Source organism: Mesorhizobium sp. Pch-S (assembly GCF_004136315.1).
GTDB lineage: Bacteria > Pseudomonadota > Alphaproteobacteria > Rhizobiales > Rhizobiaceae > Mesorhizobium.
Genome location: NZ_CP029562.1, coordinates 1,423,799 through 1,476,577 on the forward strand (window position 1 = coordinate 1,423,799; position 52,779 = coordinate 1,476,577).

61 protein-coding genes, 1 tRNA gene and 2 pseudogenes are annotated in these 52,779 nt (G+C 63.5%); 24 read left to right on the forward strand and 40 right to left on the reverse strand.

All coding sequences use genetic code 11. The annotated features are described in order from the left end of the window. Nucleotides 1–540: 540 nt before the first annotated feature. Together C1M53_RS06540 and C1M53_RS06545 are read left to right on the forward strand one after the other, a co-directional pair. Nucleotides 541–1,551 (forward strand): ligase-associated DNA damage response exonuclease, encoded by a 1,011-nt coding sequence (locus C1M53_RS06540; protein WP_129411500.1) that lies wholly within the window; start codon nucleotides 541–543, stop codon nucleotides 1,549–1,551. Continuing rightward, nucleotides 1,548–3,143, forward strand: a complete 1,596-nt coding sequence (locus tag C1M53_RS06545) for a cisplatin damage response ATP-dependent DNA ligase (protein WP_129411501.1) — start codon at nucleotides 1,548–1,550, stop codon at nucleotides 3,141–3,143. Before C1M53_RS06540 ends, C1M53_RS06545 begins: the two co-directional genes overlap by 4 nt. Nucleotides 3,144–3,411: 268 nt before the next feature. On the opposite strand, the gene dapA is transcribed toward C1M53_RS06545, so the two are convergent. Further along, nucleotides 3,412–4,326: a 4-hydroxy-tetrahydrodipicolinate synthase gene (dapA, locus tag C1M53_RS06550; RefSeq protein WP_129411502.1), complete on the reverse strand. Its 915-nt coding sequence runs from the start codon at nucleotides 4,324–4,326 to the stop codon at nucleotides 3,412–3,414. 244 nt (nucleotides 4,327–4,570) lie between these two features. Next, a complete protein-coding gene (locus C1M53_RS06555; protein ID WP_129411503.1) occupies nucleotides 4,571–5,665 on the reverse strand; it encodes a hypothetical protein in 1,095 nt (364 codons plus the stop codon). A gap of 514 nt (nucleotides 5,666–6,179) precedes the next feature. Between C1M53_RS06555 and C1M53_RS06560 the strand changes: the two genes are divergently transcribed. The 4 genes from C1M53_RS06560 (at nucleotide 6,180) to C1M53_RS06575 (ending at nucleotide 8,348) form a co-directional block, all read left to right on the forward strand. Next, nucleotides 6,180–7,127, forward strand: coding sequence for a nitronate monooxygenase family protein (locus C1M53_RS06560; RefSeq protein ID WP_129411504.1), 948 nt, complete (start codon nucleotides 6,180–6,182; stop codon nucleotides 7,125–7,127). Nucleotides 7,128–7,264: 137 nt separating this feature from the next. Continuing rightward, nucleotides 7,265–7,340: transfer RNA gene (locus C1M53_RS06565), tRNA-Thr, on the forward strand. A gap of 104 nt (nucleotides 7,341–7,444) precedes the next feature. Then, complete coding sequence (locus C1M53_RS06570; protein ID WP_129411505.1) at nucleotides 7,445–7,663, forward strand: hypothetical protein; 219 nt, start codon at nucleotides 7,445–7,447, stop codon at nucleotides 7,661–7,663. A 211-nt stretch (nucleotides 7,664–7,874) separates the two neighbouring features. Further along, a complete protein-coding gene (locus tag C1M53_RS06575; RefSeq protein ID WP_129411506.1) occupies nucleotides 7,875–8,348 on the forward strand; it encodes a hypothetical protein in 474 nt (157 codons plus the stop codon). Between the two features lie 149 nt (nucleotides 8,349–8,497). Here the strand turns inward: C1M53_RS06575 and C1M53_RS06580 are convergent, their stop codons facing one another. Both C1M53_RS06580 and C1M53_RS06585 read right to left on the reverse strand, forming a co-directional pair. Continuing rightward, complete coding sequence (locus tag C1M53_RS06580; protein WP_129411507.1) at nucleotides 8,498–8,923, reverse strand: hypothetical protein; 426 nt, start codon at nucleotides 8,921–8,923, stop codon at nucleotides 8,498–8,500. Nucleotides 8,924–8,933: 10 nt separating this feature from the next. Next, nucleotides 8,934–9,308 (reverse strand): hypothetical protein, encoded by a 375-nt coding sequence (locus tag C1M53_RS06585; RefSeq protein ID WP_129411508.1) that lies wholly within the window; start codon nucleotides 9,306–9,308, stop codon nucleotides 8,934–8,936. 292 nt (nucleotides 9,309–9,600) lie between these two features. Between C1M53_RS06585 and C1M53_RS06590 the strand changes: the two genes are divergently transcribed. Beyond that, on the forward strand, nucleotides 9,601–10,029 hold the full coding sequence (locus C1M53_RS06590; RefSeq protein ID WP_129411509.1) for a group III truncated hemoglobin: 429 nt from the start codon (nucleotides 9,601–9,603) through the stop codon (nucleotides 10,027–10,029). Between the two features lie 821 nt (nucleotides 10,030–10,850). On the opposite strand, the gene C1M53_RS31620 is transcribed toward C1M53_RS06590, so the two are convergent. Beyond that, entirely contained in the window at nucleotides 10,851–11,294 is a 444-nt protein-coding gene (locus tag C1M53_RS31620) for a hypothetical protein (RefSeq protein ID WP_165358067.1), read from the reverse strand. A 154-nt stretch (nucleotides 11,295–11,448) separates the two neighbouring features. Between C1M53_RS31620 and C1M53_RS06600 the strand changes: the two genes are divergently transcribed. Together C1M53_RS06600 and C1M53_RS06605 are read left to right on the forward strand one after the other, a co-directional pair. Beyond that, on the forward strand, nucleotides 11,449–12,120 hold the full coding sequence (locus tag C1M53_RS06600) for a response regulator transcription factor (RefSeq protein ID WP_129411511.1): 672 nt from the start codon (nucleotides 11,449–11,451) through the stop codon (nucleotides 12,118–12,120). A gap of 99 nt (nucleotides 12,121–12,219) precedes the next feature. Further along, nucleotides 12,220–13,314 (forward strand): HAMP domain-containing sensor histidine kinase, encoded by a 1,095-nt coding sequence (locus tag C1M53_RS06605; protein WP_129411512.1) that lies wholly within the window; start codon nucleotides 12,220–12,222, stop codon nucleotides 13,312–13,314. Here the strand turns inward: C1M53_RS06605 and C1M53_RS06610 are convergent. From C1M53_RS06610 to C1M53_RS06655, 10 genes and pseudogenes are all read right to left on the reverse strand, one after another. Further along, nucleotides 13,311–13,739 carry a hypothetical protein gene (locus tag C1M53_RS06610; RefSeq protein WP_129411513.1) on the reverse strand — a complete coding sequence of 143 codons (429 nt, stop codon included), beginning with the start codon at nucleotides 13,737–13,739 and terminating at the stop codon, nucleotides 13,311–13,313. The two genes, C1M53_RS06605 and C1M53_RS06610, sit on opposite strands and share 4 nt — an antisense overlap. Before the next feature lie 106 nt (nucleotides 13,740–13,845). After that, nucleotides 13,846–14,769, reverse strand: a complete 924-nt coding sequence (locus C1M53_RS06615; RefSeq protein ID WP_129411514.1) for a hypothetical protein — start codon at nucleotides 14,767–14,769, stop codon at nucleotides 13,846–13,848. A 150-nt stretch (nucleotides 14,770–14,919) separates the two neighbouring features. Beyond that, on the reverse strand, nucleotides 14,920–15,336 hold the full coding sequence (locus C1M53_RS06620; protein WP_245488468.1) for a nuclear transport factor 2 family protein: 417 nt from the start codon (nucleotides 15,334–15,336) through the stop codon (nucleotides 14,920–14,922). Between the two features lie 565 nt (nucleotides 15,337–15,901). Continuing rightward, nucleotides 15,902–17,041 carry an NAD(P)/FAD-dependent oxidoreductase gene (locus tag C1M53_RS06625; RefSeq protein WP_129411515.1) on the reverse strand — a complete coding sequence of 380 codons (1,140 nt, stop codon included), beginning with the start codon at nucleotides 17,039–17,041 and terminating at the stop codon, nucleotides 15,902–15,904. Between the two features lie 38 nt (nucleotides 17,042–17,079). Next, nucleotides 17,080–17,792: pseudogene (locus tag C1M53_RS06630) on the reverse strand (ABC transporter ATP-binding protein). Further along, complete coding sequence (locus C1M53_RS06635; RefSeq protein ID WP_129411516.1) at nucleotides 17,789–18,508, reverse strand: ABC transporter ATP-binding protein; 720 nt, start codon at nucleotides 18,506–18,508, stop codon at nucleotides 17,789–17,791. Before C1M53_RS06635 ends, C1M53_RS06630 begins: the two are co-directional and overlap by 4 nt. Next, nucleotides 18,505–19,404, reverse strand: coding sequence for a branched-chain amino acid ABC transporter permease (locus C1M53_RS06640; protein ID WP_129411517.1), 900 nt, complete (start codon nucleotides 19,402–19,404; stop codon nucleotides 18,505–18,507). The genes C1M53_RS06635 and C1M53_RS06640 overlap by 4 nt, the downstream gene beginning before the upstream one ends. Continuing rightward, nucleotides 19,401–20,279 (reverse strand): branched-chain amino acid ABC transporter permease, encoded by an 879-nt coding sequence (locus C1M53_RS06645; RefSeq protein ID WP_129411518.1) that lies wholly within the window; start codon nucleotides 20,277–20,279, stop codon nucleotides 19,401–19,403. The genes C1M53_RS06640 and C1M53_RS06645 overlap by 4 nt, the downstream gene beginning before the upstream one ends. Nucleotides 20,280–20,285: 6 nt before the next feature. Then, nucleotides 20,286–21,476 (reverse strand): amino acid ABC transporter substrate-binding protein, encoded by a 1,191-nt coding sequence (locus C1M53_RS06650; protein WP_129411519.1) that lies wholly within the window; start codon nucleotides 21,474–21,476, stop codon nucleotides 20,286–20,288. Between the two features lie 686 nt (nucleotides 21,477–22,162). Next, nucleotides 22,163–22,756 (reverse strand): TetR/AcrR family transcriptional regulator, encoded by a 594-nt coding sequence (locus C1M53_RS06655; RefSeq protein ID WP_165358069.1) that lies wholly within the window; start codon nucleotides 22,754–22,756, stop codon nucleotides 22,163–22,165. 356 nt (nucleotides 22,757–23,112) lie between these two features. Here C1M53_RS06655 and C1M53_RS06660 point away from each other — a divergent pair, with 356 nt between their 5' ends. Further along, on the forward strand, nucleotides 23,113–23,898 hold the full coding sequence (locus C1M53_RS06660; RefSeq protein WP_129411521.1) for an alpha/beta hydrolase: 786 nt from the start codon (nucleotides 23,113–23,115) through the stop codon (nucleotides 23,896–23,898). Nucleotides 23,899–23,924: 26 nt separating this feature from the next. On the opposite strand, the gene C1M53_RS06665 is transcribed toward C1M53_RS06660, so the two are convergent. After that, entirely contained in the window at nucleotides 23,925–24,119 is a 195-nt protein-coding gene (locus C1M53_RS06665; RefSeq protein ID WP_129411522.1) for a transcriptional regulator, read from the reverse strand. A gap of 4 nt (nucleotides 24,120–24,123) precedes the next feature. After that, the gene (locus C1M53_RS06670; RefSeq protein WP_129411523.1) at nucleotides 24,124–24,525 is read right to left on the reverse strand and encodes a type II toxin-antitoxin system HicB family antitoxin; all 402 of its coding nucleotides are present in this window, start codon (nucleotides 24,523–24,525) and stop codon (nucleotides 24,124–24,126) included. Nucleotides 24,526–24,623: 98 nt separating this feature from the next. On the opposite strand from C1M53_RS06670, the gene C1M53_RS06675 reads away from it, so the two are divergent. Further along, nucleotides 24,624–25,493: a DUF3800 domain-containing protein gene (locus C1M53_RS06675; protein ID WP_129411524.1), complete on the forward strand. Its 870-nt coding sequence runs from the start codon at nucleotides 24,624–24,626 to the stop codon at nucleotides 25,491–25,493. Between the two features lie 265 nt (nucleotides 25,494–25,758). Here the strand turns inward: C1M53_RS06675 and pta are convergent, their stop codons facing one another. From pta to tauA, 8 genes are all read right to left on the reverse strand, one after another. Then, nucleotides 25,759–26,757, reverse strand: a complete 999-nt coding sequence (pta, locus tag C1M53_RS06680; protein WP_129411525.1) for a phosphate acetyltransferase — start codon at nucleotides 26,755–26,757, stop codon at nucleotides 25,759–25,761. Next, a complete protein-coding gene (locus tag C1M53_RS06685) occupies nucleotides 26,757–27,782 on the reverse strand; it encodes a YeiH family protein (protein WP_129411526.1) in 1,026 nt (341 codons plus the stop codon). The genes pta and C1M53_RS06685 overlap by 1 nt, the downstream gene beginning before the upstream one ends. A 630-nt stretch (nucleotides 27,783–28,412) precedes the next feature. Beyond that, complete coding sequence (xsc, locus tag C1M53_RS06690; RefSeq protein ID WP_129411527.1) at nucleotides 28,413–30,188, reverse strand: sulfoacetaldehyde acetyltransferase; 1,776 nt, start codon at nucleotides 30,186–30,188, stop codon at nucleotides 28,413–28,415. Between the two features lie 73 nt (nucleotides 30,189–30,261). Beyond that, nucleotides 30,262–31,662, reverse strand: a complete 1,401-nt coding sequence (locus tag C1M53_RS06695; protein ID WP_129411528.1) for an FAD-binding oxidoreductase — start codon at nucleotides 31,660–31,662, stop codon at nucleotides 30,262–30,264. Between the two features lie 34 nt (nucleotides 31,663–31,696). Next, on the reverse strand, nucleotides 31,697–32,077 hold the full coding sequence (locus tag C1M53_RS06700) for a nuclear transport factor 2 family protein (RefSeq protein WP_129416054.1): 381 nt from the start codon (nucleotides 32,075–32,077) through the stop codon (nucleotides 31,697–31,699). 200 nt (nucleotides 32,078–32,277) lie between these two features. After that, nucleotides 32,278–33,105: an ABC transporter permease subunit gene (locus tag C1M53_RS06705; protein WP_129411529.1), complete on the reverse strand. Its 828-nt coding sequence runs from the start codon at nucleotides 33,103–33,105 to the stop codon at nucleotides 32,278–32,280. Next, nucleotides 33,098–33,937 (reverse strand): taurine ABC transporter ATP-binding protein, encoded by an 840-nt coding sequence (locus C1M53_RS06710; RefSeq protein WP_129411530.1) that lies wholly within the window; start codon nucleotides 33,935–33,937, stop codon nucleotides 33,098–33,100. Before C1M53_RS06710 ends, C1M53_RS06705 begins: the two co-directional genes overlap by 8 nt. 81 nt (nucleotides 33,938–34,018) lie before the next feature. Continuing rightward, nucleotides 34,019–35,035, reverse strand: coding sequence for a taurine ABC transporter substrate-binding protein (gene tauA / locus C1M53_RS06715; protein WP_129411531.1), 1,017 nt, complete (start codon nucleotides 35,033–35,035; stop codon nucleotides 34,019–34,021). A 540-nt stretch (nucleotides 35,036–35,575) separates the two neighbouring features. Here tauA and C1M53_RS06720 point away from each other — a divergent pair. The 4 genes from C1M53_RS06720 (at nucleotide 35,576) to C1M53_RS06735 (ending at nucleotide 38,955) form a co-directional block, all read left to right on the forward strand. Beyond that, the gene (locus C1M53_RS06720; protein WP_129411532.1) at nucleotides 35,576–37,057 is read left to right on the forward strand and encodes a PLP-dependent aminotransferase family protein; all 1,482 of its coding nucleotides are present in this window, start codon (nucleotides 35,576–35,578) and stop codon (nucleotides 37,055–37,057) included. Nucleotides 37,058–37,357: 300 nt separating this feature from the next. Further along, nucleotides 37,358–37,633, forward strand: a complete 276-nt coding sequence (locus C1M53_RS06725; protein WP_121449845.1) for a DUF1488 domain-containing protein — start codon at nucleotides 37,358–37,360, stop codon at nucleotides 37,631–37,633. Between the two features lie 173 nt (nucleotides 37,634–37,806). After that, nucleotides 37,807–38,172: a hypothetical protein gene (locus C1M53_RS06730; RefSeq protein ID WP_129411533.1), complete on the forward strand. Its 366-nt coding sequence runs from the start codon at nucleotides 37,807–37,809 to the stop codon at nucleotides 38,170–38,172. A gap of 318 nt (nucleotides 38,173–38,490) precedes the next feature. Continuing rightward, on the forward strand, nucleotides 38,491–38,955 hold the full coding sequence (locus C1M53_RS06735; protein WP_129411534.1) for a hypothetical protein: 465 nt from the start codon (nucleotides 38,491–38,493) through the stop codon (nucleotides 38,953–38,955). A 123-nt stretch (nucleotides 38,956–39,078) separates the two neighbouring features. On the opposite strand, the gene C1M53_RS06740 is transcribed toward C1M53_RS06735, so the two are convergent. Continuing rightward, nucleotides 39,079–39,300 (reverse strand): hypothetical protein, encoded by a 222-nt coding sequence (locus C1M53_RS06740; protein ID WP_129411535.1) that lies wholly within the window; start codon nucleotides 39,298–39,300, stop codon nucleotides 39,079–39,081. 249 nt (nucleotides 39,301–39,549) lie between these two features. On the opposite strand from C1M53_RS06740, the gene C1M53_RS06745 reads away from it, so the two are divergent. Next, nucleotides 39,550–39,795 carry a hypothetical protein gene (locus C1M53_RS06745; protein ID WP_129411536.1) on the forward strand — a complete coding sequence of 82 codons (246 nt, stop codon included), beginning with the start codon at nucleotides 39,550–39,552 and terminating at the stop codon, nucleotides 39,793–39,795. Between the two features lie 53 nt (nucleotides 39,796–39,848). On the opposite strand, the gene C1M53_RS06750 is transcribed toward C1M53_RS06745, so the two are convergent. Then, nucleotides 39,849–40,097 carry a DUF982 domain-containing protein gene (locus C1M53_RS06750; protein ID WP_129411537.1) on the reverse strand — a complete coding sequence of 83 codons (249 nt, stop codon included), beginning with the start codon at nucleotides 40,095–40,097 and terminating at the stop codon, nucleotides 39,849–39,851. Nucleotides 40,098–40,150: 53 nt separating this feature from the next. Between C1M53_RS06750 and C1M53_RS06755 the strand changes: the two genes are divergently transcribed. Together C1M53_RS06755 and C1M53_RS06760 are read left to right on the forward strand one after the other, a co-directional pair. After that, nucleotides 40,151–40,477, forward strand: a complete 327-nt coding sequence (locus tag C1M53_RS06755; RefSeq protein WP_245488469.1) for a DUF982 domain-containing protein — start codon at nucleotides 40,151–40,153, stop codon at nucleotides 40,475–40,477. A 309-nt stretch (nucleotides 40,478–40,786) separates the two neighbouring features. Further along, entirely contained in the window at nucleotides 40,787–41,116 is a 330-nt protein-coding gene (locus tag C1M53_RS06760) for a hypothetical protein (protein ID WP_129411538.1), read from the forward strand. 21 nt (nucleotides 41,117–41,137) lie between these two features. Here C1M53_RS06760 and C1M53_RS06765 read toward each other — a convergent pair whose 3' ends face one another. Beyond that, entirely contained in the window at nucleotides 41,138–41,479 is a 342-nt protein-coding gene (locus C1M53_RS06765; RefSeq protein ID WP_129411539.1) for a hypothetical protein, read from the reverse strand. Between the two features lie 172 nt (nucleotides 41,480–41,651). On the opposite strand from C1M53_RS06765, the gene C1M53_RS06770 reads away from it, so the two are divergent. Then, nucleotides 41,652–41,846 carry a hypothetical protein gene (locus C1M53_RS06770; RefSeq protein WP_129411540.1) on the forward strand — a complete coding sequence of 65 codons (195 nt, stop codon included), beginning with the start codon at nucleotides 41,652–41,654 and terminating at the stop codon, nucleotides 41,844–41,846. Between the two features lie 99 nt (nucleotides 41,847–41,945). On the opposite strand, the gene C1M53_RS06775 is transcribed toward C1M53_RS06770, so the two are convergent. The 3 genes from C1M53_RS06775 to C1M53_RS06785 all read right to left on the reverse strand — a co-directional run bounded on the left by C1M53_RS06775 (nucleotide 41,946) and on the right by C1M53_RS06785 (nucleotide 43,398). Beyond that, on the reverse strand, nucleotides 41,946–42,440 hold the full coding sequence (locus tag C1M53_RS06775) for a GNAT family N-acetyltransferase (protein ID WP_129411541.1): 495 nt from the start codon (nucleotides 42,438–42,440) through the stop codon (nucleotides 41,946–41,948). A gap of 157 nt (nucleotides 42,441–42,597) precedes the next feature. Next, on the reverse strand, nucleotides 42,598–43,068 hold the full coding sequence (locus C1M53_RS06780) for a GFA family protein (RefSeq protein WP_129411542.1): 471 nt from the start codon (nucleotides 43,066–43,068) through the stop codon (nucleotides 42,598–42,600). Nucleotides 43,069–43,170: 102 nt separating this feature from the next. Then, nucleotides 43,171–43,398 (reverse strand): hypothetical protein, encoded by a 228-nt coding sequence (locus tag C1M53_RS06785; RefSeq protein ID WP_129411543.1) that lies wholly within the window; start codon nucleotides 43,396–43,398, stop codon nucleotides 43,171–43,173. A gap of 226 nt (nucleotides 43,399–43,624) precedes the next feature. On the opposite strand from C1M53_RS06785, the gene C1M53_RS06790 reads away from it, so the two are divergent. Then, nucleotides 43,625–44,629, forward strand: a complete 1,005-nt coding sequence (locus C1M53_RS06790; protein ID WP_129411544.1) for a DUF4105 domain-containing protein — start codon at nucleotides 43,625–43,627, stop codon at nucleotides 44,627–44,629. A gap of 12 nt (nucleotides 44,630–44,641) precedes the next feature. Here C1M53_RS06790 and C1M53_RS06795 read toward each other — a convergent pair whose 3' ends face one another. From C1M53_RS06795 to C1M53_RS32320, 3 genes are all read right to left on the reverse strand, one after another. Continuing rightward, nucleotides 44,642–44,917: a hypothetical protein gene (locus C1M53_RS06795; RefSeq protein WP_129411545.1), complete on the reverse strand. Its 276-nt coding sequence runs from the start codon at nucleotides 44,915–44,917 to the stop codon at nucleotides 44,642–44,644. Between the two features lie 48 nt (nucleotides 44,918–44,965). Further along, nucleotides 44,966–45,886 (reverse strand): M48 family metalloprotease, encoded by a 921-nt coding sequence (locus C1M53_RS06800; RefSeq protein ID WP_129411546.1) that lies wholly within the window; start codon nucleotides 45,884–45,886, stop codon nucleotides 44,966–44,968. A gap of 494 nt (nucleotides 45,887–46,380) precedes the next feature. Beyond that, entirely contained in the window at nucleotides 46,381–46,512 is a 132-nt protein-coding gene (locus C1M53_RS32320; protein WP_281040922.1) for a hypothetical protein, read from the reverse strand. 158 nt (nucleotides 46,513–46,670) lie between these two features. Here C1M53_RS32320 and C1M53_RS06805 point away from each other — a divergent pair, with 158 nt between their 5' ends. Further along, nucleotides 46,671–47,102 carry a nuclear transport factor 2 family protein gene (locus C1M53_RS06805; protein WP_245488470.1) on the forward strand — a complete coding sequence of 144 codons (432 nt, stop codon included), beginning with the start codon at nucleotides 46,671–46,673 and terminating at the stop codon, nucleotides 47,100–47,102. Between the two features lie 117 nt (nucleotides 47,103–47,219). Here C1M53_RS06805 and C1M53_RS06810 read toward each other — a convergent pair whose 3' ends face one another. Continuing rightward, entirely contained in the window at nucleotides 47,220–47,432 is a 213-nt protein-coding gene (locus tag C1M53_RS06810) for a hypothetical protein (protein WP_129411547.1), read from the reverse strand. Between the two features lie 231 nt (nucleotides 47,433–47,663). On the opposite strand from C1M53_RS06810, the gene C1M53_RS06815 reads away from it, so the two are divergent. Further along, entirely contained in the window at nucleotides 47,664–47,975 is a 312-nt protein-coding gene (locus C1M53_RS06815; RefSeq protein WP_129411548.1) for a hypothetical protein, read from the forward strand. A gap of 399 nt (nucleotides 47,976–48,374) precedes the next feature. On the opposite strand, the gene C1M53_RS06820 is transcribed toward C1M53_RS06815, so the two are convergent. Then, nucleotides 48,375–49,298, reverse strand: a complete 924-nt coding sequence (locus tag C1M53_RS06820) for a LysR family transcriptional regulator (protein WP_129416057.1) — start codon at nucleotides 49,296–49,298, stop codon at nucleotides 48,375–48,377. A 128-nt stretch (nucleotides 49,299–49,426) separates the two neighbouring features. On the opposite strand from C1M53_RS06820, the gene C1M53_RS06825 reads away from it, so the two are divergent. Continuing rightward, nucleotides 49,427–50,203 (forward strand): SDR family oxidoreductase, encoded by a 777-nt coding sequence (locus C1M53_RS06825; RefSeq protein ID WP_129411549.1) that lies wholly within the window; start codon nucleotides 49,427–49,429, stop codon nucleotides 50,201–50,203. Then, nucleotides 50,196–50,596, forward strand: a pseudogene (locus C1M53_RS06830) (heme-binding protein). The gene C1M53_RS06825 and the pseudogene C1M53_RS06830 overlap by 8 nt, the downstream one beginning before the upstream one ends. A gap of 86 nt (nucleotides 50,597–50,682) precedes the next feature. On the opposite strand, the gene C1M53_RS06835 reads toward C1M53_RS06830, so the two are convergent. The 4 genes from C1M53_RS06835 to C1M53_RS06850 form a co-directional block, all read right to left on the reverse strand. Beyond that, nucleotides 50,683–51,051 carry a protamine-2 (modular protein) gene (locus tag C1M53_RS06835; protein ID WP_129411550.1) on the reverse strand — a complete coding sequence of 123 codons (369 nt, stop codon included), beginning with the start codon at nucleotides 51,049–51,051 and terminating at the stop codon, nucleotides 50,683–50,685. Nucleotides 51,052–51,341: 290 nt separating this feature from the next. Next, on the reverse strand, nucleotides 51,342–51,542 hold the full coding sequence (locus C1M53_RS06840; protein WP_129411551.1) for a CsbD family protein: 201 nt from the start codon (nucleotides 51,540–51,542) through the stop codon (nucleotides 51,342–51,344). Between the two features lie 272 nt (nucleotides 51,543–51,814). Next, nucleotides 51,815–52,147, reverse strand: a complete 333-nt coding sequence (locus C1M53_RS06845; RefSeq protein WP_129411552.1) for a DUF2934 domain-containing protein — start codon at nucleotides 52,145–52,147, stop codon at nucleotides 51,815–51,817. Between the two features lie 91 nt (nucleotides 52,148–52,238). Further along, nucleotides 52,239–52,553: a hypothetical protein gene (locus C1M53_RS06850; RefSeq protein WP_129411553.1), complete on the reverse strand. Its 315-nt coding sequence runs from the start codon at nucleotides 52,551–52,553 to the stop codon at nucleotides 52,239–52,241. Nucleotides 52,554–52,779: the final 226 nt, after the last annotated feature.

Genomic DNA, 52,779 nt, shown 5'->3' on the forward strand with positions numbered 1-52,779 from the left:
AGTCTAAGTGCTAGAAATCGCAAGAGAGGGGGTGAGAGCCTGGTTCGCCACAGGCGAATTGAAAGGTCCGGTGGACCTTTCAAAAAGGCTCGAACGCCCGAGGCCATAGCCGAGGGCCGGGCGACATATTCCCTGGCGCGGCCTGCCATTCGGGGAAAGCCGACCCTCTCAGCTGCAAATCCCCTCTCTTGGATTTTCTACGACTTAGATTGCGCCGCCCTGCGGGCGTGCTCGCTAAGATCGTGAAAATCCTTTCTCCCCCGCAAGGGGGGAGATAGGCGCCGCGTCGAAGCTGCCTTTCTCGCCCCGTTCACGGGGAGAGATGCCCGGCAGGGCGGAGAGGGGCGGAGCCAGCTGCTGCCGGTTCGTGCTGCCCCTCATCCGGCCCTTCGGGCCACCCACCGGGGCGAGCCACGCGTCTCGCCCGTCCTTCGGACCCCCGTAAACGGGGCGAAGGAAGAAGCTCGCCTCCTGACAAATCTGGCAGGAGCGATGTCAGGAGCATCTTTCATCCAGCGGGGGATGACCTATCCTTGAACCATGCGCCCAAGCGACCTGCTCTGTTCCCGGCCCCAGGGCCTCTACTGCCCGCCTGGCGACTTCTTCATCGATCCGGTCAGCCCGGTCGACCGGGCGCTGATCACGCATGGCCATTCCGACCATGCCCGCTCCGGTCACCGCTCGGTGCTGGCGACGCGCGAGACGCTCGACATCATGGCGCTGCGCTACGGCGCGGATTTCGCCGTTTCCCGCCAAGCCGCCCGGCTCGGCGAGACGATCAGCCTGAACGGCGTGACCGTCTCCTTCCACCCGGCCGGGCATGTGCTGGGCTCGGCGCAGATCGCGGTCAAGCACAACGGCCTCACCATCGTCGCCTCCGGCGACTACAAGCGCCAGCCCGACCCGACCTGCGCCGCCTTCGAGGTGGTGCCGTGCGATGTCTTCATCACCGAGGCGACCTTCGCGCTGCCGGTGTTCCGGCACCCGCCCGCCGAGGACGAGATCGGCAAGCTGCTGCGCTCGGTCGAGCAGTTTCCCGAGCGCTCGCATCTGGTCGGCGCCTATGCGCTGGGCAAGGCGCAGCGCGTGATGCGGCTGCTGCGCGACGCCGGCTACGACAGGCCGATCTACATCCATGGCGCCATGGCGAAGATCTCCGACTACTACCAGAGCCAGGGCATCGATCTCGGCCAGCTGGAGCCAGCCACGGTGGAGAGCGGCAGCAGGACCGATTTTGCCGGCGCCGTCGTCATCGGGCCGCCGTCGACCTTTGCCGACCGCTGGGCGCGGCGCTTCCCCGACCCGGTCTCTTGCTTCGCCTCGGGCTGGATGCGCATCCGCCAACGCGCCAAGCAGGGCGGCGTCGAGCTGCCGCTGATCATTTCTGACCATGGCGACTGGTACGAGCTGGGCGTGACGATCCGGGAAACCGGCGCGAGCGAGGTCTGGGTCACGCATGGCCGCGAGGAAGCGCTGGTACGCTGGTGCGAACTGGAAGGGCTGACGGCCAGGCCGCTGCATCTGATCGGCTACGAGGACGAAGGGCAATGAACCGCTTCGCCGAACTGCTCGACCGGCTGGTGCTGACGCCTTCGCGCAACGGCAAGCTGAAACTGCTGACCGACTATTTCCGCAGCGTCGAGGACCCCGACCGCGGCTATGCGCTGGCGGCGATCACGGGGGATCTTTCCATCGCGGCGGTGAAACCGGCCATGCTGCGCGCGCTGGTGACCGAGCGCATGGACCCGGTGCTGTTCGGCTATTCCTACGACTATGTCGGCGACCTCGCCGAGACCGTCTCGCTGGTGTGGCCGGCCGACCCGGGCGCGCGCGCCAACCATGTGCCGACGCTCGGCGAGGTGGTGGCGAGGCTGCAGGCGGCCAGCCGCTCCGACGCCCGACAGGTGCTGGCGCGGCTGCTCGACAGCGCCGGCATCTCGGCGCGCTTCGCCATCATCAAGCTGGTCACCGGCGGCCTGCGCATCGGCGTCTCGGCCAGGCTCGCCAAGCAGGCGGTGGCCGATCTCGGGCCGGTCGACGTCAGCGAGATCGAGGAGCTGTGGCACGGGCTGACGCCGCCCTACACAGAACTGTTCGCCTGGCTGGAAGGCAAGGCAGCCAAGCCGGAACGCGCCGCCAGGGCGCTGTTTCGGCCCGTCATGCTGGCGCATCCGGTCGAGGACAGGGATTTCGAGAAGCTGGAGCCTGCCGACTACGCCGCCGAATGGAAGTGGGACGGCATCCGCGTGCAGGCGGCATCCGAAGGCGGCGTGCGCCGGCTCTATTCGCGCACCGGCGAGGATGTCGCCGGCGCCTTCCCGGACCTCACCGACGCGATCGACTTCGACGCGGTGCTGGACGGCGAGCTGCTGGTCGGCTCGCCTAGCGCCACCGGCAGCTTCTCCGACCTGCAGCAGCGGCTGAACCGCAAGAGCGTGTCACCGAAGATCCAGACGCAGTATCCCGCCTTCATGCGCTGCTACGACCTGTTGCAGCTCGGCGACGAGGATTTGCGCGGCCTGCCCTTCGGCGAACGGCGCGCCCGGCTGGAAGCCTTCATCAAGATGCTCGACCCTGCCCGCTTCGACCTGTCGCCCTTCGTGGAATTCGAAAGCTGGGCGGATCTCGAAGCGAGCCGCAGCAACCCGCCGCATCCGATCATCGAAGGCGTCATGCTGAAACGCTGGGATTCGCCTTACGTCGCCGGCCGTCCGAAGGGCCCGTGGTTCAAGTGGAAACGCGACCCGCACACGGTGGACGCGGTGCTGATGTATGCTCAGCGCGGCCACGGCAAGCGCTCCTCCTTCTATTCCGACTACACCTTCGGCGTGTGGTCGGGCCCGGAAGGGGCGGAAGAGCTGGTGCCGGTCGGCAAGGCCTATTTCGGCTTCACCGACGAGGAGCTCAAGCAGATCGACAAATATGTGCGCGACAACACCATCGAGCGTTTCGGCCCGGTGCGCTCGGTGCGCGCCGACCGCACCGCCGGCCTGGTGCTGGAAGTCGCCTTCGAAGGCCTCAACCGCTCGACCCGCCACAAATCCGGCGTCGCCATGCGCTTCCCCCGCATCTCCCGTCTGCGCTGGGACAAGCCGACGGCCGAAGCCGACCGCATCGAGACGCTGCATGCACTGCTGGATTGAGGGGGGCTCCATCCCTTCTCCCCTTGCGGGAGAAGGTGGCCGAGCTCCGGCGGCAAAGCCGCCGCGGGCGAGGTCGGATGAGGGGTGCTGGACGGAGTGCTGCCTTGCCAATTAGTTGCCGGACTGCTGCATATTCCGTTCTGCCGTGCTTCTTCCAACACCCCTCATCCGACCTCGCCTGCACGGCGGCAAAGCCGCCGGAGGCGAGGCCACCTTCTCCCACAAGGGGAGAAGGGGACGCGAGTGCGCCTGGCCGCCCCCTACTCCGTCACCCTGCAGACGCCATTCCGGCCGCGTCTTTCATTGCCCGGTCGAGCCGCGACGCCAGCTCTGGCGACACAGGCATCATCGGCAGGCGCATTTCAGGGCTGTCGATGAGGCCGGAGCGCCAGAGCCAATACTTCAGCGGAGCGGGACTGGGTTCGGCAAACAAAAGGCGCGGCAGGTCGGCAAGGCGCCGCCATTGCGCCAGCGCGGCAGTCTGGTCGCCGGCGAGCAATCTGTTGCGCACAGCCGCGAAATCCGCGGTGCGGACGTGCGCCGAAGCGGTAATGCCGCCTTCCGCGCCATGGACCAAAGCATTGTAGAACAAGCCGTCCTCACCGGTCAGCACCGAGAAATGTGCGGGCTTGTGGCGCAGAAGATCGAAGGATTGCTGAGCATCGGCCGAACAGTCCTTGACGCCCACGATGTTGCTGCGCTCGGCCAGCCGCAGCATCGTCTCGTTGCCGAGATTGACGCCGGTGCGATACGGAATGTTGTAGATGATAATGGGCCTTACGGTGGCATCGGCCAGGGCCGAAAAATGGCTGAACAATCCGGCCTGCGACGGCCGCGTGTAATAGGGACAGGCGATCAGGTAGCCAGTGACATCCCATGATGCCGTACGCTCAAGAACCTTGACGAGCTTGGCTGTGTCCGAGCCCGACAGCCCGAGATAGACGGGGATCGCGCTTTGCACGGAGAGAAGAACCTCGCGCGTGACCGCGACCAGACGGCGGCTCTCCTCCTCATCCAGCGCCAATCCTTCGCCGGTGGTGGCGGCAAGGATGAGGCCGTCGACCGGCAACGCGGCGAAATGCGCGACAAGCCTGCGCAATGATGCCTCATCGAGCGCATTGTCGCGGAATGGCGTGACAAGAGGCAGCCAGAGGCCGCCGAGGGTGGTGCGTGTGGTTTGCATGTCCATCTCCTTGGGCCGGAAACGGAGTGCGCGCGAAACCCCGTCGAAACCGGCGGGGTCAATCTGATCCGAGTGCTTGCTAGGTTGAGTGCAACGGCCAGTGCCCCTAAAGGGGCGCTTTTTTCGACTTGCTCGACTGGGCGTTGCGGCTGCGCATGCCCCCATCAGTCCGACGCGCCCGCCGGTTTGTCAAGACCGGCATCCGGGCGATGGCCATGCCAGCGGCGGTCGGAAAAGAGGCCCTCTACTCCGTCACCGACACCCGGATCTCGTAGATATCCACCGACTTGCCCTGCTTGTCGAAGTCGGAGTTGATGGCGATGGTGCCGGCGGAGCCGGGGCGCTTAGCGGGCATCTGCACGTCGAACAGATATTCGTTGCGCTGGTTGCCGACGGCGTAGCGCTTGCGGCCGCAGTCGCCGAGCTCGCCGAAATTGCAGTCGACCGACATCTGCGTTTCCTTGCCGTCCTGGGCGCGGGCGATGATGTCGAACACCGCATGCTTGCCGGCGATCTGTTCCAGCACGCCCTGGCCGACGTCGAAGGAAACGGCCGAACCCGAGGCACCGGAGGTGACGCGGATGAAGGCGCCGGAATCGTCCTTCATCACTTCGGCCTTCGCATCCGAAGGCGTGGCGACCTGCGCCGGGTTGGCCGGCGAGAAGACGCTGATCCAGTTGCGGTTCTGTGTCTCGCTGGAGAGCTTCGGCTTGCCGGTCGCATCCGGCTCGTAGTCCTCGTCCGAAACCGTCGGCGTCGGCGACGGCGGCTGGCCGAGCTGTTCGCTGGTCTTGAAGGCGTTGGACTGCATCGCCCACCACAGGCCGATGCCGACGAGGGCGAGGATCGTCACCCCGAAGAACATCGCCGTCAGCGGCAGGCGGCGGCCTATGCGGCGCGGCTTGCGGTCCGGCGAGACCTGCGGCGTGCCAGCAAGGGCGACCTCCGCCGCCGAGGGCGGCAAGGCGCCTTCGGGAATGATGTCGGGCACCACCGGCAGCACGCGCGAGCGCGGCGCATCCCCGAGCGAAGGCTCGACGCGGCCGTTCTGGTTCGGCGCCGCCGGGCTCGGTGCAGCGGGCGCAGGCGCGCGGTCGCCGAGTTCGACCTCGGGGGCAACGCCCGGCACCGCCGGCAGGAATTCCGATTCGATCTCGGCGATCTTGGCCTGCATCGCCTTGCGGCGCTTCATCGCCACCTCGACGGTGACGTTCGGATTGGCCAGCAGGGCGCGGTCGAGGGCGGCAAAAGCCGAACGGTAGACCCGCTCGCGGAATGCGCGATCGTCGGGGTTGCCTTTTTCGAAGGCGTTGCGGATCGCCTTTTCGATCGGGTCCAAATCGATTTCCTTCCGGGCGGCGGTCACATTTTGCTGATGGTTAGCCGCCGGAACACGATCAATCAACGGTCGGCTGCCGCCATTTGCCCCTAAGCAGTGCCTATTATTCGCATTTTTGCCGCCGACCGTGGCTTTCGGGAAGCAACTTTTGCGCTCTGCTCATCGTGCCTTGCGAAAATCGACGTCGATTTCGGGGGCGATGCCCGGAGCGCAGCATGTCCTTTCCGGGCGTACAAGGGTGCCCCGGTTCTTGTGGTGGCGCATCAGGCTTTGCGGGAATCGATCCGATTTTCGCGCCGATGCGCAGCGCCGCGTGTCCATAGCACCCGCAAAGGATGCGTCCGGTCCTCGCCGCTGCCCTGCTTTTGCTTTGGGTCCCGCCACGTGTTCGTGACGCGTTCTGTCGGCCGCAGAAACCTGCCGATTTTCGGCGGACGCGACGATTGCGGCGGCGCCCGCCTTGCGTTATGAAATTGACGTTTACGGAAACGTCAATTTCAAGGGAGGCTGACGCGTGGCCCTGCCAGACATTCTCACCCGGACCGTTCGCATACCGGTGGTCGGCTCGCCGCTGTTCATCATCTCGCATCCGCCGCTGGTGCTGGCACAGTGCAAGGCCGGCATCGTCGGCTCGTTTCCGGCGCTGAACGCGCGCCCCGAAGCCCAGCTCGACGACTGGCTGGCCGAGATCACCGAGGAGCTCGCCCGCCACGACGCGGCCCATCCGGAACGGCCTTCGGCCCCCTTCGCCGTCAACCAGATCGTGCACAAGAGCAATGGCCGGCTCGAGCACGATCTGCGCATGTGCGTGAAATACAAGGTGCCTGTGGTCATCACCTCGCTGGGTGCCGTCGAGGAGGTGAACCAGGCGGTGCATTCCTATGGCGGCATCGTGCTGCACGACATCATCCATGACCGCCATGCGCGCAAGGCCATCGAAAAAGGTGCAGACGGGCTGATCGCGGTGGCGGCCGGCGCCGGCGGCCATGCCGGCACGCTGTCGCCCTTCGCGCTGGTGCAGGAGATCCGGCAATGGTTCGACGGGCCGCTGCTTCTGTCCGGCGCCATCGCCCATGGCGGCGCGGTGCTGGCGGCGCAGGCGATGGGCGCCGACATGGCCTATATCGGCTCGCCCTTCATCGCCACCGCCGAAGCGCGGGCTGCCGACGGCTACAAGCAGATGATCGTCGATTCCAAGGCGGCCGACATCGTCTATTCCAACCTCTTCACCGGCGTGCATGGCAACTACCTGAAGGGCTCGATCCGCGCCCAGGGCATGGACCCCGACAATCTGCCGGTCTCCGACCCGAGCAAGATGGATTTCGGCAGCGCCAAGGCCTGGAAGGAGATCTGGGGCTGCGGCCAGGGCATCGGCGCCGTCGACAAGATCGTGCCGGCAGCCGAACTGGTCGAGCGGCTGGTGCGTGAATACGAGGCGGCAAAGACCAGGCTGGCAGCGTAGGGTTCCACCCCTTCTCCCCTTGTGGGAGAAGGAAACGCCCAGCGAAGCCTTTCCCATAAATTCAGCGACAACCCATCTTGAATTTGCCGAGGCTTGCGTCTATCACGCAGCCATCTTGCGGGTTTCAAATCCGCCGGGCCGCTTTAGCTCAGTCGGTAGAGCACATCATTCGTAATGATGGGGTCGCGTGTTCGAGTCACGCAAGCGGCACCACTTCCCCAATAAACAGCCTGGCAAGTTTCCGCCTCTATATTGATGCCACATCCCTTCTGGCTTCCGACCAGCCGCAAGTATGCATCAGCCGACAGGCTACTTTGATGGATCACAGAAATCCTGCGTCACCGCCTGACAGGCGCGAGATACGCGAATTCGACGCCGAAGCCTGGATCGGGGAACCCGATAGAAGGACGTACCAGGAATGCCAGGAAGCACGCTTCAAGCTTCTGCTGGCGATAGTCCTGGTCGTGGCAGGTGGCGTGGCGCTTGTGGTGACACTCGCGATTTTCGCCAGACTGGTCCTCTACCTGTTCTCGTAAAAGAGGTGCGATGCGGCCGCACCTTGATTGTCCCGAGGGTAGATCTTCTTCGGTAGGTAAGAGCCTAACATAATCGCTACCCCCGAGCCGATCCAGCTGCAGCGGGAAGATACGCAAGCCCACAATTCTGGACAATATCCAAACGACTTCCGACTTGCGCGTGTCGCATGTTCGCGCAATGTTTCGACATTGCTCTGGGGAGGGCTGGGGGATGAAACAGGTACTCGCTGCACTTGCTGTATTGTCTGTCGTAGGCTGCCAAACGCCCTATCAAGATATGGGCTTGATGGGCGGGGTTACCGCCGCTCCGCTAGGTGGAGATGTTTATCGGATCTCAGCGAGAGGGAATGGTTACACGGACCCAACACTCATTCAGGATTATGTACTATTGAAGGCTGCCGAGACGGCCCTCCAAGCTGGCAAGACTCATTTCGTCATTGTCGGAAGTAATGATGCTAGCCGCCAAGAATTTGGCCAGACACAAGGCGTCATGCAGACCAATGTCTATGGCAACACCGCTTTCACCACATACACACCGGGCAGTACGTACCAGATCGTGAAGCCGGGACAGGATCTGATAATTAGGATCGGAAACCTAACAGGACCGAACAATATCGGCGCATTCGATGCCAATCAGGTTTTCAATGCGATCAATCCCCGAGTTAATCGGCCCAAAAAGGCTTAGGAGGCTCCGATCGAAAGCTACCTTCGCAAGTAGCTCTTTCGACCACCAACCGCACTCGATGATGGCGTTTCCATCTGCCGGCAATTCCGTTTGCTGGCGCTGATAGGCAAAGGTTTACCGTCGCCTTCTTCACCTGCGAAGGTTCCACTCTACGCCTTTCCCGGAGTTTCCGCCTCAAGCCACACCGCGCTGGCGCGCCTGGCGATCACCTCGACCGTACAATCCAGGCTGAGCAGCACGAAGTGCGAACAGTTGCCGAACAGCGAGTTGTACGACTGGAGCCATTCGGAGTTTTCTATCCTCAGGGTCGGCCAGCGATACGCCTTGTCATCCAGCATCGGGACAGCCGACGGGTCTTTCACGCTCATGCCCATGCCGAGCATATCGTTGGTGGCCGAAATCCTTTCCAGGCCAAAGAATTGGATTTGCAGCGTGCGGTCGTCGTCGACGAACCTTCCTTCAACGACAGCCTCGAAATCACTGTCCGTCCTCACCCTCCACACGTGACAGGGGTTGTGAGGCAGGTCGTCCACCGGCAGCCATTTGACGGCCTGTTCGCGATCCGGGTTCTCCATGGTTATCCCTCTACAGCGCGGGCTTGCGGCTTGACGGCAGATACGCGCCGGCCTGGGGCTCGCCAGACCATGGTCCGATGTCGCTGCCGGCCGCGATGACCGCCAGCTGATGCTCAAGCAGCGTTTCCAGATTCCAGTCCAGCGACTGGTACCGGTCGATGGTGCCGAACTGCGTCCAAGGCGACCGGTTGAAGCCGCTCTCCAGGTGGTTGTAGTAGAGGACGGTCGTGCCGATCAGCCCGACGACCCAGCACGGCTCATAGCCCTGCAGCTGCCACAGGACGGGAGGGATTTTCACCGTGTCCCACAGCTTCCGTTGCGGCGGGCTCATGCGATCCCGGCTCTGGTTGAGTTCGCCCCACAATCCTGCTTCCGAAAAGACCATCTGAAACCTTTCTGGCTGGCTTTTGTCGTGGCCTGGAAGGCGCTCGCCCGCGTCCAACCGGTCATGGCTCTTCCCCTTCGCTTGCTCCGAAGAGGCCAACCGACTCCCTTTTTCTACGATCTAGTACCTGATCTTCCTTGCGTTCTGATATCTCCTTCGGTCGTCCTATTCGCGTAGTTCCGTTCACAGATTTATAATTGGCGATTCAGTGCCGCCATGTGGCTCAAGGGGCTGCCGGCTGTGACAATATGCAAAATGCAGGCAAGTGCCTTTGGACGCTAGACTGCCCGATATGAGCAGCGAAAATCCCCTGACCGACCCCAATATCGCTCATCCGGACATAGACGAGGCGCTGATCGCGCGCCTTGTGCGCACCTTCTACGAGCGCGCCCGCGCGGATGAATTGATCGGCCCGATCTTCGCCGAAGCGGTGCATGACTGGGACGAACACATCGCCAACATCACCGCCTTCTGGTCGTCGGTGACCTTGCGCAGCGGCCGCTACAACGGCCGCCCGATGCGGCCACACCTGACGCTGCCGCTTGAAAACGAACATTTCGACCGCTGGCTGGCGCTGTTTGAGGCGACCGCAAAGGAGCTTTGCTCACCCGGTGCCGCGAACGCCTTCATCATCCGGGCCCGCCGGATCGCCGACAGTTTCGAAATGGCCATCGGCACCCAGCGCGGCGAAATCCGCCGCCCGCGTCACTCGCGGATGTAGGCGGAGCGGCATTCACCCGGCCGTCAATGCAGGGATCCAGAGCGTTTCCGTCATGACGGAAATGCCCTGACTCTTTGTTTTCACACAATTCCGGCCGGAAAATCACTGCGCATTTTCCTGGAATTGCTCTAGGGGGCAAACGTCCCAGTCATGATGGTATAGCCCAGTGAAGCAGCGCTTGGGGTTGTGAACCTCTAGCCGGGTGCACTGCGTGGCGAAATCAGCAGGAACAGGAAGCGAAGTCCGTCCAGTTGGAAGTAGTAGAAGGCGGCCGCGGCAAGGATCAAGAAAATGAGCACTTTGATCCACCGCCATGCGCGGCGTCGGCCAGATGGGCCAGAGTGCCCTGACTGAGTCATTCTTGAAGCGCTGTCTTGGGCTCTAAGGTGTAATCTTGCCAGTCATGATGGCGTAGCCCATCACGACAAAATAGAGGGCGCCCCATAGAACCACCAAACCGATACCTGTCAAAAACACGAAACTCAGTGCCTGAGTGAGAACAAGGTAGACGTTCCCGTCCTTCGGTTCCGTTTCGTCTTCGTCGTTTGTCATTTGATGCAAGCCCACATGACTGCCTTGCAGAACTTTATATCTGAGAGCTTGCTAAAGAGTTAGATCGGTTGCCATCCATCGAAACATCGATCTGGCTCGCTCTGAAGGCGAGGGCAGAGGCGCTTGTGCTGTTGCCTGCGCTGCCGATCGCCAGGCTACCGTCGTCCCCTCCGCTCCAGGGCACGGCAGCCACTGCTGAACCGCCGCTGGCGTGCGCTGCCTTGGACCGGGCACACCAGCGACGTCCGCGACAAAACAGAGGAGCTGCGTCAGCCGCCATAACCGACGGTCACGCCCTTGGCCCGCCTGCAAGCCTCCATGGCGGACTTCAGTTTCGAGCTGTCGGTGACGGTTGCGAAGTCGAACTGCCCGGCACTGCCCGGATCGGGAAAGTCGGCGACACCCTCGTCGCGCACGCACTGTGCGAAGCCAAGCAACTTTGCCCGCCGCGCGGGATCAGGGCGCTGTGATGCCCAGCCCTCCGGCGCCAGATCGTTGCAGGCGGCGTGGGCCGCGCGGAAAGCCGGCGCCGAGCGATCGTCGAGCCGCTGGCGAAGCAGGATACGACCTTCCGCGTCCGGATCGGGAAAGTCGGGAAAACCGCTCTTGCGCATGCATTGCGCATAGGCGACGGCCTTTTCCGTGTCCCCGGCGTCGGCCGGGCTTCCCCAGATGGACAGCGCAGCGATCATCGCCGCGTTCAACAGCACCATTTTCGTCCCACGGCGGTTTGTGCAGGTGTTCGGCATCGTGTTTTCTCCAAGACAGGGTTGATGGAGATTTCAACCTAGAGTGCCGAATGTTCTGGTGACGTATGCGGTTTTCGATATGCGCACGATACAGTCCAGGCGCTATAGCCGAGGTGTGATGCGTGTTTTGATCGTCGAAGACGAACCCTATCTGGCGGGAGCCATCCGCGACGGCCTGCGGCTGGAAGCGATCGCTGCCGACATCGCCGGCGATGGCGACACGGCGCTGGAACTGCTCGGCATCAACGTCTACGACATCGCCATCATCGATCGGGACATCCCCGGCCCTTCCGGCGACGAGGTCGCCAAAAGCATCGTCGCCTCGGCCAGCGGCGTTGCGATCCTCATGCTCACCGCCGCGGCCCGCCTCGACGACAAGGCGTCCGGATTCGAGATCGGCGCCGACGACTACCTGACGAAGCCGTTCGAATTCCGGGAGCTCGTGCTGAGGCTGCGGGCTCTCGACCGAAGGCGAGCCCGCAACAGGCCTCCGGTGCAGGAGATCGCGGGGCTGCGCGTGGATCCGTTCCGACGGGAGGTCTATCGCGATGGTCGCTACGTCGCGCTGACACGCAAGCAGTTCGCCGTGCTCGAGGTGCTTGTCGCCGCCGAGGGCGGCGTCGTCAGCGCCGAAGAGCTGCTGGAGCGGGCATGGGACGAAAACGCCGATCCGTTCACCAACGCCGTGCGCATCACCGTCTCGGCGTTGCGCAAACGCCTCGGCCAGCCCTGGCTGATCGATACGGTGCTCGGTGTCGGCTACCGCATCGACACGCCACACGACAGCTAGAACAATTCCAGGAAAAAATGTGCAGCGGCTTCCGTCTTGAACTGCGTAAAAACAAGGAGGTGGAGCGTTTCCGTGAACGCTCTATCGGGAGGCGAAGCCATGGATAGAGCGCCGGGCCTGAGCGTGCGCCTGAAACTCGCCTTGAGCTACGCCGCATTCCTGATGGTGGGCGGCGGCCTGCTGCTCGCGGTGGTCTGGGTCTTCCTGCTGCGCGGCACGTCCGTCAGCATATTCGTTCCCGCGCCTTCAAACCTTCTGCGCGCGTTCGACCCGACCAATTTTGGCCCGATCATATTCGGCCCGGCGGCCGTCGCCGTCATGGCGTTCCTGCTGCTGTTCGGCCTGCTCGGAGGATGGTTTCTGGCGGGACGCATGATCGCCCCCCTGACGCACATCACCGACGTCACGCGCATGGTGGCGGAAGGGTCGTTGTCGCGCCGGATCGGATTGCAGGGCCGCCAGGACGAGTTCCGCGAGCTCGCCGACGCCTTCGACGCCATGCTTGCGCGCATTGAGGCCCATGTCGCGGAACAACAGAGGTTCGCGGCCAATGCGTCCCACGAACTGCGCACCCCGCTGGCCATCACGCAAACCCTTCTGGATGTTGCCCGCAGGGACCCGAACCGTGACGCCGATGCGCTTGTGGAACGCCTGCATGACGTGAATGCCCGGGCGATCGACCTCACCGAGGCGCTGCTCGTCCTCAGCCGCGCCGACCAGCGCGCCTTCACCAAGGCCCGGGTCGACCTCTCCCTCATAGCGGAAGACGCCACGGAAGCACTTCTCCTGCTGGCCGAGAAACATGGCGTGGCCATCGAAACCGCCTGCGAACCGGCTGCAACCATCGGTTCGGGCACGCTGCTGCTGCAGCTGGCGACGAACCTCGTGCACAATGCGATCGTGCACAACCTTCCCGAGCGAGGCACCGTCTGGGTCACGACCAAGGTTCGGCCTGGCCATGCCATGCTTGTCGTTGAAAATACCGGCGAGGAGCTTTCCTCGTGCTCGCTCTCGACACTCGTCGAACCGTTTCAGCGCGGAACCGGGCGCATCCACACGGGACATTCCGGCGTCGGCCTGGGTCTGGCGATCGTCAAAAGCATCACCGAAGCTCACGGCGGCACGCTGGTTCTTGAACCGCGGCCTTCCGGCGGGCTGCGCGTCGTCGTCGAACTGCCCGGCGCCGCGGCCTAGCCTGTCCACATCGTCGAGCGAAGAAGGGTTTGCGTGTGCTGCGGCAGGTCGAGCTCGCCGCGCGCCTCGATCTTCAGAAGGTAGGCTGCCTTGGCGAAGCGGTCTCCTTCAGTGATCGCGGCATGGGCGCAAATGGCCATCAGCGCCTTTTCCTCCGTCCGGCAGGCATTGGCGAAGACCGCGCCGCGACTGCCGATTTCGTCGACGGTTCTGCGCAGTGCCGCGTATGCCGATCCATGGGCCTCTAGCAGCGCCGTCAGTTCGGCGCTTGCTCCCTCGCCCCGGCGCGGAACGCCGAGGGCCATTGCTTCAGTCGTCGTTGCGACAACGATGCCACCGGACTGAAGCAGCAATGTGCGGCGATTGATCCTGGACGTGGTGAAACCCTCCTCTGACGGCAGGTGCTCGATGAACTGCTGCACCATAACACGAGGGCCTGCGCATTCCTGTCAGGAGCCTGGCCTGCCAGGAGTTTAGCCTGCAGGAGCATTGGCCTGTCCGGCGCGACCGGCACGCTCGATCAGGGCAGCATCAAGGCTTCAGCGTCACATGGAAATGTCCGTCGCGGATCGCTGTCTTACCGTCCAGCGATTCCATGTCGGCCGAGAACGTGCCCTCGATGGCATTGCCATCGACCTTGGTGATCCTGAGCAACGCCGGCTGTTTCGAAGCACGGTCGATCAGGAATTCATGGCTGTCGCGGCTGAGCTCGATGCAGGGTCCGTTGGCGCTGCAGTCGCGCGCCAGCGTCTGTTCCTGCAGCGAGGTCGCGTCGAACTGCAGCTTCAGCGTGGTGAGGTCAATGTCGCCGCCCTGCACGGAAGGCGTGGTCTGGACCAGCAGGACATTGCCGAGCGCAACCGCGATCATACCGGTTCCCGGCGAGGACCAGTCCTTGTCGCCGATCCTGGCGCTGACGCTGTCACCGGGCTGCGCGGTGGACTCGATCTTCTGTTCAGCGGCTTTTGGGACCTGCGGCTTTGCCGGCGGCTGCGGCGCCTGTTTCCACGGTTCGGGCGCTGTCGACTGTTCGGCCTGCTGGCCGGGGTTTGCACCCGGAGGCGTCAGCTCGAAATTGAAAACCTGCCATTGGCCCGCCTCGTTCCTGACCAGGTTGACGGTGGCCGGCAGCGTGATGTCGCCTTCCAGCGTCACGGTTCCGACGACCTTGCCCTGGCCGCTCTGCATCTCGCGGGTCGGCCAGGACGCGCTCTTGAACCTGGCCAGGCCCAAGCGCTGAACAGCCGCCTCGAAATCCTGTTCCGAAACGGCCTGCCTGAATCCACCCGCCGCCTTCTCGTAGCCAGCCGCGGCGCCGGAACTGGCGGTGGTGGCGAAGAAGTCGGTCGCGGCGTCGCTGATGCCGCTGGTGAAATAAAACACCGTGCCGACAATGACGGCGGCCACCACGGCGACAGCGGCAAGTCCGATCAGGAGCTTCTTGTAAAAGGGCATTCGGATCACTCTCCGAGAATCAAACCGCCCGCGCGGACCATATCGGCAGGGGTATGGCGGAGCAACCGAGGACGGCAGACAGTCGAGCCCGTCCATGACCACCCCGGATCGCGTCCACGACCCGACGGACCACGTCGCGGCTGTCGCAAATCAGATGACGGCGACGATGCCGGCGGTGTCGAAATAGAACGGCGTGCCGTCGAGCAGCAGCCCGTTCCTGAAGTGCAGGACCTCGGCGAAAGGCTGCTCGATGACGGCGCCGGTGGCGCGCGACGTGAGCCTCAGCGTGCATGACATGAAGACGGTGTCGTCGACGCGGGCCGCCGTCATGTTGGCAACCGCCATGTCGCTCCAGACTTCGCCCATCCGGCCGAGCAGGCCCGCGATGCCTTCCAGCCCCCTCCACTCGCCGGCATAAGGCAAGGAGGCCGGTTCGTGGACGACCACGTCGGGATGGAAAGCCCTGGCGAGGCTTGAAACATCCCTTGCGTCCGAGTTCAGAAATCCCAGCTCGACTTCGAACATGCGTTCGAGAAGCGGCATGGCATCGGTGCAATCACAGCTCATTTTCAAGCGGGCTCCATCATCGATTTGCGAGCGATCAGTGCCGGCTGGGCCTGATCGCCGCCACCCGTTTCCCGCCGGGGACTACCGCATCAAGTACGGCGTCCATCTCGGACTATGCGACCATTTCGCCTGGAGCTGCCACAAGGCCCTGTGATCGATGAAATAGCTGGAGCGTGAAGCCAGTGATCCATTGCAGCGGCGCGTGATGGGCAACTATGCTCGCCACATGGAACAACCCCCCAACAGATCCCACATCAACGCGAATGACCCGGACTACACTCGCTACAAATGGTGCCTGGGTTGTTTCGACAGAACGACAGAGAGATTGGTCTGGTCTCGCGATCTGCCGATCACGTCCGCAGAGGCGAGGCATGTGCTCGACTTGGGACCGAGCGATTCTCTCGAGGGTGGGTTTTTCATAACCGGTGCCGCAACAAACCGTCTCAACGAGATTTTGGACGACAAGATCTCGTTTGAGTTCGAGAAATTCGAATACGACATAGAACTTACCGACACTCTCTAAGAGTATCCGTGGGTTCGCTGCGAAGATCGCAATCGCCCTCGCCTAAGCCACCGTCCCCGTCGGCTCACTCCTCGCCGCGCGCAGCAGCTCCGAGCGGACCCAGGGGTCGGCCATGGCGCTTGGAACGGCGCGGGCGCGCACCTCGTCGGGCAGCGTCGAGACTTCGCCATAGAGGCACGACCAGCGCTGGCAGTGTTCGGCGAGCGGGCGCTCGCCGCGCTCCCATGCCGCCAGCCGGGCGGGGATGTCGCGCGGGTCGGCGAGGTCTTCCATATGGGCGGAGAGCGCCAGCGCGCTCTGCATGGCCATGCCGCCGCCCTGACCGAGGTTCGGCGGCTGGGCATGCGCGGCATCGCCCAGGATCGCGGCGCGGCCGGCCGACCAGGATTTCACGGTGACGATGCTGTAGGGGCTCCAGGCCAGCACGTCGCCGATGCGGTCGATGAGATGCGCCCAGGCAGGGAACGAGGCGCGCCAGGTTTCCTTGTCGAGCGGATAGGCCCTGCCCTTCTCGTCCGTGTCCTGGCAGGTCAGCGCCAGATAGATCCGGCCCCCGGCCAGCGGCGTGATCAAGAAGCGCCGCATACCGGACCAGCATTCGATGTATTTGTCGGCGCCGCCCGCGCCGAGGTCTGCGATATCGCCCTCGATGATGGTTCGGATGGCGCCCTCCGTCGTCTGCTGGTGGCTGAGTTCCAGGCCCAGCGCCTTGCGGACCGGCGACCAGACACCGTCGGCGCCGACGACGAGATCGCCCTGCACCGCACGCCTGTTGGCGAAGAGCAGTTCGCCGTGCGCGCCGGCGCCGATCACTTCCTGGCCGGTGCGGATCTCGACGCCGGCCTTTTCGGCGGCACCCTTCAGACCTTCGAGCAGGTCGCGCCGGTGCAGGGTGACCAGCCGCACCTGCGGCGGCAGGCCGCCATCGTCGAGGATCGAATTGTCATGGCCGCGCTGCTCCATGGCATGGCCGCGATAGGCGTTCTGCGACAGGCCGCCCAGGCCCAGCGCCTCGAGGATGCGCAGGCCGTTCTCCCAGATGTAGATGCCGGCGCCCGAAGCCCTGAGCTCGGCCTGCCGCTCGAACACGGTGACGGTCCAGCCGCGCTGCGCCAGCGCCGTTGCCGCCGTCAATCCCGCGAAGCCCGCGCCGGCGATGAGTGCCGTTGGTTTGCCTGTCATTGTTTCCTCCTTCCGCCGCAGACTGCGGCCATGCCGCGTCACATGCCGAAGTAGCGGCGCTTCACTTCCGGGTCGTCGACCAGCTCACGCGCCGGTCCCGACAGCGTCACCATGCCGTTTTCGATGATGTAGCCATGGTCGGCGGTTTCGAGCGCCAGCTTCGAATTCTGCTCCGACAACAGAACGGTGTAGCCGTCGGCGCGCAGCTGGCCGATGATCTCGAACACCTTGCTGACCATGATAGGCGCCAGCCCCAGCGTCGGCTCGTCGAGCAGGATCAGCCGCGGCTTCGCCATCAGGCTGCGGCCGATGGCGAGCATCTGCTGTTCGCCGCCGGACATCGAGCCGGCCAGTTGCCGGCGCCGCTCTTTCAGCCGCGGGAACTGCCGATAGATCTCCCCCAGCCGTTCCAGTGCGCCGCCATGGGCGCGCGGCACGACGGCACCGAGCCTGAGGTTCTGCTCCACCGTCAGCGCGGCGAAGACCATGCGGCCTTCCGGTACCAGGGCGATGCCGCCATCGACACGGCTGTGCGACGGGCTTTGGGAAATATCGGCCCGTCATAGACGATCGCGCCGCTGTTGGCACGGATCAGGCCAAGGATCGTCTTCATCAGCGTGGTCTTGCCGGCGCCGTTAGGCCCGACCAGCGCCGTGATCGAGCCCAGCGCGACGCCGAGACTGATGTCGCGCAGGATCACCACCGGCCCGTAGCCGGCGGACAGGCCCCTGATGTCGAGCAGCGCCGTCATCCGAAATACACCTTCACGACATTCTCGTCGGCGACGACCTGCTCGGGCGGGCCCATGGCGATGGGCACGCCGTGGTCCAGCACCAGGATGCGGTCGGACAGCTTCATCAGCGCGCCCATGACGTGCTCGATGATGAGGATGGTGAGGCCGCGCTCCTGCCGCAGCCGGAACAGCGTCTCAGTCATCTCGGCGACCTCCGTCGCGGTCAGCCCGGCCATGACCTCGTCGAGCAGCACCAGCCTGGCGCCGGTCGCCAGGGCACGGGCGATCTCCAGCCGTTTCTGGTTGGACAGGGTCAGGCTTGCCGCCAGCTGACCGGCGAGCGGCGCGAGGCCGACATCCTCCAGCGCCCGGCGACCGGCCAGCGTGGCATCCGCCAGCCGGTGCGTGCGCGCCGAGCCGTACATGGCCGAGACGACGACGTTGTCGAGTACGCTGAGATTGCCGAAGGGGCGCACGATCTGGAAGGTGCGGCCGAGCCCGAGCCGGCAGATCTGGTCGGGCCGCCGTCCGGCAAGTGATTTGCCGGCGAAGGTGATCGATCCGCCGTTCGACCTGATCTGGCCGGCGATGACGCCGAACAGCGTCGTCTTGCCGGCGCCATTGGCACCCATCAGGCCGAAGATGGTGCCTTCGTCGACCGAAAAGGACACATCCTGCAGCGCCTTCAGCCCGCCGAACTGCTTGCAGACGTTGTTGACGTCGAGGATCGTCATGCGCGTCTCAGCCCCCTGGCGACGAGGCCGGCGAGGCCCTGCGGAACGAACAGGATGAAGACGATGAGCAGGGCGCCCAGGATCATCATGTAGGCCTGCGGGAAACGTGCCCACAGGAGCTCCGACAGCAGAACCAGGAACAGCGTGCCGAGCAGCGGCCCCGAGACCCGGCCGAGCCCGCCGACGATGGCCATGGTGACGATGGTGAAGGACACCGCCGGATCGAAGGCCTGGTCGGCGGCGAAATAGCTGGTGCGCAGCACCAGCAGCCCGCCGACGATGCCGGGGATGATCGCCGACGCGACGAAGGCGAACAGCTTCAGCCGCGTCACCGGCACGCCGATGGCCTCGGCGGCGACTTCGTTCTCGCGGATGGCGGCGAGCCCGCGGCCGAAACGCGACTGCGCGGTCCAGCCGGCGAGCGCGGTGGCGATGACGGCGAGTGCCAGCATGGCATAGTAGAGTGCCTCCAGCGAGGGCGCGTCGAAGATCATGCGGCTGAACTGGCCGAGGCGGGTCTCCAAGAGCATGACCAGGTTCTTGACCAGCTCGGCGAAACCGAAGGTCAGGATGACGAAATACGGCCCCTTGACGCGCAGCACCGGCAGCCCGGCCACCAACGCCAGCAGGCCGGCAGCGGCACCCGACAGCGCCAGCGCATAAGGCACCGGCATCCAGTCGAGGCTAACGACCAGCACATAGGCGCCGATGCCGTAGAAGACGGCATGGCCGAGCGAGATATAGCCCGTCGTCGCCGACAGCAGCGACCAGCTCTGGATCAGCGCGATCCACATGGCAACGATGAAGGCGACGCCCAGCCAGTATTCGGAGCCGAACTGCGGCACCAGCGCCAGCAGGATCACAACGAAGGCGGCGATCAGGAGCTTGCCGGTCATCGTGCCTGCACCGCCTTGCCGAACAGGCCCTGCGGGCGCAGCAAAAGCACGCCGACGAAGATTCCGTAGATGAGGATCGACCTGTAGGTGGCGGACGTCAGCGCGACGCCGAAGGTCTCGATGAAGCCCAACACGAAGCCGGCGGCAATGCCGGCGGCGATGTTGCCGAGTCCGCCCATGATGACGACGACGAAGGCGGCGATGGTGAAGGGGAAACCCATGAAGGGCGTGATCTGCTGCGTCATCGAAACCAGCACGCCGGCGATGCCGGCAATGGCGAAGCCGGCGCAGATCGAGATCATCTGTACGCGCTCGACATTGACGCCGACGACGGCGGCGGCATCCCTGCGCTCGATGACCGCGAGCAGGCTCCAGCCGGCGACATGGAAACGCAGAAAGGCGAGCGCGCCGAGCGTGATCAAGGCAGCGACGCCGAGCAGCAACAGCATGCTGCCGGTGGCGGAGACGCCGGCGAAGCTATGGACGCCGTCGAGGAACTGGTAGCCGCGCGAGGTGGCGCTGAAGGCCAGCGAGGCGCCGTTCTGCAGGATCACCGACAGGCCGTAGAAGATGATCAGCGAATTGGCTTCAAGGCGCTGCGCCAGCGCCGGTGAGCCGAGCTGCCGCTTGAGCAGCACGACGTAGACCAGGAAGCCGAATGCCGCGCACAGCACCGTGGTGGTGGCCAGCGAGACGACCGGCGAGAGGCCGAGCAGCGTGAACGACCAGAACGCCACATAGGCACCGATCATGACCAGGTCGCCATGCGCGATGTTGAGCAGCCGCAGCGAGCCATAGACGAGGTTCAGCCCCAGCGCGACAAGCGCATAGAGCGCGCCGGAGACGACCGCCGCGAACAGGAGTTGCTGGAACATCGGACCTTACCAGCCCGTCTTCGGCCTGAAGTCCTTGGTCTTGATCTGCTCGGGCCAGACCAGTTCGAGGCTGCCGTCCTGGATCTGCAGGAAGGAGGTCGGCGTCATGGAGTTCTGGACGCCGTCGAACTTGACCGGCCCATTGATGGTGTCGAAGGTCGCCGATGCGATCGTCTCGCGCAGCTTCTCCCTGTCGAGGCCGGCCGTCGCCACCGCCTGCTCAAGGATCTCCATCGACATGAAGGACAAAACACTGTCCAGCGCGTCGGGCGCTTCCTTGTACCTGGCGAGATAGGCGTCATAGAACGGTTTGGCCTTCGGCCATTTGCTCTGGTTCGGCGACCAGTGGCCGACCGTCACGATGTTGTTGGCGCCGGTGCCGAAGGCCTGCTGATAGGCCTGGATCGTCGGACCGATCAGCGACAGCACGAACGGCGCCTTCACATTGAGCTGCCTGGCCTGGGTGGCGAACAGGAAGGTGTCCGACGGGTAGCTCAGCACGATGAAGGCGTCGGGACTGGACTGGTTGGCGCCGCTGATCAGCGTCGTCATGTCCTTGATATCCGGCGGGAAGTCCTCGTTGGCGACCAGCTTGATGCCGTGCTTCTCAAGCGCCGGCAAAAGATAGGTCTTGATCTCCTGCGCCAGCGGCAGGACGTTGGCGAAGACCGCCGCTGTCTTGACGTTCTCCTTGGCCATGAAGGCGGCGAGCTCCTCGCCGACCTTGTCGGGGATGACGGCGGTGGGGAACCAGATGTAGCCGGGCTTCACTTCGCGCAGCTTCACGGAAGCCGCGGTGTTGCCGACCATCGGGAACTTGTGCCGGGCCAGCACCGGCGCGAGCGCCAGGTGGATCGGCGTGCTCCAGGGCGCAGCCAGCAGGTCGACCTTGTCCTGCGTGATCAGCTTCTCGTAGATGCGCACGGCATTGGCCGGGTTAGACTGGTCGTCATAGCTGACGAACTCGACCTGCCGACGCTGGCCGCCGCCGATGTCGAGGCCGCCGGTGGCGTTGACCTGGTCCTTCCAGAGTTCATAGGCATTGACCTGCGAAGGCGCGGCCTGCGCGAACAGCCCGGTCAGGCACATCGAATAACCGATGCGCAGCGGGGCATCCGCAGCCATCGCCAGGCGCGTCGTCACCGGCGCCAGCGCGGCAGCGGCCAGGAACGTCCTGCGGCTTATCGTGAAAGTCATATGTCCTCCTCCGGCGCGTCTTGCTGCGCTGCCTTCCCATGCCCTCGACGGGGCTGTTCCCACATCATTGCCTGGTGCGTGTTCGCACTCTTGAACGAATGACGTTCTTTTATGAAGGATGATATGCCGGCGAGTGTCAATAGCGAATTACGTTCTTTTATGGAGAGGTGTTTCGTGACCTTGAGGTGGCCGGATGGGCGTGCTGGCGCGAGGCGATGAAGCGGACGCGGACGCACAAGCCGGCGGTGGGAATCAGCGCTGCCATATGCTTGCCCGGTTGCTCTGCACCGCTGCGCCTTCGTCAGCGTTCCGGCATGGATCCCCGACACTCTCCAGTCGCTTCGCTCCCTGCGAGGTCGAGGATGACGGAGTTCCCCGTTCGCCTCCGCCAATCACCAGCGTATGAGCCAACGCTGGCGATTTGCGTCGGCCGCCCATGCGGCCGTCATCCTCGGCCTCGAAGCGGCCATAGGCCGCGGAGAGTGTCGGGGATCCATGCCGGAACGTCGACGCAGGCACAGCGGAACATCCCGACTCCAAATGCTGGAGTTGCAGAGGCACGCATTGAACCCCGTCATCCTCGGCCTCGAAAGGAGCGAAGCGACTGGCGAGTGTCGAGGATCCATTCCGGAACGCCGACGATAGGCACAGCGGTGCAGAACAGCCCGGCTCCGACAGTCCGAAATCTAGCGGGAGCCGCCGATCAGCATCCCCACCAGCGCGTCCTCGACATCGGCCGTGTTGGCGGTGCTTTCATTGGCGGCGCGCTGCGATTTCACGCGCATGGCGACGCCGTCGAAGGTCAGCATCAGCAGATGGGCGAAGGCGCGCAGGCGCGGGTCCTGCGGGGTGTAACCGTCGAGCGCATCGCAGACGATCTGCACGATCTTGTTCTCGGCCCAGTGCAGCAGGTCGGGCTTGTACTTGTCCTTGGGCATGACGATGGCCAGGCCCTCCATCAGGGCGGAGGTGTAGCCGGTCTTGTCGTCGGCGATGTCGTTCAGCAGGCCACCGACGAGGCGCTGGATCTTGCGCTCCGGCGTCTTCAGCCGCGCCACCGCGCGCTCCAGCGCCAGCACCTGCGCTTCGAACCAGGGCGTGTAGATGGTGAAATAGATCTGCAGCTTGGATTCGAAATAGACATAGACGTTGGACGGTGCGATGCCGGCGCCCTTGGCGATCTTGGCGATCGTGGTGTCCATGTAGCTGGTCATGGCGATCTGCGACGCTGCCGATGTCAGGATCGCCTGCCGAACCGATTCATTCTTGACGCGGGCCAAGGGCATCCCTCTCGCACGAATTCCAGACACTAGAGCGTTTCCGTTTTTCACGGAGACGCGGAAACGCTCCAGCTCTTTGTTTTACGCAATTCCGGGCGGAAAACCGTTACACACTTTTCCTGGAATTGCTCTCTACGCTTAAGCGCGGAATCTGCGGGGGTCAAACGGCCAGCCGACAAATCAGCATGCCAGGGCAAGGCGACGGATCTCAGCCCCAAAAAAGAATGCCATTCTCTATTGACATGAACGGACTTCGGCTCTTTTCATAAAAGAACGTCATTCGTTATAAAACAAGAAACGCGAATGGCCGGAAACCCGGCGTGCAGGACGCACGGGCCGCAAACGGGAGATGCCTGATGCCGACCTTGCAGATCAACGACCATCCGATCGCCTATCTGGAATTCGGTGACCCGCAGGCCGACACCATCATCCTCCTGTCGGGCTGGGCGCAGGACAACCGCCTGTTCAAGAACCTCTCGCCCCTGCTTGCCGAGCACTTCCACGTGCTGGTGCCCGACTATCGCGGCCATGACGCCAACGAGACCGTGCATGGCGACTTCGGCACCGAGGAGCTGATCGATGACATCGCCGCCTTCATCGCAATCAAGGCGCCGAAGAACCCGATGCTGGTTTCGACCTCGCATGGCTGCTGGGTCAATATCGGCCTGTGCGAAAGGCTTGGCCTCAAGCGTACCATCCTGATCGACTGGCTGATGCAGCCGCATCCGGGCTTCATCCAGCAGCTCGAGGACGGACAGGACCCTGAGCGCTACAGGCAAGGCCGCGACAGCTTCTTCAACGAATGGGAGGCGACGACCGACAATGTCGACGTCATCAACCACATGAAGAAGGAGATGGCTTGGTTCTCCGGCCCGATGTGGATGCGCGCCTGCCGCGAAATCCTCAGGGCCTACACCAAATACGGCTCACCGCTGCAGCGCATGGAAAGGCTGAGACAGCAGCCCGAACTCATCCACATCTACTCGCAGCCGCTGTCAGCCGAGTACCGCAAGTTCCAGGAAGACTATTCCGCCGACCATCCCTGGTTCCGCCCCGTCCACATCCCCGGCCAGACGCATTTCCCGACGCTGGAGAACCCGGCAGCGGTGGCGAAGGCGATCGTGGCGTTCGGGCGGGGGTAGAGCGGTTGAGGATCAGCTGGAGGACGCTAGCGCATTGCGGCGGAATCTGAAGCCGCAATTGGATAGCGCGTGTCTTCATAGGCTTTAATAAGAGCAGCAAGGACATCAAAGCGACCGCCCTCAGAAGAGCCGGCTTCCGGCTCATTCTCAAAATATCTGGTAATCTCGGCAATGGCCCAATCGTAGTCTGCCTCGGTCTTAAGGGGGCGGATGCTTTCCATCAGCCTATGCCGCCTCCGCCTCTATTATCTTTTTTGCCGCTCTCGCGATGAAGCCTGACCGGCTGTAGCCATGGGCCGCCGCAAAAGCGTCGATTTGAGCCAGAATGTCTTCCGGAAGGGTGACATTTACACGGACTGCCCTGGCAGTCGCTGTTTTCGCGGCCACCAGAATTGCGACGCCGTCACGGTTGGCGGCGTCTGCCATCACGTCTTCGAGGCTGGAAGGGTCAGGTATGACCTCGCCATCCTCGACCAGGCCTTCGATGTGGAAGGCCAATGCTTCCTCCGCCATGGCACGAGCGTCGTCCAAGTCCTTACCAGCCGTCACAACGCCCGGAAAATCAGGAAACGAAACACCGAAGTCGCTTTCGGCATCCTTGTGGATCAGACCGATATACTGCTTCATTTCGGCACTTTAGTTCCACTGTATCGCGACGGCGCCTGAACGCGTCCGCATCCACTATCGATTGACTCAGCCAGGCTCGCAATTCAACATCGTCGCGAATGGGTGATGGGCAAGAATATACACCGGAGCCTGCTTTTGTTGCATTTTTCGATGAGGCGGGCGATCCGGGCACACGAGCAGTATTCCCAATAGACCCCAACGGTGCCAGCGAATGGTTTACTGTTGGATGTGTTGTCGTTCGCGCCAGCAAAGAGAACTCGCTTGTCGAGTTGGTTCGCGACATCAAGAAATCTATTTACTCGCAGCAGAGCCCGGATCTTCATTTCAGAAATCTAGTCGAACATAAAAAGCGCCCGGTTTGTGATGCGCTCGCAAGCGCAGACATGCGTTTTTTCGTTGTCGCATCCAACAAAAAGAAGATGAGGTTGTACCGGAACCCGCAAGCGGAGGCTGTTTCACTTCACAAGCACAATTGGTTCTACAACTATTGTATTCGCATAGTGCTTGAGCGGATCAGCCAATGGTGTGCTGAACGATCGATTTCAGAAGGGGGAGAACCTCGGCACGTTAAACTCGTTTTTTCCCGCCGCGGTGGCCACTCCTATAGGCATGTTCGGACCTATACCCAATTACTGAATATCCAGGCGGCACAGGGAAACATCTATCAAACAGCTCGTGTCCCAGATTTTCGGGTGTTGGATCATCGTTTGATAGAAGTTATCGACCACAACAAGAGTGCTGGATGCCAAATAGCAGACGTCGTCGCAAGCGCATTCTTTCAAGCGGCCAATGCTGGGCAGAAACGTTGGAACACCGAATACGCTGAAGCACTAGCCCCTAGGATTGCACGGGGTCGCAACCGGCGTTGCGCAAACTACGGAGTAACTTTGCTACCGTGGCGCAACTGGACTCTCAATCTGACGGACGCCCAAAAGCAGATATTTCGATTCTATGACTACGAGATTTAAGTGGCGGGTCCTGGCCTCGTTACCATTGCCGGCGTCTAGGCTACCATCCAATGGGCAACCGTCCGAACAACTGCGCCATCTACGATGGCACCCGAGGGGAATCCAGCGTTCCCCGCCATTCATACGATGCGCGCATTCGACAAAAAAGTCAAATGAATCATTGCGTTAGCAACAGAACCCGCAAGTGGTTGAAATAGATTCGTTTTTTTGCGACGACACCAGGCTCTTAAGACAAATCGCGATCTAAATACCTTGCTATCTTCCGCTAGCTCACACCCGCCTGCACCGTCGTCACCGCGATCATCGAGAACACGTCCTCGGCGCTGCAGCCGCGCGACAGATCGTTAGCCGGCTTTGCCAAGCCCTGCAGGATGGGGCCGATGGCGGTGGCGCCGCCGATGCGCTGGGCGATCTTGTAGCCGATGTTGGCGGCGTCGAGATTGGGGAAGACGAAGACATTGGCTTCGCCATGCAGCGCGGAATGAGGCGCCTTGGCGGCGCTCACCGCCTCGACGAAGGCGGTGTCGAACTGCAGTTCGCCGTCGATGACGAGGTCGGGGGCGGCGGCATGGGCCAGGCGGGTGGCTTCGACCACCTTCGAGACGCGCTCATGCGCTGCGCTGCCATTGGTCGAGAAGGACAGCATCGCCACCTTGGGGGCGGCGCCGGCCAGCGCCTGGTAGGAACGCGCCGACATGCGGGCGATGTCGGCCAGGCCGGCGGCATCGGGATCGACCACCAGGCCGCAATCGGCGAAGACGAAGGCGCCTTTCTTCACGTGATGAGGCTGGCACAGCATCATCAGGAAGAAGGACGACACCAGCCCGACGCCGGGCGCGCGGCCGATGCATTGCAGTGCCGCCCGCACCGTGTCGGCCGTGGTGGCGACGGCACCGCCGACCGTGCCATCGGCCTCGCCTTCACGCACCATCATGGCGGCAAAGATGAGCGGCGCGCGCACGGCGGCATTGGCCTGTGCGCCGTCGACGCCCTTGTCCCTGCGCAGCGCGTGATAGGCGGCGGCCAGGCGCGCGGTCAGCGCCGAAGTCTCCGGGTCCTCGATGCGGATGGCTTCGCCCGAGATGCCGGCCTCGGCAAGCCTCTGCTCGACGATGCTGCTGCGGCCGACCAGCGTGATCTGCGCGATGCCCTCGCGCACCGAACGTAGGGCCGCCTCGACGATGCGCGGATCCTCGCCCTCCGGCAGAACGATGCGGCGCGGCGAGGCCTTGGCGGCGGCGAGGATGCGTTCCAGCGGCTTCATCAGGCGTGCCCCAGATAATAGATGCCGGCGAGGATGAAGAGGCCGATGAAGATGGTCTCGGCGACGATCAGCGCCACGGCGTCGCCGCCGACGTCGAGCACGCGGCGCAGCGAGGTCTTCATGCCGACGGCGACGATGCCGGCCAGCAGCGCCCAGCGCGACACCTCCATGCCGGCCTTCGAGACCGCTTCCGGCACGAAGCCGAGCGAATTGGCGGCGGCGAGGATCAGGAAGGCGATGACGAAGCCGGGCAGCAGCGGCGGCCGCTTGCCGGCGTCGCCGACCGGGCCGGCGCCACGCGTGGCGAGCGAGAACACCAGCACGACCGGCGCCAGCATGGTGACGCGGATGAGCTTGACCAGCGTGGCGGTCTCACCGGCCTCCGGTGAGACAGAGAAGCCGGCGCCGACCACCTGGGCGACATCGTGGATGGTGCCGCCGAAGAAGATGCCGGTGGCACGCGCATCGAGGCCGATGCCTTCGGCGATCATCGGATAGAAGATCATGGCCAGCGTCGACAGCACCGTCACCGACAGCACGGTGAAGATCAGGTTGCGCTCGGAGAACTCGTTGCGCGGCAGCACGGCGGCGATCGCCATGGCGGCCGATGCGCCGCAGATGGCGACCGAACCGCTGGTGATCAGCGCCAGCCGCCAGCCGCGGCCGAGCAGCTTGGCGGCGGCAAGGCCGAACAGGATGGTGGCGGCGATGGCGCAGACCAGCAACAGGATGGTGCCGGCGCCGAGCCCGACCAGCAGGTCGACGCTGATGCGCATGCCGAGCAGAGCGACGCCGATGCGCAGCACCTTCCTGGCGCTGAGATCGATGCCGGCGACGCAGCGCCCCTCCTCCGACAGGAAGTTGAAGGCGATGCCGAGCAGCAGCGCCATCAGCATGGCCGGCGCACCGTAATGGTCCGACAGGAACTGCGCCGCGATGGCGACGGCTCCGGTCACGGCAAGGCCCGGCCACCAGGCCTGCGCCAGCGAAGGCAGGTCGTTGAGGCGTGCGGCGGCGGTGTTCATTTCGTCATTCCCTTATCGAGAGTGGGTATGGCGCGGACGGCGCCCTCGCCGCCTTGCCCTGTCCAGGGCGGGCAATCGCGTGTGCTGGTGCGACTTGAAACCAGCTCCGGATCGCCGCGCCTTCGTCTGCGTTCCGGAATGGATCCCCGACACTCTCCACTCCCTTCGGTCGTTCCGAGGTCGAGGATGACGGGCTTCATGTGCCGCCGGCTCCGATTGTCACCGTTGCGCTCACGCCTGTGATTGCCGCAGGCGAAAAGGGAACTCCGTCATCCTCGACCTCGCAGGGAGCAAAGCGACCGCAGAGTGTCGGGGATCCATTCCGGAACGAAGAGGGAGGTCCCTTTTGGCCTGCACCAATCGCAAGCGCAGATCTGACGGTGACAACTGGCGGCGACAGCACATGAAGCCCGTCATCCTCGACCTCGCAGGGAGCGAAGCGACCGCAGAGTGTCGGGGATCCATTCCGGAACGTGGAAAAGGATGGCTGCGGCCCGGCAACATGCAGTTGCTCCGATCTTACGGGCAGGAGGTGGCGACGCGACGCTGAGACGGAGAGGACAGTCATAGCCAATTGCCCAGGATCGAGAGGGAGGCCCTGCCCGGCGAACCGGGCAGGACCCGGCGACATCAGGCGCGCTGCTGCGGGCGCATGTCGGCGCCGTCGATGCCGGCCACCGGCACCGGCTTCTTCATGGCGTCGCGACGGAAGGGCTCGCCGAGCTCCTGGTTGAGGATGACCTCGATGAAGGTGGTGACGCCCTTGGCCTGATCGTCGATCGCCTTGCCCAGCGCTTCGGTGAGGCCGGCCGTGGTGTCGACAGTCACGCCCTTCAAGCCGCAGCCGTCTGCCACCCTGGCGTAGCTGAGGTTGGGGTTGAGCTCGGTGCCGACGAAATTGTTGGCGTACCACAGCGTGGTGTTGCGCTTCTCCGCGCCCCACTGGTAGTTGCGGAAGATCACCATGGTGATCGCCGGCCAGCCGTCGCGGCCGATCGAGCCCATCTCGTTCATCGAGATGCCGAAGGCGCCGTCGCCGGCAAAGCCGACCACCGGAACGTCGGGGCAGCCGATCTTGGCGCCGACGATCGCCGGGAAGCCGTAGCCGCAGGGGCCGAACATGCCGGGCGCCAGATATTTGCGGCCCTGCTCGAAGCTCGGATAGGCATTGCCGATGGCGCAGTTGTTGCCGATGTCGCTGGAGATGATCGCTTCCTTGGGCAGGGCGGCCTGGATCGCCCGCCAGGCCTGGCGCGGCGACATGCGGTCGGCCTCGCGCCTGCGCGCCGAAGCGTTCCATTCGGTGCCCGGATCGTCGTCCTCGTGGTCCATTGACGACAGCTGCTGCAGCCAGGCCGAACGGGTCTGGTGGATCGCCGCCTTGCGCGCCTCGCGGCCCTCATTGCCGGCCGCCGGCGTCAGCTTTTCGAGGATCTGGCGCGCCACCTGCCTGGCGTCGCCGCAGATGCCGACCGAGACCTTCTTGGTCAGGCCGATGCGATCGGCATTGATGTCGACCTGGATGACGGCGGCGTTCTTCGGCCAGTAGTCGATGCCGTAGCCCGGCAGCGTCGAGAACGGGTTGAGGCGCGTGCCCAGCGCCAGCACCACATCGGCTTTGGCGATCAGCTCCATCGCCGCCTTCGAGCCGTTGTAGCCGAGCGGACCGACGGCAAGGCGATGGCTGCCGGGGAAGGCATCGTTGTGCTGGTAGCCGCAGCAGACCGGCGCGTCGAGCTTCTCGGCCAGTGCCATGGATTCGGCAATGGCGTTGCCGATGACGACGCCGGCGCCGTTGAGGATGACCGGGAACTTCGCTTCCGAAAGCAGCTTCGCTGCCTCGGCGATGGCCTGCGGGCCGCCGGCCGGCCGCTCGAAGCGCACGATCGCCGGCAGGTCGACATCGATGACCTGGGTCCAGAAATCGCGCGGGATATTGATCTGCGCCGGGGCGCAGCCGCGCCAGGCCTTCTCGATGACGCGGTTCAGCACCTCGGGAATGCGCGAGGGGTCACGCACCTCTTCCTGGTAGCAGACCATCTCCTCGAACATCGCCATCTGGTCGACTTCCTGGAAACCGCCCTGGCCGATGGTCTTGTTGGCCGCCTGCGGCGTGACCATCAGCAGCGGCGTGTGGTTCCAGTAGGCGGTCTTCATGGCGGTGATGAAGCCGGTGACGCCGGGGCCGTTCTGGCCGATGGCCATCGACATGGTGCCGGTGGCACGGCTGAAGCCGTCGGCCATCATGCCGGCATTGGTTTCATGGGCGCAGTCCCAGAATTTGATGCCGGCCCTGGGGAACAGGTCGGACACCGGCATCATGGCCGAGCCGATGATGCCGAAGGCATGCTCGATGCCATGCATCTGCAGGACTTTGACGAAGGCTTCTTCGGTGGTCATCTTCATGTCTTGGTTTCCTTTCGATGGGGTCGGACCGGCGTTGCCGGCGGATTTCTGTTGGAGCGTGATCGGCTTCCGCTCAGAGGATTTCGTCCTTGAGGTAATACCAGCGGTACATGCCGGCCTGGCCGAGACGCCGGAACGGCGTCAAAAGGCCATGGCTGGGCAGCGGCGAGGTGAAGATCGGCAGGTCGAGCCCGGCGCCCTTGCCAGCCACCATCTCAGCCATGCGGCGACCGGCCTGGGCCGAATACATGACGCCGTTGCCGCCATAGCCCATGGCGTAGAACAGGCGCTGGCCGGGGTCGGGCTGGAAGATGCGCGGCATCATGTCGTGGCTGACATCGACCCAGCCCCACCAGGAGTAATCGATCTCGATGCCGCGCAGGATCGGGAACTTGCGCGAGAGCCCTTCCAGCAGCAGCGCCAGATGTTTCGGGTTGACCGCATCGCGGCCGGTGATGGCGCTGCGGCTGCCGATCTGCACGCGCCCGTCCGGCAGCATGCGGTAGTAGTGACGCAGCGTGCGCGTGTCGGTGAGCGGTATCCGCGCCTTGAAATTGAGCGCAGCCTGTTCATCTCCGGTCAGCGGCCGGGTGACCACCGAATTGGACAGGATCGGCATCAGCCGGTGCCGGGTCAGCGCATGCAGGCCGGGCGAGGTGTAGCCGGCGGTGGCTATGCAGACGGCGCGCGCCCGCACCGTGCCGCCCGGGGTGCTCAGGTGATGGACGCCGCCCTTCAGCTCGCTGGCCAGCACCGGGCTTGCCGTGTGTACCTTCGCTCCCAGCCTGCGGGCGAGCTTGAGATAACCAAAAGCCAGCTTGGCGGCATGGATGCCGATGCCGTCGGGCTCGTACATCGCGCCCCTGGCCTCGGCGTCGCGCACGAAATCGCCATGCACCTCGTCGCGGCCGACCATGCGGGCCTTGTAGCCGAACACCTCGTTGAGCAGGCGGGTCTCCTTTTCCAGCGCCGGCAGCATCTTGTCGCGGTGGGCGATGTAGAGGTGGCCGCCATCCTGCGGGTCGCAGTCGATCCCGGGCTCGCGGATCAGGGCACGGAACAGGTCGAAACCCTCGGCGATCTCGGCATGCAGCTTGCGGGCGACATCGACGCCCCAGCGCTCGATCCATTGCGAGCGCTTGAGCCGGCCGGCCGAGATCTGCGCCTGGCCGCCATTGCGGGTCGAGCAGCCCCAGGCGACGCCATTGGCTTCGAGCACGGTGGCCTTGATGCCGTGTTCGCGGGCGAGATGGATGGCACAGGACAACCCGGTATAGCCGGAGCCGACGATGGCGACGTCGACATCGATGTCCTGCGTGACCGGGCCATCGTCTTCCGGCTCGGCACCGGCGGTGGCGATCCAGTAGGTGGGGGCATAGTCCTTGCCGTCGCCGGGGTTCGGCGCATGCACCGGATCATAGGCGGGATCGAACGGCTTGCGCCGCGCCGCCGGCCTGACGAGCTGTTGTTCCATGGTTCGGTCCTCCCCGCTCATGCGATAAAGGCTGTCAGGCATCCGCCGCGAGCAGCGGCCGGTTCTTGCGGAAGGCCTGCTTGCGCACGATCCTGTCGCCGTTGAGCGTGAACAGGTCGCAGCCCTCGGCCTCGATGCGGCTGCCGTCGGCATTGGTGCCGGTGAAGGTCCATTCCGAGACGGCGCGGTCGCCGTGGACGAAGTGACCGTGATGCGCCCAGTGCGCGTCGGGCATCGTCTTCCAGACACCGCTGAAGGCACTGGCGATGGCATCGGGGCCTTCGAAGCGGGTGCCGCAGGCTTCCGCCCCGCCGACCGCGTTGAACACGCAATCGTCGGAGAAGAAGCGCATCACGCCGTCGATGTCGTGCCGGTTGAAGGCATCGAACAGTTGGCCAAGGTGGTCGGCGGTCAGCGCCATGGTGTGGTCCTCGTCTCTTGTCACGGTGGTCTTCGAAGCCCCGCCGGACACGCCGTGGCCGGTGGATTTTGGTCAGAGGCGCGCCGGGCATGGCTCCGCCGTGGCCGGAAGCACCGGCCGATCGAGTTGTCGTCTGTGCGGCTGGGAGTCGCCCTAGAAGGGCGGCGCGGTAGCGGGGTGGCCGAGCATCTCCATCAGATCTTGCCCTTCCAGGGGATCAGGATCTTCTCGAGATGGCGCAGCAGCAGATCGAAGGCGAAGGCGAAGATGCCGATCACGATGATGCCCATGATGACGGTGTCGCTGGCCAGATATTCGGCCGCGTTCAGCACCATGAAGCCAAGGCCGCGATGCGCCGCCACCATCTCGGCGGCCACCAGCGTGGTCCAGCCGACACCGATGCCGATGCGCATGCCGGTGAAGATCTCCGGCAGCGCCGCCTTGAGGATGACCTGGCTGATGACCTGGGCGCGGGTGGCGCCCATCGCATAGGCGGCATGGATCTGCTCGGTGGAGACCGAGCGCACGCCGGCACGCGCCGCGATCGCCATCGGCGCGAAGATCGCCAGGTAGATCAGGAACACCTTCGGGAACTCGCCGATGCCCAGCCAGATGATGATCAGCGGCAGATAGGCCAGCGGCGGCAGCGGGCGGTAGAACTCGATGATCGGATCGAACAGGCCGCGAATGGTGCGGTTGACGCCCATCAGGATGCCGATGGGCACGGCGGTGACGAGCGCCAGCACGAAGGCGCCGAGCACCCGGCCAAGGCTTGCCAGCGTGTGCTGGGCCAGCGTCGAATTGGACACGCCCTCGGTCATGGCCAGCACGAACTTGTCCCACACCGCCAGCGGCGACGGCAGGAACAGCGGCTTGACCCAGCCCATCTCGGTGACGAGCAGCCACAGGCCGAACAGCACCAGCGCGGTGATGAGGCTGATATGGCCGCTGGCGCCGTCGCCGGGCGCGCCGTAGATCTTTCCGGGCGTGACCGGCCGGGCTCGTGAGACGCGCTCAAGCATGGAGGTGTTCCGGGCTGCCGGCCTGGCGCTCGGCGCCATGGATGCCGGATTGGCGCTCGTCGCCGTAGATGATTGAGAGGATCTGTTCGCGCATGTCGATGAAATCGCGGCTGGACTTGATTGCACGGGCGTTGCCCTCCTCGAGGAAGCGTCGATTGAAGTCGAGCTCGTAGGTGTGGGTGATGCGGCCGGGCCGCGGCGACATGACGATCAGCCGGGAGCCGAGGAACAGCGCCTCCTCGACGCTGTGGGTGATGAAGAAGAACATCTTGTTGGTGAGCTGCCAGACCTCGAGCAGCAGCTCCTGGATGGTCTCGCGGGTCAGCGCGTCGAGCGCCGCCATCGGCTCGTCCATCAACAGCATGGCGGGATCGCAGGTCAGCGCCCGGGCGATGCCGACACGCTGCTGCATGCCGCCCGACAGGTGGTAGATCATGTGTTTGTGGAAATCCTGCAGGCCGACCAGCGCCAAGTTCTTCGTGGCGATCTCGCGCCGCGTCTGCCGGTCGACGCCGCGCAGCTTGAGGCCGAATTCGGTGTTGTCGATGACGTTGAGCCAGGGCAGCAGCGCGTGCTTCTGGAAGACGACGCCACGTTCGGCGCCGGGGCCGGTGACCTGGTGGCCGCCCAGCGTGATGTCGCCGCCGCTCGGGGCCATGAAGCCGGCCATGAGATTGAGCAGCGTGGTCTTGCCGCAGCCGGACGCGCCGAGCGCGACGACGAAATCGCCGCTCTTGATCTCGAGGCTGACGCCCTTGAGGGCGATCACGGCCTGGTCCGAATAGAGGCCTGGGTAGGTCAGGCTGACATTGCTGACGTTGAGGGTTTCCATCGCGCCGATGCCTTTCGCGGTTTGAGAGAAGGCGACCGCCGGCGAATACCGGCGGTGCCCCGGTCAGGGTCGTTCAGGAACCTACTTGGCAGCCTCCCTGGCGTAGCTGGCGTTGACGAAAGGCGTGTAGTCGTCGAGCGCCTTGTCGATCTGCTTCTGGGCGACGAGGAACCTGGCGCTTTCGCTGAGCGCCTTCAGCGCGCCGCCACCGAGCCAGGTTGCGGAGGCCTGTTCGGCGGCATCGGGGAAGGACAGCAGATTCAGCGCCTCGACCGTGCCGGCACCGTCGCCGCCGATCATCTTGACAATGCCCTTGACCTGCTCGGAGTCGGCCGTCCAGCTCGCCTTGTTCTTGTTGTAGTCGGCATAAGCCTCGGCCAGCACCTTGGTGAAGGCAGCCATGAATTTCGGATTGGCGGCGGCCCATTTCCGGTCGGCGACGAGGCCATCGAACGTCGGCACCGAGGCCGCGCCGATGGTTTCGGAATCGGCGATGGTCTTGCCGGTCTTGAGCAGTTCGGTCAGCGCCGGCGGCCAGACATAGGCGGCGTCGATGTCGCCGCGCTGCCAGGCGGCGATGATCTGCGGCGGCTTCATGTTGAGGATGTTGACCTCGCGCGGATCGACCTTCCAGACCTGCTGGAGGCCGACCAGAAGATGGAAATGCGAGGTCGACACGAACGGTACGCCGACATTCTTGCCCTTGAGGTCCTCAGGCTTCTCGATGCCGGAGCCGTTGCGCACGGCGAGCGCCTCCGACTTGCCGATGTTGTCGAGTATCCAGAACAGCTCGAGGTCGACGCCGCGCGTCGCGGCAGCTGCCGTACCGGTCGAGCCGATGACGCCGATCGGCACATTGCCGGAGGCCAGCGCGGTCGAGATGTCGCCGCCCGACGAGAACTGGCGCCAGTCTATGCTGTAGCCTGCCTCCTTCGCCGCCTTGTCGAAACGGCCGTCGGCGATGGCCGTGACGAACGGCCCGACGATCTGCTGGTAGCCGACGACGACGGTCTCCTCGGCGCGGGCGAGACCCGCCTGGAAAAGGCCGACCGCCAGCGAGGCGACGGCGGCCAACTGCTTGAAATGCACAAATCCCATTATCGTTACCCTCTTTGTTTTGGTGGTTGCCGGTTGGTCCGGGAACGCGCCGGCTTGTGTGCCGGTCTTGGTTCTGGCTGACAGGGTTAAAGGAGGGCCCCGGATTGCCTTATATCCAGTTTGGAAGTTGAATGATTCCAGTTTAACTCTCGATGGACATGTCAGGCTGAAACGGACAGAGCTCACCATCCTGCTTGCAGGGCATCCGCCGGCTCCATTTCCTCCTGCGTTCCGGAATGGATCCCCGACACTCTACGGTCGCTTCGCTCCCTGCGAGGTCGAGGATGACGGAGGTCATGAGTGTCTCGGCTAATCTCCAACGTTGGTGATGACGCCAGCGTTGTTCGGAGCGTTGCCGGCAGCGCCTGCGTTCGCGATTTTGGCGCAGCTATGAAAATTCGTCATCCTCGACCGCGAAGCGACCGCAAGGAGCGGAGCGTGTCGGGGATCCATGCCGGAACGCTGAAGAAAATGCTGCGCCCAGGACGCGGCTTCACCGATACCCTCCGCGAGTTTTCGATATCAGGCTGAAGGCTCCCCATGGCGCATCCGACGGTTTCCGAAACGGTGTTCTTTCTCGATCGCGCCAGCCGCGTCGGCCTGCAGGCGCAGATCCGCGAGACCGTGGTGTCGGCGGTTCTCGCCGGCCGCATCCAGCCCGGCGCGCAGCTGCCCTCGACACGCAAGCTGTCCGACTATCTCAACATCTCGCGCATCACGGTGACGCTGGCCTATCAGGAACTGGCCTCGCAGGGTTATGTCGAGGCGGCGAGCCGCAGCGCCTACCGCATCTCGGACAACCCGCCGCTCAGGCTGCTGGCCACGGAGACGCCGCAGGCGGCGGGCGAGGTGGTGGACTGGTCGGCGAAGCTGCGCTCCAGCTTCATCGTCGCCAAGCAGATGCGCAAGCCGCTGGACTGGCGCCGCTTCCCCTACCCGTTCCTGTACGGCCAGATGGACCCTTCGCTGTTCGACCTCAACGCCTGGCGCGACTGTGCGCGGCGCGCGCTGTCACGCGAGGATTTCGAGCTGATGGCCGGCGACTTCGCCGCCGCCGACGACGTGCAGCTGGTGAACTACATCTGCTCGCGCACCTTGCCCAGCCGGGGTATCCGAGCGCATCCCGACGAGATCCTGGTGACGGTGGGCGCGCAGAACGCGCTGTGGATCGTCACGCAGCTGCTGCTCGCCCGCGGCGCGCATGCCGTCTGTGAGAACCCCTGCCATCCCGACATGAGCGCGTCGCTGAAACTGAGCGGGGCACAGGTGACGGCGATCGACGTCGATGGCCAGGGCCTGCCACCGGAGGCGATCCCGGCCGGCGTCGACGCAGTGTTCGTGACGCCGAGCCACCATTCCCCGACCGGCGCGACGATGCCGATCGAGCGCCGGCAGCACCTGCTGGAAGCGGCGGCCGAGCAGGATTTCGTCATCATCGAGGACGATTACGAGTTCGAGATGAGTTTCCTGGCGCCGCCGTCGCCGGCACTGAAGGCCTTCGACCGGGCCGGCCGGGTGTTCTACATCGGCTCGTTTTCCAAGTCGCTGTTTCCGGGGCTGAGGCTGGGCTATCTGGTGGCGCCGGCGCCGGTGATCCGCGAGGCCCGCGCGCTGCGGGCGCTGATGCTGCGCCATCCGCCCGGCCATGTGCAGCGCACCGCCGCCTATTTCCTGGCGCTCGGCCACGATGACGCGGTGCTGCATCGCATGCGCAGCGAATATCACAAGCGCCACATCGTCATGGCCGAAGCGCTGAAACGGCAGGGCTTCACGATTGCCGGCTCCTCGGCCTTCGGCGGCACCTCGTTCTGGGTGGAAGGCCCGCAGGGTCTCGACGCCGACCTTTTGATGGCGGAGCTCAGGCAGGACGGGGTGCTGATCGAATCCGGCTCGCCCTTCTTCCCCGATGCGGACGGCCCGTGCCGCTTCTTCCGCATGGGCTATTCCTCCATCGACAAAGACCGGATCGTTGAAGGCGTGGCGCGCACGCGCGCCAGGATCGACGCGCTGTCGGGCGCGTGACGTTTCGCACCGAGGCCGAAGCGACGATTAATCACCCGCGTCGGTCAAGGGTGTGCTAGCGTGACCCACTCAGGCGCAATCATGCGCATCCGTCTGACAAAGATCGGACATCTACTGGCTCCATCCAGCATCAGCAGGGGCGGCGGAACGAAGCGGACCGCACATCGACGATCTACCCCATCCCGGCCGCCGGGGGCGCTACCGAGATGACGACACTTCTCGACGCTGCGACGAGAGACGTGCCGAAAGGCCGGGCCTGACCGACGAAATCCGCCCCTCCACGACCGAAGGACTTCCACAATGGCGCTCGACTTTCCAAACCAAAGCCGCAGCTTCGATGAAGCGCGTTTTGCGGTACGATTTTCCGGCTATGACGGCATGCAGCAGGTGCGGTTTCTGATAGAGGCCGAAGCTCTGGCCAAAACGAACGGCGCGGCCAACGCAACAACAGACTCAGAAGCGGGTTGCCTCGCAGCATTCGATGCGGCACGCACTTCGATTCAGGATGTCGCGCGCTTTGTATATTCTCGTAGCCGCCAGCCCATCTATGTTCTTACGGATAAAGATTTTTCCTGAAACGAAATTTCACAAAATATATAAATTTATACTCCCAAATCCTTCAGGGTAAATGTCTTCCGCCTGAACAAAAAATATCCCTTTCAACTCGGGAGTCTGAAAATCTACAAAAATAAAATCACGATCAGAAAATAAATATTTTTATTACATGGACTCATTTCTTGAACGGGCGCATGATCCATTTTCTCGCGACGGGAAGGCCGCGAGGCGCGTCTGGTCTTCCCGTGAAGGGAAGAACACCGATGTTTTTCACCTACCTGACCAGGAACAGCGCGGCTTTCCAGTTGCGTGCACTGGTGTGGACTTCACCGTCCGGCCCGAAGACTGCAAGTCCAGCCACCGCTGACAAGGCAAAGGCCATGATCGACCTTGATGACAACGAGATTGGTGTTCTGTGCCCTGACTGTGTCCACGAAACAAAGAAGAGAATTGGCTGGGTGAAAACGCACACCCAGATGGAATGCAGGAACTGCGGCAATATCGTCGATATCGAAAGCAGGAACTTTCGCGTTCCGCACGACACCCGAAACGATGACTGAGTGGCGGCAAGACCACATCGCACCCGGCATCCGTCCGATCTTCGAGACAGGCAGGCTTGCGAAGGCCTTACGATCCACCCGCCGCGACAATCTGCAATGCCCCATGCCAACAATCCGAAATGGATACGCCAGTGACGACAAAAACCGCACGAACAGGCGACCAGATACTCGCCGGCATCGCAGTGATCCTGGTGGCCGGCGTGGGTGGGTATCTGGGCTACATCTTCTTCGGCAGCATCACTTGGTAGGCTTGCATATCGCCGAACGCATGCAGCCGGATGCTGCGCGCAGGACGGCGACTGCCGGAAGCAGAATGCCATGAAGACGCAGCGCGCCAAACCAGCGCGGCTCCGCTTGAGCGGTTTGCCGGACCTGATCTCGAATTGCCAGAAACTGAAGGCCCCCAGTCCGGAGTTGGACCACGCGATCGAAAAGTATTTTTCCGACTGGGAAGAACTCTGGGCCAGCTATTCCAGGCACAGAAAAACCGGCGAGATCGTTCGCTCGCAATACCGTACCGCGCCAGCCTACACCGCCTCGCTCGACGCAGCCGTCGCACTGGCGGAACAGGTGCTGCCGGGATGGCATTGGGGCAATCACCCCTTCGCAGGCCGCCGGCGGGCTTATGTCGTCGAGGATAGCCCGCTTCGCCTTGTACCTGTCGTGGCGGACCATTCCTTCGCGGCGATTGCCCTGGTCCTGGCCACACTGCGGGCGCTCCAGATCGAAGAGGAGGGTATTCCAGCGCGCGGCCGAGCCGCGGTGTCCGGCCGCGTGCAGTAACACGGCACGTCGACCAGACAAGTAGAGCGTTTCCGTTTTTCACGGAAATGCGGAAACGCTCTAAGTTTTAGTTTTCATTGCATTTTTGTAACGTCAAGTGATTCCACCTGGCTACAAAATGCTCTAGTGCAGCGCCCTTTTTCGATCGAAATAGATGCGCATTGTTTCGCGCATGCCGGCGTCGTCCAGCACGCCTTGCGAAAACAGATACATCAAAGCTCTCGCCACCTCTGTCGATGCGTGGCTGCCTTCATAAATGCAGCGTTCGCGACAGATGTCCTCGTAGATATTCCTGAGAAGATCCAGATCTTCGGGGTAGGCAATCGCGGGAGTGTGCACAGGCATGGCTCCCTCCTTTCTGGGCGGAAGCATGACGAATGCTCACAGCCGACGCTGCCCTGGTCAGTGCCGCCAGTTGCGCACCATGCGCTCATGAAGACAGCTCGTCCGCATAATTCAGCCTGCCGGATGATCACTTATGAAGACGATCCGTGCCGAGGAAGTGACCTGTATTCAGCTCCGTCGGCAAACCACGCCTTGTGAGCGGACGCGATTGATGATCTGGTCGCTGCTTGTTTCACGCGGGAGTTGAACGTGAGCGTCGGGCCTCTGGACATGAACGAGCCTGCCGAACTTTCCTTCAGCGAGAAAAAGGGGAAGATCGTTCTCAGCCTCACGGACATGATCCGGTTCGAACACCTTTCGGCCGCGCTGATTTTCGCCGTCAGGACAATGCATGACAGCCATCGTCCCAACTGCATGATCACAACGCAGTCGGGAAGCATCTACCGCTGGAGCGATATCCCGGCCTTGTATGAAACGGCAAAGCTGGCTCGATAGCGCAATTGCAGAACCCGACGTCGCCAAAGGCGGCTATCCTCGGACCGGTCACGTCACTGGTTGATCAGGATCCCGGCCTCGCGCGCGGCCTGGACGAAAGCGCGCCGGGCGCTGTCGGCGGATTTCCTGCCAGAGCTCGCATCCGAACAGGCCTGGAGGGCTGCCCGATGCTTGTCGCCGCGCTTGCCAGGCCATTCTCGCAACAGGAAGCTGGTGCAGGCAGCAATATCGGCAAGGGTGATGCTGCCACCCGCAGGGTCAGTGCGGACGGTGATCACGTTGTCAAATCTCGGATTTTCCATCCCCGCTCTTATGATGTCGCAAGGAAAGTAGCGAGGATTATTTTCGAACCCCTGTGATCCTGAAAATAATTCCGATCCCGCCTTTTTGTTCTCAAGAGTGGGGCGTACAGTATTTTATGGAAAATCTCTCCTTTCAGACGCCGGTTGTCATTTATGCCGGGTTGCCTACGAAATTCCATCTCGTCTCGAATGTTTCGGACGCGTCGGATTTTCTTTTCGACAATTGGGCGGACAACGACAGCCTGCAATGGACAGACGCCATGAACCGATGCGCCTGGGCCAGCGTCGGCAAGGCAAGCGTAGAAGCCGCGCGCTCGGCCTTCCTGGTCGCCGTCAAGACGGCAGGCATCCGGATCGATCCCTCGATTTCGCTGTACTGAGCGCGAAAAACAAAAAAGCCGCTGGGGATATCTCCCAACGGCTCTGCTGTCTCTTTCGAGAACCCCTTCCACGATCAACTCGCCAGTACATCCGTGGTCGGACGAAGGCAGAAGGGAAAGCGCATCAACCTCTGACGGGGACGCACCATCGCTATATGGAGAGCGATTGCGGTTTATTCAAGGCCCAGTGGCGAGGCGACCTGCGCAAGCAGCGTACCCGGCCGGCAACACCCTGAACCGATGGATCGACCCGGCTTGATTTCCATGGCCGGGATGGCCGACAAACTGCAGGCAAGCAGAAAAAGCCAGATGGAAGCTTTCACGACATTCTTCTTCGCGGTCGGCGGTGCGCTGAACTTCGTCCGTTACGGCCTGTGGGTGCTGTTTCCGCTGGCAACGCTGGTGCTGCTGCTGGCAAGGTTCAGCAAGTCGCGGGTGGATTCCGGGCTTTTGCGCTTCGCCTGGTGGTCCAGCGTGGTGTTCCTGATCCTGGTCGGCGGTCTGCTCGTCAGCGGCCTGCTGGCGGCGAGCCAGGATCGCTATTTCTACTATCCGGTCTTTCAGCTGCTGTTCGTCGTTGGCCCGGCCCCGCTGGCCTGCCTGGTGTCGCTGTTCCTGCGCCCTGTCGCTTCACGGTGACGGTATGCGCGATCTAGGGGCCTAGCCGCCCGCCCGGTAGGCTATCGCCGTCGCCCGGGTTCCGGGCATGATACCGCAGCGGTCGAGCAGGCCGGTCTGCGCATATTTCACGTTGTAGATACCGGCCGCACCGATTGCCGCCGCTTCATTCTGCAGCGCCGCCAGCGCGTCGGCAGGAGCCGGCTGCGGGTCGATGAAGGCCTTGGCGCAGATGATGGCGGTGACGCGCTGCATGATGGTTCCATCGAGCGGCAGGTCCGGCGCGACGGTTATGCGCGAGGCGTTGCCGACCATGGCATGCCTGGGGGAAGCACAGCCCGCCAGAGCGGCGGCGATCACGGCAAAGGCGACAACGACACGCATGCGGGGCTCCCAGCGGCAACCCATTCAGCCGCAACGCCGGTCCGGAGTCAATTTTCCATGCAACCTGCAAGGGAAACGACGCGCGCGGAAGCCGAAGGCCATCAGCGTTCTGCACGGCTGGCAATGTGCGCTCTCGCTTGAGTTTTCCGGGGTGATATAGTCGATACGGCCTATGAAACTGCGCGGCGAGACCGACCCGGAAGACTGGCACCCGTCGACACTGATCGCGACGATGGCGGATCGTTCCTGCTGGCATGGCGGCGTCAGCTGGCGCAAATGGCGTTTGCACTATGCCTATGGCTGGTACGATGGCCCGGTGTGGCAGCTGCAGGTCGGACCGTTCCGGCTGTCGCTGAGCTGGTTCTAGGCGTTGCCCCTTTGCACGGCCAATCCCCCTCAATGGCCGCAAAGCCCGGCTAAACCAGTCGAGAACGAACTCATGGGATGATGGTGAGTGGCCTCGCCATCATTCCAGGTTCTTGAAATATCTGGAGATCGGCCACGGCGTGTATCGTGCAGCCTCGTAGGTCCGACGTGCGGCTTCATGACCCGCATCTCCGGTGGTTTCCAGCATCACCATTTTCATCCCAGCGTCTCTGATGAGACCTTCGGCGTGCGCCAGCAGCATCCTGCCGACGCCCTGCCGTTGCCGGTCGGGAGCTACAGCGATGATATGGATTTCACCCATACTGTCCTTCGGGTGGATTCTTATGCCGATAAAGCCCGCCAGCTTTCCATCCACAAGGGCCAAGCTGATGTTGTCCGGCTCGGTGGCAAGCAATTCGGCAACGTCCGACGTCTGCCTAGCCTGCCAGCCCTCGGGGTAAAAGGCGTCATACGCGAAGCGGGGAAGCTGATCCAAATTCGCACTCCCGAGCACCGAAGCCCATGCCACGATGGTGAGGGAAAGTACTTCATCCCTATAGCTGTCATCATAGGGGACAATATGGAGTTGGCTCATCTCAAATTGCTGTCAAATGCCTCGGGCAACCTCGAAACGGTAATGGATAACAAAACCGACAAACCGCACCGAAATCCAGCGACGGTCACCGAAGATAGCTATCATCGATCAGGCATGCCGGAAAGTTCCGCCGAGCGGGTAACCCGCCTTGCCATTGTCAGCCGCGATCTTCCTCGAACTGTTTTGCCGACCGCACGGGACGCAGCCAGGGCTCGCGGCGCTTCGTCCACAGTTCGTAGCCCGGCGTGAAGCCGGCAGGCGCCCGGTCGAGCGCGCCGGCCATGATTTCCGCTTCTTCGGGGCGCAGCGAAAACACGCGGGACCCGCAGGAAGAGCAGAAGCTCCTGCCTTCATAGACCCCCGTCGGACCGGTGCAGGCAAAGGCCGAACGGTCCCAGATCAGGAACGTCGAGAATGCGCTGCCGCTGGCGCGGCGACAGTCCTGGCAATGACAGAGGCCGGCGCGGATCGGGTCGCCCGCGAGCGTGAACTTCACCGCTCCGCACAGGCAGGCGCCAGTGATCGTGGTTTCCTCGCGGCCCGTCGACCCCTTGCGCAGCGCCGCGGTTCCGGCGGCATCGGTCTCGTTGATCGCGCTGTCCTTCTCCAGATGCCGGACCTTCGCCATGGCTCGATCTCCTTTCGGGATCGAACGGATGAGCACGACAGACGTTCCCCTGGACATGGCGTGGCGGAAACGGAGGGAGATGGGCCCGAGGCAACCGGCCTGTCAGAAACGGGAGCCGAGATGGATGCGATTCAGGATCTGGCAGGCGGCTTCGGCACGGAACAGCGATCGGTTGACCAGTTGCTGTCCGTCCAGCTCCGCCGCCCGGTTGAGCGCGTTGTCCCAGACCTTCCAGGTGCCCGCAGGCTCTTGAATGCATTCGTATCGGGGCCGGCCCATCGAAGCCTCGCTGTCCAAACCTCCCAGTTTTGCGTTGAAGTGCGCGCGCATAATACAACTTGCAGCTGTTGTCAGCCCCAAACTGCGATTTGGTACGAAAGTACAGGGTTTGCCGAAGAACAGGACACGCCTGAGACCGCACGTGAGGCAAGCCACCCCGCATACGATCCGATGGCCGCGTTCGGCAACTCCTAGTACGGGAACTTGATTTCCAGGCCGTGCTCGTCAACCTGACATATGCCCGGCGGCCATGCCGGGTGTGATTCCGGGAGTTTCGATGCGTCGTGCCGGTCTTTATGGGCTGATTGCCCTCCTGGTCCTTGCCATCGCGCTGGCAAGCGTGTGGGCCGGTCTTGCCTTCTTCTACCGGCTGCCGCTGCCGGAAGCCGGCCGCATCGTCGCTGCCGCGCTGTTTTGCCTGTTCGGACTGGCGACACTGGTTGCCCTGTTCACGCGCCTGAGGTGGCGCGCCGTCGGGCTCTTCGCCGTGGTCTTCGCAGGCGTGCTGGTGTGGTGGGCGAGCATCACGCCGCCAGGCGACGCGGCCTTCGTGCCGGAGGATGCGCGCCAGGTGACCGGCAGGATCGAGGGCGACCGGCTGACCCTCACCAACATGCGCAACTTCACCTGGCGATCGAAGACCGATTTCACGGAGAGCTGGGAAACGCGCAGCTACGACCTGTCGAAGCTCAGGACCGTCGACCTGTTCATGTCCTACTGGGCCGGACCGGCCATGGCGCACACCATCGTCAGCTTCGGCTTCGAGGGCGGCGAGCAGGTCGCCTGGTCGATCGAGGCGCGCTATCGGGTGGGCACGGAATATTCGCCGGTGGCCGATGCCTTCAAGACCGACACGCTGATCGTGATCGCGGCCGACGAACGCGACCTGATCGGCCTGCGCACCAATGTGCGCGGCGAGGACGTGCACCTCTACCGGCTCGCCGTGCCGGCCGACCATGCCCGGGTCTTCCTGGCCGGTTATGTCGAGGACGCCAACGCGCTGGCCACGCAGCCGCAATTCTACAATTCGATCACCACCAACTGCACCACGGCGATCGTGCGCATCCTGCGGCTGATCGGGGCCAGCGTGCCGACCGACTGGCGCCTGCTCGTCAACGGCTACCTGCAGGGCTACCTCTATGACCAGAAGCGCCTCGACACCCGGCTGCCGCTGAAGGAGCTGATCGAACGCTCGCGCATCAGCGAACGCGCCAGGGCCTTTGGCATCGGACAGGGCTTTTCCGAGGAGATCCGGCGCGGCGTGCCGGATCCGAACGGCTAGGCGACGCCATATCTAGTTGTCCTGGGCGCGACGATTGAAGCTGTCTACAGCCGCGTTGTAATCGTCGAGAGTTTCATTGGAGCTTTTCTTGAGGCAGGACAGGTACTCTTCGACCTCCGACTGGTAATTCTCCATGTCGCTCTTACAGCTTCGGAAATCGTCCTCATCGTCAAACGCCCCGTAGCCAGAGGCACATGCAGGCACCGATGGCTCGTAGCAACGGCGCGCGGATGCCGGTTGAAACGACACGACCAGCGCTACCGTTGCGAAAAACGAAATCCTGACCATCTGTTTTCAACCTTTAGCGTTCTCTAGCGTCAACCCACGAACCCGCGGCTATCTCCACGCCACCGGATCCAGCGGTGACCAGGGCGGGGTCGCCTTTTGCCTGTCTCCTCGCGCCCAGAAGCCGGTGGCGAACTGGCCGGAGCCGTCGACATCGAGCCGGACCCAGATGGAGCGACCCTCGTCGAACAGGAACACGCTTCTGCCCTTGCGCTTCAGCTCCTCGAACACGGCGAAGGTCTGGCCGTGCTGCACCTCGGTCCAGCGTCGGTCGCGGCCCGAGAACTCCACCACCACCCGGACATAGTTGCCGTCCTTCAGATTGTGCGTGAGCACATTGAGGCGGTCCTCGCCGGCCTTGCCGGTGGCCTTCCTCCAGCCGGCCGATGCGGCGGCAACGCGTTCGGCGCTCGGCGGATGCGTCGCCGATCCGGTGCCCATCCTGGCGAAAACGCGTGTCGCATCGTCCAGGTCGCCGCCGAGGCGGCCGACGATGAAGCCGGCGAAATGATCCGCCTCGAGCTCCCGTGGCGGGCGCGACCCGACATTGTCCAGCGTGTGGCCGCAGAGATGGTGGCCGATTTCATGGGCGAAGACGGCCATGCCCGACCAGTCGCGATTCTGCCGGTCCGCAATCAGCTCCATGAACGGTTCGCTGTAGACGACGAGGCGCTCGCCATCCTGGATGGAGGCGAAGGCATTCGCCTTCGGATCATCGATCGCCAGGACGCGGAAGTTGGCCGGCAGCCCGACGATGCCGCAGATCTCGGCGACGACCCGATCTGCCTTTTCACTCGCCTCAAGTCCGGTCATCGCCGGCAGCTTCCGGTCTTTCGACAGGCCACAGAACGTTCCGGCGCGAATTTTGAAGGCGTTTCCGACAGCCGGAAACGCCAGCATCGCCAGCGCTGTCGCGCCAGCGCCACGCAGCAACGTCCTGCGATCGATCAGACCACAATTGCAGATCCGCAAGAGCCCCTCCCCCCTTTGGCGCGCATGCCAGAGCGTTTCCGCTCTCTCCGGAATAGCTCTAGCGGCTCCCGGGCTGGGGCCACAAGCGACTGGCCCTCAGAATCCGTGGCTTTGTTACATCGGTGTGGATGAATCGCTAACGCTGTCGGGAGAACTGATTGTACCGCCACCCCGCAAGTGCTAGTGCATAATCGTGTCGAGTGGTGTTGGGGAGTACCGCTATGCCTGCCAAGGAACACGAATACCAATCGCCTTACGGGCGTTATTACAAAGTCGCTTTTCTTCTCATCTCTGTCGGCGTCGTTGCTCAGGCATATAGCTGGCTAGCAACTTCCTAGACTCGGCAACACCATTAGCCAACTTGCGGCAGCCGCTGAAGCGGATATCGGCCTCTGCCATTTTTCCTGATGCTGGCGCCGCCGGACAGTTCAACAGCAGACACCCAGGAAGCACCCGCCCCGGCTGACCGGAGCAGGTGCTGTTCGACACACCGATCAGCCGAACGGGGTCCAGTGCTTGCCGTTCGGCAGGCCGCTGCTGATTTTGCCCGACCTGTTAGGCCCGGCGGCGTTTGCGGCGGAGACCGCCAGCAGGCCCGCCACGATGGCAATGACGATACGTTTCATCGATCTATCCCTTCCAGATTGCGCACAAGGCACCTGGCGGTGCCGGATCGCGGCGCGCTTCACGCGACCCGCCTGGATATCTGCCCGGGAACCTTTGGCGTTGGCATACGGCAGATGCCGTATTTCGGCCGGGCTCGTGCGAGGATGGTTATCAAGGAATGAAGCCGCTCAGGAAACCGATGGAGATGGCCGTGGACTGGAACGCCTTTGCCGAGCGCTGGTGCGCCGACTGGAATGCGCACGATCTCGACCGGATCCTGTCGCATTTTGCCGATGACGTCGTCTTCACCTCGCCGATCGCGGCGGGGCTGCTGCCGGAGACGGGCGGCAGGCTGGTCGGCAAGGCGGCACTGCGCGCCTATTGGGAGGTGGGTCTGAGCCGCATCCCCGACCTGCACTTCACCGTCGAGCGCATCTTCGGCGGCATCGACACGCTGGTGATCCAGTACCGCAACCAGAAGGGCGCCAGCGTCAGCGAAGTGCTGCGCTTCGAGAACGGCAAGGTGGTGCGCGGCGACGGCACCTATGCGGTCGGTGCCGACAACCCGGCTGGCCTGCGCGGCCAGAGCAATTCCGGCAAAAGTGCATAGCGGTTTTGCGTCCGGAATTGCGTACAAGGGCAGCGTGTGTCCGCGTTTCCGTGAAAAACGGAAACGCTCTGTCCATGAAGTGCCCGCCCGGCCGGAGCCGAGCAGGCGAAGGAAGAGTTAGCCGCCCCAGCCATGGCCCAGGGTCTTGCAGCCAAATGGCGTGCAGAACGAAGGCCCGCCACCGCCGCCACTCGCCCCCGGCTTGGTCCTGACAAGCGTCGCCGTGGCCTTCTGCGAGTCCTTGGCGATCACCAGCTTGGCCGGAACGCCGGCTGAAGCTGTGCCCGTCAGCATGAAGGCGGCAGCAGCCGCCACGATCATCGATTTCATCTCATCCCTCCTGTCTGATGGACTGCGGCCTGGACCATGCCGCAGCGGAGGAAACCGCGACATACGGCAGATGCCGTAGATCGACCGCGGGGCGATGAAGATGGTTAGCGGGTGATTATTGCCGGCTGCTGTCCGCAGAGGCTGGAAACGCAAGATTCAAGCTTTTGCGGTAAGTCTGCACAATCTGGTGCTTGAGGCATTCTGTTGCGATATTCCCTGAGACAGTTCGCATTGCCGTTTGTCGTACTTGTCGCGATCTTTCTGACGGTCAAGATTTTTGTCAAACCGCACTGGCCATCGCTTGGCGGGCTTACGGGACTCGCCCTCTTCGTTACTATTGCGACCGGGCTGATTACGGCGTGGGGTTGCAGAGACAATTCGTGGTCTGTCAGGATCACAATCGGTCTGGCGTTTGCTCTTTTTGCTGCCACCTCATTGCTGCTTTCCATCTACCTCAATGTGTACGCAAGCGCAGCGCTCTTCCTAGTGGTGCTTTATATCGGTCAGCGGACCAAGAAGTTCTTCGAGAGAAGAGATCTGTAAAAGGGAACGGTCGAGAGCTGGCCATGCCGCTGCGCGAAGGCCTTGATCTCGCAATCAACCGGGTGCCGGCGTCTTCTTCTGTTCCAGGGCGGCGAGCTTCGCCTTAAGAGCCTCGATTTCTTCGGCCAACCTGGCCGCATGGCTGGAAACAAGGGGTAGGGCGAGGCCCGACCTGGGAGCATGCCGAAGCAAAATCGGGCCTCAGCCCACTGACTTACCCCTCGTCAGCAGCGTGAAGTTTGCCAGCAAACGGTGAGTCGGACAATTGCCGGCCGGGCGGACAACGGTGGACTTTAGGCGAAGTCGAGGTGGCATCGACGGGGGCTTGTAGCGTCCCGCTGCAGCCGGCGCTTCGCGACCGCCAATGACCATCCGCTTGCCCGGCCTTGCCCAACGGACCTAACCTGCCGAGGCGCCGGACCTGCGCTCGTTCTGGATCGTGTCGATCAGCGCGCGCAGGCTGCTCGAGACATGGCGGCGGCCGGGGTAATAGAGGCACACGCCCGGGAAGACCGGGCACCAGTCGACGAGGAAGCGCTCGAGGCTGCCTGCCGCAAGCGCATCCCGGACCAGGAAATCGGGCACGAAGGCGATGCCGATGCCGTCGATGGCCGCATCCACCATCAACGCCTGATCGGTGAGCGTGAGCGGGCCGTCGACGGTGACGGTTTCGGCGATGCCGTGGCGCTCGAACTCCCAGCGGTAGAGCGCGCCGCTTTCGAAGCGGAAGCGGATGCAATCGTGCTGGTGGAGATCCTGCGGGACGGCAGGACGGCCGCGACGCCGGACGTAATCGGGGGAAGCGACAGCGGCGAACTGCACCGTTTCGGTGAGGCGCACCGCGATCATGTCCTGCGGCACGGCTTCGGCAAGGCGGATGCCGGCGTCGAAGCCGTTGGCGACGATGTCGCTCAGCCTGCCGTCGGTGACGATGTCGAGATGGATCTGCGGGTACCGGCCGAGGAACCGTGCCAGAAGCGGGCGCAGGATCATGCGTATCGCCGCATCGCTGGCATTGATGCGCACCGTGCCGCTCGGCACCTCGCGGAAATCGTTGGCCTCCTGCAGCGCCTCCGCGATCGAGGTCACGGCGGGGCGCAGCCTGGCGGCAAGGCGCTGTCCGGCCTCGGTCAGCGAGACGCTGCGCGTCGTGCGGTTGAACAGGCGTACGCCAAGGCGCTGCTCGAGGCTGCGGACGGAATGGCTGACGGCGGAACCGGTGACATTCAGTTCGATCGACGCCGCGCGGAAACTGCGATGATTGGCCACCGCGAGAAACACGTTGAGCGCGAAAAGATCGGTCGATTGATGAGCGCTGTTCATCACGTCACCAAGGATTGGCGAGATTGTTGCGACAGTCAAGGCTGTCTAGTTTTCAGCAGGTCCCCTCCGGGAGACGTCGCCGTCGCGAAAAAGCGGATGGCTTATCGGACTGAAAAACGAGGACAACCATGTCAAAGACAATCCTGATCACCGGAGCCAGCTCCGGTTTTGGCCGCGGCGCGGCGATCGAGCTCGCCCGGCGCGGACACAAGGTCGTCGCCACCGCCGAGACCTGGCCGCAGGTTCGCAGCCTGCGCGCCGATGCAGGCGATGCAGGCGTCTCGCTGGAAGTGATCAAACTCAACCTGCTCGACGATATCGATATCGCGCATGCCGCGACCTACGATCCCGACATCCTCGTGCTCAACGCCGGTGTGATGGAGAGTGGATCGGTGCTCGACATCCCGCTGCAACGCGCACGCGAATCCTTCGAGATCAACGTCTTCGGTCACATGAAGCTGGCACAGGGCATCGTGCCGAAGATGGTTGCCCGCAAGGCAGGCAAGGTTGTGTGGACCTCATCGATGGGTGGCATCCTGGTCATCCCGTTCCTCGGCGTCTACTGCGCCACCAAGCACGCCATCGAGGCCATCGCCGGGTCGATGCGGGCGGAGCTCGCGCCTTACGGCGTCAAGGTCGCGACGGTGAATCCCGGCGTGTTCGGCACCGGCTTCAACGACACCGGCGCGGAGAGCCACACGCAATGGTACGACGCCAAGGGCGCGATCGTTCCGATGCCGGATTTCGGCGCCGCACTCGCCGATCAATTCGACCCGCAGGAGATGATCGACGCGATGGTCGAGATCATCCCGGCCGAAGAGCACCTTTACCGCACGATGCGTCCCCTCGGCACCATCGACACCGCCAAGGGGTGGCAGGAAACGGAGTGGACGCAAAATGCCTGAGCTGACACTCGACCACGCGCGGCGCCTGGTGGCGCAGGGTGAAGCCGCCGCCAGCAAGATCGGCCTGAAAGCGGTGTTCGCGGTGCTCGACACCGGCGCCAACCTGGTGACCTTCTCCCGCATGGATGGCGCATGGCTGGCATCGAACGAACTGCCATCGCCAAGGCGCGCACCGCCGTGATGTTCCAGGCGCCGACCGAAGCACTGAACACGCCGCTGCAGGTCGGCGAACCGGCCCTGCATTTCGACCACATCCACCATGGCGGGCTGCTGTTGATCGGTGGCGGCGTGCCGCTGCACGACAGCGATGGAACGCTGATCGGCGCCGTTGGCGTATCGGGTGGCGCCCCGGATCAGGATGCGGCGATCGCACGCGCGGCCGCCGCGGCGTAAAGGCCCGGGGCAGCCCCACATTGTGTTGCCCGGACAGCCCGCCGATCGCGGCAGCGGGCTGTCCGTCAGATCATTCGCCGGACTTTTTACCAGCCGCCGCGCCAGACGCGCTCACGCCAGCAGCGCACGCGCCATTCGCCACGACGCCAGACGCGGCGGCAGACACGGCGCCAGCGCGGGCCGCGGCCGTAGCGTGGTCCATCACGCCAGTGGTGGCGGCGCCAGCCGGGGCGGTCGTCCCAGCCGCGGCGGTGCCAGCGGCGATGGTCGACCTGCTCGACCTGTGCCTCGGCGTCGCCGTCGAGAACCGCGGGCTCGGCCCTGTCCAGTTCGTCCAGGATGCCGGGGCCTGGGGCCGCGACACCAGCGAAGGCCTGGGCGGGCCGCAGGGCGGAAACCGCTACCGCCGCTCCGGCAAGACCGAGAGCCGACATCAGAAACTGCCGTCGTTCCATTGTATCCTCCAAGAAAAAGCGTCCCTGATTCACTGAACAGCCGGAACGCTGAATGGTTCCTGAACGATGATGCGGGCTTTTTATGGGTCCCTCATTGAAGCGCTACAAAAAACCGTGGTGGCCGCTGCGCGATGGGCGTTCTTATCGGGCGGCGGATGAGCGCCGATACGACGACCGTTGCGCCGTCGAGAGGATACAAAGAAGGGACCCCGGCCGAAGCCGGGATCCCTGCCTCCTCCACCTATGCTTTCATGGCCGCCGCGTCCGTGCGAGGCCGGCCACTGCGCGGTTCAGGGCAGACGGCTGAACCAGCTGTCGACGTCGCTTTTGGCGCGATCCTTGGCGATGCCGTAGCGCTCCTGGATCTTGCCTTCGAGCTGGTCGCGGCGGCCGGCGATCTGGTCGATGTCGTCATCGGTGAGCTTGCCCCACTGCTCCTTGACCTTGCCCTTGACCTGCTTCCAGTTTCCTTCGATGCGGTTCCAGTCCATGGTTTCTTCTCCATTGGGCGGGGATCGCCCGTTTCGGGATCTGCGGCCTCGCCGGCCGCGTTCCGGGTTTGCGGCCGCACGGCCGCGCTGCCCGATCGTTCATCCAGTGCTGTCCCTGGGGATCAGTGCCAGAACAGCAGGATCAGGATGATGACCGGGATGGGGATGCCGAGCAGCCACAACAGAATGCCACGACCCATTGTCAGGTCCTCCTTGCAGGGATGGCCTCAACATGAACCGCGCAGGCGCGGTCCGGCGAAAAATGGAAAACTCTAGATGCGGCTGGAGCGCAGCCGCTGTGCCGGCGCGGCGCGCGCCTTGGGCTGGCCCGGCAATCGGATCACCGGCTCGGCAAGCCTGCCCATCCTGACCGGCAAGGCGGCCCTGCCCGGCTTGCGGTTGAGCCCCGTATCCTTGCGGGCGGTATCATCCTTACGGGCCGCATCCTCGCGATCGATTTCGCGCAGCGCCAGCAGCCAATGCTGCTCCTGCTGGTCTCCGGGGCATCCTTCCTGCAGCCATATCTCGGCTGCCCGAGCGCGGATGCGTGCGTAACGCTCATTGCGTGCGTGACCCAAAACAGCCTCCTGGTTGAAATCCGTCATGGAGGGGCAACCGCTCAAAAGAGGGATGGTTCCGAAAAACTTCGGAAGTTGGCAGCCGGAGTTTGCAGCACATGGCATGGCCGCGAGGCCGTTATTTCTCCTGCAATGTGCCAAGTTGCGCACCGTCGCGCTGGACGGCTGCACCAGAACCGGACAGCCGGCAGGCGTCGTCGTCCGGCATGTCATGCGCCGTTTCGCCCTTGTCGAATTCAACCACGGCGCCGACCGACAGGGTCGCATGCAGGACCGCCTTTTCGATGCCCGGCAAGGGCACGTTCTGGAAGCGGGCGGTGCGCCGGATGGCAAGAGCGATGGCCGAGACATTGACGCAACCTTCGCTGGCCTTGGCCTGGATGACGGCGTCCCAGGTTTCGCTGAGCAGCCGCGACGGAAGGGGACGTTTCATCGTCCGATTCCTTTCCTTGATTGGCAAAAGCGGATAGTGCGCCCAATTCCGCTGAAATACAACCGAAAGTCAAAATTATTTCAATGAAATCATATAGTTAGTATAGTATGCGGCATGGTTCATCTGTGCCGGATGCTGACTGTGTGCAGATTCTACTTGCAGCATATAAGCAGTGAACTATGTATTTGATGCAGTGTGTGTCACTTACTCATTTTTGACCTGAAAG

Excerpts from the sequence above, each read along its gene's own strand:
- C1M53_RS06540 (WP_129411500.1), top strand. The coding sequence starts at position 541 with ATGCGCCCAAGCGACCTGCTCTGTTCCCGGCCCCAGGGCCTCTACTGC.
- C1M53_RS06545 (WP_129411501.1), top strand. The coding sequence starts at position 1,548 with ATGAACCGCTTCGCCGAACTGCTCGACCGGCTGGTGCTGACGCCTTCG.
- dapA (WP_129411502.1), bottom strand. The coding sequence starts at position 4,326 with ATGCAAACCACACGCACCACCCTCGGCGGCCTCTGGCTGCCTCTTGTC.
- C1M53_RS06570 (WP_129411505.1), top strand. The coding sequence starts at position 7,445 with ATGGATCACAGAAATCCTGCGTCACCGCCTGACAGGCGCGAGATACGC.
- C1M53_RS06575 (WP_129411506.1), top strand. The coding sequence starts at position 7,875 with ATGAAACAGGTACTCGCTGCACTTGCTGTATTGTCTGTCGTAGGCTGC.
- C1M53_RS06580 (WP_129411507.1), bottom strand. The coding sequence starts at position 8,923 with ATGGAGAACCCGGATCGCGAACAGGCCGTCAAATGGCTGCCGGTGGAC.
- C1M53_RS06585 (WP_129411508.1), bottom strand. The coding sequence starts at position 9,308 with ATGGTCTTTTCGGAAGCAGGATTGTGGGGCGAACTCAACCAGAGCCGG.
- C1M53_RS06590 (WP_129411509.1), top strand. The coding sequence starts at position 9,601 with ATGAGCAGCGAAAATCCCCTGACCGACCCCAATATCGCTCATCCGGAC.
- C1M53_RS31620 (WP_165358067.1), bottom strand. The coding sequence starts at position 11,294 with ATGGTGCTGTTGAACGCGGCGATGATCGCTGCGCTGTCCATCTGGGGA.
- C1M53_RS06600 (WP_129411511.1), top strand. The coding sequence starts at position 11,449 with ATGCGTGTTTTGATCGTCGAAGACGAACCCTATCTGGCGGGAGCCATC.
- C1M53_RS06605 (WP_129411512.1), top strand. The coding sequence starts at position 12,220 with ATGGATAGAGCGCCGGGCCTGAGCGTGCGCCTGAAACTCGCCTTGAGC.
- C1M53_RS06610 (WP_129411513.1), bottom strand. The coding sequence starts at position 13,739 with ATGGTGCAGCAGTTCATCGAGCACCTGCCGTCAGAGGAGGGTTTCACC.
- C1M53_RS06615 (WP_129411514.1), bottom strand. The coding sequence starts at position 14,769 with ATGCCCTTTTACAAGAAGCTCCTGATCGGACTTGCCGCTGTCGCCGTG.
- C1M53_RS06620 (WP_245488468.1), bottom strand. The coding sequence starts at position 15,336 with ATGAGCTGTGATTGCACCGATGCCATGCCGCTTCTCGAACGCATGTTC.
- C1M53_RS06625 (WP_129411515.1), bottom strand. The coding sequence starts at position 17,041 with ATGACAGGCAAACCAACGGCACTCATCGCCGGCGCGGGCTTCGCGGGA.
- C1M53_RS06635 (WP_129411516.1), bottom strand. The coding sequence starts at position 18,508 with ATGACGATCCTCGACGTCAACAACGTCTGCAAGCAGTTCGGCGGGCTG.
- C1M53_RS06640 (WP_129411517.1), bottom strand. The coding sequence starts at position 19,404 with ATGACCGGCAAGCTCCTGATCGCCGCCTTCGTTGTGATCCTGCTGGCG.
- C1M53_RS06645 (WP_129411518.1), bottom strand. The coding sequence starts at position 20,279 with ATGTTCCAGCAACTCCTGTTCGCGGCGGTCGTCTCCGGCGCGCTCTAT.
- C1M53_RS06650 (WP_129411519.1), bottom strand. The coding sequence starts at position 21,476 with ATGACTTTCACGATAAGCCGCAGGACGTTCCTGGCCGCTGCCGCGCTG.
- C1M53_RS06660 (WP_129411521.1), top strand. The coding sequence starts at position 23,113 with ATGCCGACCTTGCAGATCAACGACCATCCGATCGCCTATCTGGAATTC.
- C1M53_RS06665 (WP_129411522.1), bottom strand. The coding sequence starts at position 24,119 with ATGGAAAGCATCCGCCCCCTTAAGACCGAGGCAGACTACGATTGGGCC.
- C1M53_RS06670 (WP_129411523.1), bottom strand. The coding sequence starts at position 24,525 with ATGAAGCAGTATATCGGTCTGATCCACAAGGATGCCGAAAGCGACTTC.
- C1M53_RS06675 (WP_129411524.1), top strand. The coding sequence starts at position 24,624 with ATGGGTGATGGGCAAGAATATACACCGGAGCCTGCTTTTGTTGCATTT.
- pta (WP_129411525.1), bottom strand. The coding sequence starts at position 26,757 with ATGAAGCCGCTGGAACGCATCCTCGCCGCCGCCAAGGCCTCGCCGCGC.
- C1M53_RS06685 (WP_129411526.1), bottom strand. The coding sequence starts at position 27,782 with ATGAACACCGCCGCCGCACGCCTCAACGACCTGCCTTCGCTGGCGCAG.
- xsc (WP_129411527.1), bottom strand. The coding sequence starts at position 30,188 with ATGAAGATGACCACCGAAGAAGCCTTCGTCAAAGTCCTGCAGATGCAT.
- C1M53_RS06695 (WP_129411528.1), bottom strand. The coding sequence starts at position 31,662 with ATGGAACAACAGCTCGTCAGGCCGGCGGCGCGGCGCAAGCCGTTCGAT.
- C1M53_RS06705 (WP_129411529.1), bottom strand. The coding sequence starts at position 33,105 with ATGCTTGAGCGCGTCTCACGAGCCCGGCCGGTCACGCCCGGAAAGATC.
- C1M53_RS06710 (WP_129411530.1), bottom strand. The coding sequence starts at position 33,937 with ATGGAAACCCTCAACGTCAGCAATGTCAGCCTGACCTACCCAGGCCTC.
- tauA (WP_129411531.1), bottom strand. The coding sequence starts at position 35,035 with ATGGGATTTGTGCATTTCAAGCAGTTGGCCGCCGTCGCCTCGCTGGCG.
- C1M53_RS06720 (WP_129411532.1), top strand. The coding sequence starts at position 35,576 with ATGGCGCATCCGACGGTTTCCGAAACGGTGTTCTTTCTCGATCGCGCC.
- C1M53_RS06725 (WP_121449845.1), top strand. The coding sequence starts at position 37,358 with ATGGCGCTCGACTTTCCAAACCAAAGCCGCAGCTTCGATGAAGCGCGT.
- C1M53_RS06730 (WP_129411533.1), top strand. The coding sequence starts at position 37,807 with ATGATCCATTTTCTCGCGACGGGAAGGCCGCGAGGCGCGTCTGGTCTT.
- C1M53_RS06735 (WP_129411534.1), top strand. The coding sequence starts at position 38,491 with ATGAAGACGCAGCGCGCCAAACCAGCGCGGCTCCGCTTGAGCGGTTTG.
- C1M53_RS06740 (WP_129411535.1), bottom strand. The coding sequence starts at position 39,300 with ATGCCTGTGCACACTCCCGCGATTGCCTACCCCGAAGATCTGGATCTT.
- C1M53_RS06750 (WP_129411537.1), bottom strand. The coding sequence starts at position 40,097 with ATGGAAAATCCGAGATTTGACAACGTGATCACCGTCCGCACTGACCCT.
- C1M53_RS06760 (WP_129411538.1), top strand. The coding sequence starts at position 40,787 with ATGGAAGCTTTCACGACATTCTTCTTCGCGGTCGGCGGTGCGCTGAAC.
- C1M53_RS06765 (WP_129411539.1), bottom strand. The coding sequence starts at position 41,479 with ATGCGTGTCGTTGTCGCCTTTGCCGTGATCGCCGCCGCTCTGGCGGGC.
- C1M53_RS06770 (WP_129411540.1), top strand. The coding sequence starts at position 41,652 with ATGAAACTGCGCGGCGAGACCGACCCGGAAGACTGGCACCCGTCGACA.
- C1M53_RS06775 (WP_129411541.1), bottom strand. The coding sequence starts at position 42,440 with ATGAGCCAACTCCATATTGTCCCCTATGATGACAGCTATAGGGATGAA.
- C1M53_RS06780 (WP_129411542.1), bottom strand. The coding sequence starts at position 43,068 with ATGGCGAAGGTCCGGCATCTGGAGAAGGACAGCGCGATCAACGAGACC.
- C1M53_RS06785 (WP_129411543.1), bottom strand. The coding sequence starts at position 43,398 with ATGCGCGCGCACTTCAACGCAAAACTGGGAGGTTTGGACAGCGAGGCT.
- C1M53_RS06790 (WP_129411544.1), top strand. The coding sequence starts at position 43,625 with ATGCGTCGTGCCGGTCTTTATGGGCTGATTGCCCTCCTGGTCCTTGCC.
- C1M53_RS06795 (WP_129411545.1), bottom strand. The coding sequence starts at position 44,917 with ATGGTCAGGATTTCGTTTTTCGCAACGGTAGCGCTGGTCGTGTCGTTT.
- C1M53_RS32320 (WP_281040922.1), bottom strand. The coding sequence starts at position 46,512 with ATGAAACGTATCGTCATTGCCATCGTGGCGGGCCTGCTGGCGGTCTCC.
- C1M53_RS06805 (WP_245488470.1), top strand. The coding sequence starts at position 46,671 with ATGAAGCCGCTCAGGAAACCGATGGAGATGGCCGTGGACTGGAACGCC.
- C1M53_RS06810 (WP_129411547.1), bottom strand. The coding sequence starts at position 47,432 with ATGAAATCGATGATCGTGGCGGCTGCTGCCGCCTTCATGCTGACGGGC.
- C1M53_RS06820 (WP_129416057.1), bottom strand. The coding sequence starts at position 49,298 with ATGAACAGCGCTCATCAATCGACCGATCTTTTCGCGCTCAACGTGTTT.
- C1M53_RS06825 (WP_129411549.1), top strand. The coding sequence starts at position 49,427 with ATGTCAAAGACAATCCTGATCACCGGAGCCAGCTCCGGTTTTGGCCGC.
- C1M53_RS06835 (WP_129411550.1), bottom strand. The coding sequence starts at position 51,051 with ATGGAACGACGGCAGTTTCTGATGTCGGCTCTCGGTCTTGCCGGAGCG.
- C1M53_RS06840 (WP_129411551.1), bottom strand. The coding sequence starts at position 51,542 with ATGGACTGGAACCGCATCGAAGGAAACTGGAAGCAGGTCAAGGGCAAG.
- C1M53_RS06845 (WP_129411552.1), bottom strand. The coding sequence starts at position 52,147 with ATGACGGATTTCAACCAGGAGGCTGTTTTGGGTCACGCACGCAATGAG.
- C1M53_RS06850 (WP_129411553.1), bottom strand. The coding sequence starts at position 52,553 with ATGAAACGTCCCCTTCCGTCGCGGCTGCTCAGCGAAACCTGGGACGCC.